This window comes from Duganella sp. Leaf61 (assembly GCF_001421905.1).
Lineage (GTDB): Bacteria > Pseudomonadota > Gammaproteobacteria > Burkholderiales > Burkholderiaceae_D > Rugamonas > Rugamonas zoogloeoides.
The window spans coordinates 286,258-334,618 of the sequence record NZ_LMLM01000032.1 but is presented as its reverse complement, the minus strand read 5'-3'; the positions used below and the strand labels follow the sequence as shown (position 1 = coordinate 334,618).

51 protein-coding genes and 2 pseudogenes (1 of these 53 cut by a window edge) are annotated in these 48,361 nt (G+C 63.3%); 18 read left to right on the top strand and 35 right to left on the bottom strand.

Going from position 1 to position 48,361, the window contains the following annotated elements:
* The 5 genes and pseudogenes from ASF04_RS28415 to ASF04_RS25150 all read left to right on the top strand — a co-directional run.
* Positions 1-546, top strand: a 546-nt coding sequence (locus ASF04_RS28415) for a YDG domain-containing protein (RefSeq protein WP_229205199.1), incomplete at its 5' end; no start/stop codon positions are given.
* Positions 479-1,218: pseudogene (locus ASF04_RS28410) on the top strand (YDG domain-containing protein); the annotation flags it as partial. The gene ASF04_RS28415 and the pseudogene ASF04_RS28410, both read left to right, overlap by 68 nt.
* A gap of 36 nt (positions 1,219-1,254) precedes the next feature.
* Positions 1,255-1,565, top strand: a pseudogene (locus ASF04_RS28405) (YDG domain-containing protein); the annotation flags it as partial.
* Position 1,566: 1 nt separating this feature from the next.
* Positions 1,567-2,952 (top strand): YDG domain-containing protein (locus tag ASF04_RS28400; RefSeq protein ID WP_229205198.1); only part of this gene is annotated, 1,386 nt, incomplete at its 5' end.
* 7 nt (positions 2,953-2,959) lie between these two features.
* Positions 2,960-4,654 carry a ShlB/FhaC/HecB family hemolysin secretion/activation protein gene (locus ASF04_RS25150; RefSeq protein ID WP_056147951.1) on the top strand — a complete coding sequence of 565 codons (1,695 nt, stop codon included), beginning with the start codon at positions 2,960-2,962 and terminating at the stop codon, positions 4,652-4,654.
* 101 nt (positions 4,655-4,755) lie between these two features.
* On the opposite strand, the gene ASF04_RS25145 is transcribed toward ASF04_RS25150, so the two are convergent.
* The 3 genes from ASF04_RS25145 to ASF04_RS25135 form a co-directional block, all read right to left on the bottom strand.
* A complete protein-coding gene (locus ASF04_RS25145; protein ID WP_056147949.1) occupies positions 4,756-5,733 on the bottom strand; it encodes a serine hydrolase in 978 nt (325 codons plus the stop codon).
* Positions 5,734-5,972: 239 nt separating this feature from the next.
* Positions 5,973-6,194 carry a molybdopterin-binding protein gene (locus tag ASF04_RS25140; RefSeq protein ID WP_019919846.1) on the bottom strand — a complete coding sequence of 74 codons (222 nt, stop codon included), beginning with the start codon at positions 6,192-6,194 and terminating at the stop codon, positions 5,973-5,975.
* An 83-nt stretch (positions 6,195-6,277) separates the two neighbouring features.
* Entirely contained in the window at positions 6,278-7,300 is a 1,023-nt protein-coding gene (locus ASF04_RS25135; protein ID WP_056147947.1) for a sulfate ABC transporter substrate-binding protein, read from the bottom strand.
* Between the two features lie 297 nt (positions 7,301-7,597).
* Between ASF04_RS25135 and ASF04_RS25130 the strand changes: the two genes are divergently transcribed.
* Positions 7,598-8,146: a GNAT family N-acetyltransferase gene (locus ASF04_RS25130; protein WP_056147944.1), complete on the top strand. Its 549-nt coding sequence runs from the start codon at positions 7,598-7,600 to the stop codon at positions 8,144-8,146.
* Between the two features lie 15 nt (positions 8,147-8,161).
* Here ASF04_RS25130 and ASF04_RS25125 read toward each other — a convergent pair whose 3' ends face one another.
* On the bottom strand, positions 8,162-8,968 hold the full coding sequence (locus ASF04_RS25125) for a class II glutamine amidotransferase (RefSeq protein WP_082489010.1): 807 nt from the start codon (positions 8,966-8,968) through the stop codon (positions 8,162-8,164).
* A 152-nt stretch (positions 8,969-9,120) separates the two neighbouring features.
* Between ASF04_RS25125 and ASF04_RS25120 the strand changes: the two genes are divergently transcribed.
* The 4 genes from ASF04_RS25120 to ASF04_RS25100 all read left to right on the top strand — a co-directional run bounded on the left by ASF04_RS25120 (position 9,121) and on the right by ASF04_RS25100 (position 13,788).
* On the top strand, positions 9,121-9,975 hold the full coding sequence (locus ASF04_RS25120; protein ID WP_056147939.1) for an EAL domain-containing protein: 855 nt from the start codon (positions 9,121-9,123) through the stop codon (positions 9,973-9,975).
* 174 nt (positions 9,976-10,149) lie between these two features.
* Entirely contained in the window at positions 10,150-10,920 is a 771-nt protein-coding gene (locus tag ASF04_RS25110) for a DUF882 domain-containing protein (RefSeq protein WP_229205197.1), read from the top strand.
* 58 nt (positions 10,921-10,978) lie between these two features.
* A complete protein-coding gene (locus tag ASF04_RS25105; RefSeq protein WP_056147930.1) occupies positions 10,979-11,404 on the top strand; it encodes a hypothetical protein in 426 nt (141 codons plus the stop codon).
* 122 nt (positions 11,405-11,526) lie between these two features.
* Positions 11,527-13,788 (top strand): bifunctional diguanylate cyclase/phosphodiesterase, encoded by a 2,262-nt coding sequence (locus ASF04_RS25100; protein WP_056147928.1) that lies wholly within the window; start codon positions 11,527-11,529, stop codon positions 13,786-13,788.
* Here the strand turns inward: ASF04_RS25100 and ASF04_RS25095 are convergent.
* The 12 genes from ASF04_RS25095 to flgB all read right to left on the bottom strand — a co-directional run bounded on the left by ASF04_RS25095 (position 13,748) and on the right by flgB (position 23,900).
* The gene (locus tag ASF04_RS25095; RefSeq protein ID WP_056147925.1) at positions 13,748-14,785 is read right to left on the bottom strand and encodes a hypothetical protein; all 1,038 of its coding nucleotides are present in this window, start codon (positions 14,783-14,785) and stop codon (positions 13,748-13,750) included. The two genes, ASF04_RS25100 and ASF04_RS25095, sit on opposite strands and share 41 nt — an antisense overlap.
* Positions 14,786-14,803: 18 nt before the next feature.
* A complete protein-coding gene (gene flgL / locus ASF04_RS25090; protein ID WP_056147923.1) occupies positions 14,804-15,700 on the bottom strand; it encodes a flagellar hook-associated protein FlgL in 897 nt (298 codons plus the stop codon).
* Positions 15,701-15,714: 14 nt separating this feature from the next.
* Positions 15,715-17,088 (bottom strand): flagellar hook-associated protein FlgK, encoded by a 1,374-nt coding sequence (flgK, locus tag ASF04_RS25085; protein ID WP_056147919.1) that lies wholly within the window; start codon positions 17,086-17,088, stop codon positions 15,715-15,717.
* A gap of 89 nt (positions 17,089-17,177) precedes the next feature.
* On the bottom strand, positions 17,178-17,645 hold the full coding sequence (locus tag ASF04_RS25080; RefSeq protein ID WP_056147917.1) for a rod-binding protein: 468 nt from the start codon (positions 17,643-17,645) through the stop codon (positions 17,178-17,180).
* A gap of 7 nt (positions 17,646-17,652) precedes the next feature.
* Positions 17,653-18,765, bottom strand: coding sequence for a flagellar basal body P-ring protein FlgI (locus ASF04_RS25075; RefSeq protein WP_056147915.1), 1,113 nt, complete (start codon positions 18,763-18,765; stop codon positions 17,653-17,655).
* Positions 18,766-18,882: 117 nt separating this feature from the next.
* A complete protein-coding gene (gene flgH / locus ASF04_RS25070; protein ID WP_019919832.1) occupies positions 18,883-19,545 on the bottom strand; it encodes a flagellar basal body L-ring protein FlgH in 663 nt (220 codons plus the stop codon).
* On the bottom strand, positions 19,545-20,336 hold the full coding sequence (gene flgG, locus ASF04_RS25065) for a flagellar basal-body rod protein FlgG (RefSeq protein ID WP_026636912.1): 792 nt from the start codon (positions 20,334-20,336) through the stop codon (positions 19,545-19,547). Before flgG ends, flgH begins: the two co-directional genes overlap by 1 nt.
* Positions 20,337-20,365: 29 nt before the next feature.
* Complete coding sequence (locus ASF04_RS25060) at positions 20,366-21,091, bottom strand: flagellar basal body rod protein FlgF (protein ID WP_019919830.1); 726 nt, start codon at positions 21,089-21,091, stop codon at positions 20,366-20,368.
* A gap of 8 nt (positions 21,092-21,099) precedes the next feature.
* Entirely contained in the window at positions 21,100-22,386 is a 1,287-nt protein-coding gene (locus tag ASF04_RS25055) for a flagellar hook protein FlgE (RefSeq protein ID WP_056147914.1), read from the bottom strand.
* Positions 22,387-22,411: 25 nt separating this feature from the next.
* Positions 22,412-23,086: a flagellar hook capping FlgD N-terminal domain-containing protein gene (locus ASF04_RS25050; protein WP_056147912.1), complete on the bottom strand. Its 675-nt coding sequence runs from the start codon at positions 23,084-23,086 to the stop codon at positions 22,412-22,414.
* Positions 23,087-23,089: 3 nt separating this feature from the next.
* Positions 23,090-23,509, bottom strand: coding sequence for a flagellar basal body rod protein FlgC (gene flgC / locus ASF04_RS25045; RefSeq protein WP_056147911.1), 420 nt, complete (start codon positions 23,507-23,509; stop codon positions 23,090-23,092).
* A gap of 28 nt (positions 23,510-23,537) precedes the next feature.
* Complete coding sequence (gene flgB / locus ASF04_RS25040) at positions 23,538-23,900, bottom strand: flagellar basal body rod protein FlgB (protein ID WP_056147907.1); 363 nt, start codon at positions 23,898-23,900, stop codon at positions 23,538-23,540.
* 208 nt (positions 23,901-24,108) lie between these two features.
* Between flgB and flgA the strand changes: the two genes are divergently transcribed.
* Positions 24,109-24,819, top strand: coding sequence for a flagellar basal body P-ring formation chaperone FlgA (flgA, locus tag ASF04_RS25035; protein WP_056147905.1), 711 nt, complete (start codon positions 24,109-24,111; stop codon positions 24,817-24,819).
* Between the two features lie 68 nt (positions 24,820-24,887).
* Here flgA and ASF04_RS25030 read toward each other — a convergent pair whose 3' ends face one another.
* The 17 genes from ASF04_RS25030 to ASF04_RS24950 form a co-directional block, all read right to left on the bottom strand.
* The gene (locus ASF04_RS25030; RefSeq protein ID WP_056147902.1) at positions 24,888-25,640 is read right to left on the bottom strand and encodes a glycoside hydrolase family 73 protein; all 753 of its coding nucleotides are present in this window, start codon (positions 25,638-25,640) and stop codon (positions 24,888-24,890) included.
* Positions 25,627-26,073, bottom strand: a complete 447-nt coding sequence (gene flgN, locus ASF04_RS25025; protein ID WP_056147898.1) for a flagellar export chaperone FlgN — start codon at positions 26,071-26,073, stop codon at positions 25,627-25,629. Before flgN ends, ASF04_RS25030 begins: the two co-directional genes overlap by 14 nt.
* The gene (gene flgM / locus ASF04_RS25020) at positions 26,070-26,345 is read right to left on the bottom strand and encodes a flagellar biosynthesis anti-sigma factor FlgM (protein WP_056147895.1); all 276 of its coding nucleotides are present in this window, start codon (positions 26,343-26,345) and stop codon (positions 26,070-26,072) included. Before flgM ends, flgN begins: the two co-directional genes overlap by 4 nt.
* A gap of 45 nt (positions 26,346-26,390) precedes the next feature.
* On the bottom strand, positions 26,391-27,362 hold the full coding sequence (locus ASF04_RS25015; protein WP_056148031.1) for a flagellar motor protein MotB: 972 nt from the start codon (positions 27,360-27,362) through the stop codon (positions 26,391-26,393).
* Positions 27,346-28,263, bottom strand: coding sequence for a flagellar motor stator protein MotA (gene motA / locus ASF04_RS25010; protein WP_019919820.1), 918 nt, complete (start codon positions 28,261-28,263; stop codon positions 27,346-27,348). Before motA ends, ASF04_RS25015 begins: the two co-directional genes overlap by 17 nt.
* A 58-nt stretch (positions 28,264-28,321) precedes the next feature.
* On the bottom strand, positions 28,322-29,062 hold the full coding sequence (locus ASF04_RS25005) for a FliA/WhiG family RNA polymerase sigma factor (RefSeq protein WP_056147892.1): 741 nt from the start codon (positions 29,060-29,062) through the stop codon (positions 28,322-28,324).
* A gap of 33 nt (positions 29,063-29,095) precedes the next feature.
* A complete protein-coding gene (locus ASF04_RS25000) occupies positions 29,096-29,572 on the bottom strand; it encodes a flagellar basal body-associated FliL family protein (protein ID WP_056147889.1) in 477 nt (158 codons plus the stop codon).
* A gap of 7 nt (positions 29,573-29,579) precedes the next feature.
* A complete protein-coding gene (locus ASF04_RS24995) occupies positions 29,580-31,529 on the bottom strand; it encodes a flagellar hook-length control protein FliK (RefSeq protein ID WP_056147887.1) in 1,950 nt (649 codons plus the stop codon).
* Complete coding sequence (locus tag ASF04_RS24990) at positions 31,526-31,846, bottom strand: hypothetical protein (RefSeq protein WP_056147884.1); 321 nt, start codon at positions 31,844-31,846, stop codon at positions 31,526-31,528. Before ASF04_RS24990 ends, ASF04_RS24995 begins: the two co-directional genes overlap by 4 nt.
* Positions 31,836-32,231, bottom strand: coding sequence for a flagellar export chaperone FliS (gene fliS, locus ASF04_RS24985; protein WP_019919816.1), 396 nt, complete (start codon positions 32,229-32,231; stop codon positions 31,836-31,838). Before fliS ends, ASF04_RS24990 begins: the two co-directional genes overlap by 11 nt.
* Before the next feature lie 51 nt (positions 32,232-32,282).
* The gene (gene fliD / locus ASF04_RS24980) at positions 32,283-33,683 is read right to left on the bottom strand and encodes a flagellar filament capping protein FliD (RefSeq protein ID WP_056147881.1); all 1,401 of its coding nucleotides are present in this window, start codon (positions 33,681-33,683) and stop codon (positions 32,283-32,285) included.
* Positions 33,684-33,793: 110 nt separating this feature from the next.
* Positions 33,794-34,225 carry a flagellar export protein FliJ gene (fliJ, locus tag ASF04_RS24975; protein WP_056147877.1) on the bottom strand — a complete coding sequence of 144 codons (432 nt, stop codon included), beginning with the start codon at positions 34,223-34,225 and terminating at the stop codon, positions 33,794-33,796.
* 23 nt (positions 34,226-34,248) lie between these two features.
* On the bottom strand, positions 34,249-35,559 hold the full coding sequence (gene fliI, locus ASF04_RS24970; protein ID WP_056147874.1) for a flagellar protein export ATPase FliI: 1,311 nt from the start codon (positions 35,557-35,559) through the stop codon (positions 34,249-34,251).
* Complete coding sequence (gene fliH, locus ASF04_RS24965) at positions 35,556-36,272, bottom strand: flagellar assembly protein FliH (protein ID WP_056147872.1); 717 nt, start codon at positions 36,270-36,272, stop codon at positions 35,556-35,558. The genes fliI and fliH overlap by 4 nt, the downstream gene beginning before the upstream one ends.
* Complete coding sequence (locus ASF04_RS24960) at positions 36,269-37,309, bottom strand: flagellar motor switch protein FliG (RefSeq protein ID WP_056147869.1); 1,041 nt, start codon at positions 37,307-37,309, stop codon at positions 36,269-36,271. Before ASF04_RS24960 ends, fliH begins: the two co-directional genes overlap by 4 nt.
* On the bottom strand, positions 37,293-39,056 hold the full coding sequence (fliF, locus tag ASF04_RS24955) for a flagellar basal-body MS-ring/collar protein FliF (protein ID WP_200931140.1): 1,764 nt from the start codon (positions 39,054-39,056) through the stop codon (positions 37,293-37,295). The genes ASF04_RS24960 and fliF overlap by 17 nt, the downstream gene beginning before the upstream one ends.
* A gap of 33 nt (positions 39,057-39,089) precedes the next feature.
* The gene (locus ASF04_RS24950) at positions 39,090-39,434 is read right to left on the bottom strand and encodes a flagellar hook-basal body complex protein FliE (RefSeq protein ID WP_056147867.1); all 345 of its coding nucleotides are present in this window, start codon (positions 39,432-39,434) and stop codon (positions 39,090-39,092) included.
* Positions 39,435-40,115: 681 nt separating this feature from the next.
* Here ASF04_RS24950 and ASF04_RS24945 point away from each other — a divergent pair.
* From ASF04_RS24945 to ASF04_RS24915, 7 genes are read left to right on the top strand one after another with little or no spacing between them, the layout of a single operon-like run.
* Positions 40,116-41,024 (top strand): FliM/FliN family flagellar motor switch protein, encoded by a 909-nt coding sequence (locus tag ASF04_RS24945; protein WP_229205196.1) that lies wholly within the window; start codon positions 40,116-40,118, stop codon positions 41,022-41,024.
* Positions 41,025-41,026: 2 nt separating this feature from the next.
* Complete coding sequence (locus ASF04_RS24940; RefSeq protein ID WP_056147862.1) at positions 41,027-41,404, top strand: FliM/FliN family flagellar motor switch protein; 378 nt, start codon at positions 41,027-41,029, stop codon at positions 41,402-41,404.
* Between the two features lie 53 nt (positions 41,405-41,457).
* The gene (gene fliP, locus ASF04_RS24935; RefSeq protein WP_056148025.1) at positions 41,458-42,189 is read left to right on the top strand and encodes a flagellar type III secretion system pore protein FliP; all 732 of its coding nucleotides are present in this window, start codon (positions 41,458-41,460) and stop codon (positions 42,187-42,189) included.
* Positions 42,190-42,207: 18 nt separating this feature from the next.
* Entirely contained in the window at positions 42,208-42,480 is a 273-nt protein-coding gene (gene fliQ / locus ASF04_RS24930; RefSeq protein WP_056147858.1) for a flagellar biosynthesis protein FliQ, read from the top strand.
* A 9-nt stretch (positions 42,481-42,489) separates the two neighbouring features.
* Positions 42,490-43,284, top strand: a complete 795-nt coding sequence (gene fliR / locus ASF04_RS24925) for a flagellar biosynthetic protein FliR (protein WP_056147855.1) — start codon at positions 42,490-42,492, stop codon at positions 43,282-43,284.
* Positions 43,277-44,419: a flagellar biosynthesis protein FlhB gene (locus ASF04_RS24920; protein ID WP_056147850.1), complete on the top strand. Its 1,143-nt coding sequence runs from the start codon at positions 43,277-43,279 to the stop codon at positions 44,417-44,419. The genes fliR and ASF04_RS24920 overlap by 8 nt, the downstream gene beginning before the upstream one ends.
* On the top strand, positions 44,416-46,500 hold the full coding sequence (locus ASF04_RS24915; protein ID WP_056147847.1) for a flagellar biosynthesis protein FlhA: 2,085 nt from the start codon (positions 44,416-44,418) through the stop codon (positions 46,498-46,500). The genes ASF04_RS24920 and ASF04_RS24915 overlap by 4 nt, the downstream gene beginning before the upstream one ends.
* 37 nt (positions 46,501-46,537) lie before the next feature.
* On the opposite strand, the gene ASF04_RS24910 is transcribed toward ASF04_RS24915, so the two are convergent.
* Positions 46,538-47,449 carry a hypothetical protein gene (locus ASF04_RS24910; RefSeq protein WP_056147844.1) on the bottom strand — a complete coding sequence of 304 codons (912 nt, stop codon included), beginning with the start codon at positions 47,447-47,449 and terminating at the stop codon, positions 46,538-46,540.
* 97 nt (positions 47,450-47,546) lie between these two features.
* Positions 47,547-48,361, bottom strand: partial view of a flagellin gene (locus tag ASF04_RS24905; protein WP_056147843.1) — the 3' portion only. 55 nt of this gene lie beyond the right edge of the window; 815 of the gene's 870 nt are visible here — the last part of the coding sequence; the start codon falls outside the window, past its right edge — the gene reads right to left on this strand; the stop codon is at positions 47,547-47,549.

Here is a 48,361-nt window from a genome sequence, read left to right as displayed (position 1 = left end):
GGCAGCGACAGCGTCACGGTCACGGGTACCGGCAGCGGCAGCTTTGCCGACGCCAACGCCGGGGTGGGCAAGGCGGTTACCGTCACCGGCTACACGCTGGGCGGCACCGATGCCGGCAACTACAACCTGGTGCAGCCSGCCGGCGTGACCGCTACCATCAACAAGGCCGATGTCATCGTGTCCGGCAGCAAAACCTACGATGGCACCACGTCGGTGGCAGGCAGCACCTTGACGGCGACCGGCGTGGCCGGYCAGAYCTTCACCGTCACCGGCGCCGGTRACGCCTCGAATTTGACCAGCAAGAATGTGCAAAGCGGTGCCGCGCTCGCCAGCACCACGGGYYTGAGCCTGGGCAGCAGCAGCAACGGCGGTTTGGCCAGCAATTACAATGCACCTGGCGTGGCCGGCAGCAGTTACACCGTGRCCGCCAAGGGGCTGACCCTGACCGGCATCAGCCAGCAATTACAATGCACCTGGCGTGGCCGGCAGCAGTTACACCGTGRCCGCCAAGGGGCTGACCCTGACCGGCATCASCGCGGTCGATAAAGTGTACGACGCCACCACCACGGCCGCGCTCAACACYGCCGGSGTTGCCTACTCGGGCCTGGTTTCGGGCGACACGGTGTCGCTGGCCGGCAGCGGCAGCGGCAGTTTTGCGACGAAGAATGTCGGTGTCAACCAAGCTGTGACGGTGAGCGGCTACACGCTGTCCGGCGCCGACGCCGGCAACTATGTCGTGGTGCAACCGAGCGGCCTGAGCGCAACCATCAGCAAGGCCAACCTGGCGATATCGGGCATTGCTGCGCTTGATAAAACCTATGACGCCACCATCGGCGCCAGCCTGACCGGTATCGCTGCTGTCGCCGCACTGGGTAGCGACAGCGTGTCGGTGTCGGGTACCGGCGTGGGCAGCTTTGCCAGCAAGGATGCCGGCACCGGGAAATCGGTGAGCGTGAGCGGCTACACGCTGGCCGGCGCCGATGCCGGCAACTACGTGGTGCTGCAACCGACCGGCYTGAGCGCYACCATCAACAAGGCCAGCCTGGCGGTCTCGGGTATTGCGGCGCTCGACAAGACCTATGATGCCACCACCGCCGCGACCCTGACTGGTAACGCTGCCGTGGCAGCACTGGGCAGCGACAGCGTGTCGGTAACGGGTACCGGCGTGGGTAGCTTTGCCAGCAAGGATGCCGGCACCGGCAAGGCCGTGAGCGTGGGNCCCCCACCGGCGCCACCCTGACTGGTAATGCTGTCGTGGCAGCACTGGGCAGCGACAGCGTGTCGGTAACGGGTACCGGCGTGGGYAGCTTTGCCAGCAAGGATGCCGGCACCGGCAAGGCCGTGAGCGTGGGYGGCTACACGCTGTCGGGCGCYGACGCAGGCAACTACGTGGTGCTGCAACCGACCGGGCTGAGCGCCACCATCAACAAGGCCAGCYTGGCGGTCTCGGGCATTGCAGCGCTTGACAAGACCTATGACGCCACCACCGGCGCCAGCCTGACTGGTAATGCTGTCGTGGCAGCACTGGGCAGCGACAGCGTGTCGGTAACGGGTACCGGCGTGGGNTCGGGCATTGCAGCGCTTGACAAGACCTATGACGCCACCACCGGCGCCAGCCTGACTGGTAATGCTGTCGTGGCAGCACTGGGCAGCGACAGCGTGTCGGTGACGGGTACCGGCGTGGGCAGCTTTGCCAGCAAGGACGCCGGCACCGGCAAGGCTGTGGGCGTGAGCGGGTACACGCTGTCCGGCGCCGAYGCCGGCAACTATGTGGTCACCCAGCCGACCGGCYTGAGYGCSACCATCARCAAGGCCARCCTGGCGGTSTCGGGYATTGCGGCGCTTGACAAGACCTATGACGCCACCACCGGCGCCAGCCTGACCGGTACCGCAGCTGTCACCGCCCTGGGTAGCGACAGCGTGTCGGTGACGGGTACCGGCCGCGGCAGCTTTGCCAGCAAGGACGCCGGCGCCGGCAAGGCCGTAACGGTCAGCGGCTACACGCTGGCCGGCGCCGATGCCGGCAACTATGTCGTGCTGCAACCGACCGGCCTGAGCGCAACCATCAACAAGGCTAACCTGGCGGTGTCGGGTATTGCCGCCGTCAACAAGACCTATGACGCCACCACCGCCGCGACCCTGACCGGGACCGCCGCCGTGGCCGTCTTGGGCAGCGACAGCGTGTCGGTGACGGGAACCGGCGTGGGCAGCTTTGCCAGCAAGGATGCCGGCACCAGCAAGGCCGTAACGGTCAGCGGCTACGCGCTGTCCGGCGCCGACGCCGGTAACTACGTGGTCACCCAGCCGACCGGCGTGACAGCGAACATATCGCGTGCGGCAATTACGGTCAGTGGCATCACTGCGGCTGATAAAGCTTTTGATGGCACCACTGCGGCCACGGTCAGCACCGCCAATGCTACGCTGGCTGGCAGGCTCGGTACCGATGACATCACGATGGCTTCAAGCGGCCAGTTCGCCGACGCAGCCGCCGGTCTGGGCAAGACGGTCAATTTGAGCAGCACATTTGGCGGCGCCGATATCGGAAACTACGTGGTTACCGAACAATCGCAGGCATTGGCCAATATCACGGGCGGGGTGGCCCCGGTGCCTGCCGCGTTGCCGCAGCAGGTACAAAATACGGTGAGCCAGGTGCAAACTTCGTTGCTGCCGCCGCAGGCGTCGGCGCAGCCGCAGGTGTTGAGCCTGTCGACCACACTGGTGGTGCAGCAACTGGCTGACATCCGCAGTACCGGCAATAACGACAGTACCGCCATCACTGCCAGTACCGGCAACATCACCAGCACCAGCAGCACCGGTAGTGCGAACGAGCAGGAAGCAACGGGGCTGCCATTAATCAGTACGGTCACAGCATTTGGCGCGCCCGTGCCTACGCTCAAAATTCAAAATGGCGGCATGCAATTGCCGCTCGTGGCTACCAGCAGCAAAGAATAAAGCAGATATGAATCCAATTCCCAAACAGACTCTTCTGATGAAGCCCTTGTTCGCGGCGCTGTTGCTCGCTACGCTGGACGCCAATGCACTCGGCCAGCAGGCGCCGCCCAATGCCGGATCGATACTGCAGCAATTGCAGCCGTCCATTCCCGTGCCGGCGCAGCCACCGGCGCCGACCCTCGAGGTCAAGCCTAAAAATGACATCGGTGTGCCTCCCTCGCGGCCGATACCGGTGAATAAATTACGCATCACAGGCAATACCGCTTTTCCCACGGAAACGCTACACGCCCTGGTCGCCGATCAGGAGGGTAAAAGCCTGACGCTGGCGCAACTCGAAGAGCTGGCCGGGCGTATTACGGCGTTCTATCAAGCTCGCGGGTTCCGGATTACACGGGCCATCATTCCGGCGCAGTCGATCACCGACGGTGTGGTTGTCATACAGGTCGTCGAGGCACACTACGGCAGCGTTCGCCTCAACAACAGCAGCGAGGTCAAAGACGCAGTCCTTGGCGCAGTTCTCGCCTCGCTCGCTGGCGGTGAATTGATTGCCGATGACGAGCTCAATCGCACCTTGCTGCTGTTGTCGGATGTGCCGGGCGTGGCCGTCAATGCGGTGCTCAAGCCGGGAACGGCAGTTGGGACTTCCGACATCGACGTCGAGACGCGCCACGTTCAATCGGCGCCGGCCAATTTTTCGCTCGATAATTATGGCAACCCCTACATCGGCCGTACGCGCCTGAGCGGCAACTTCAATATCGTCAATCCACTGCACGCTGGCGATATTCTGAGCGCCAATCTGACCACCACCGGCGACGGCATGAGTTATGTTCGGGCCGCATATGACACGCTGCTCAACGGCCAGGGTACCAGGATAGGCGCTGCTTATTCGGCATTGCGCTACAAGCTCGGCGGCTCGGCCCGCGCCCTCGACGCCAATGGCACCGCCTCAGTTGGCAGCGTCTGGGCAAAACATCCGTTTATTCGTACCAGCGAATATAACCTGTACGCGCAACTGCAGTATGAAGCCAAGAAGTTGCGTGATCGGGTCGATGTTGGCGGGCTCCGTACCGACCGCCATCTGCGCAACTGGGTCATGAGCGTCAACGGCGATCAGCGCGACAGCCTGTTGGGCGGCGGCATGAGCACGGCTTCGCTGAGCTGGACCAGCGGCCGTCACGGCTTCGACGACGCCGCTGCGGCGGCGTCCGATGCCGCTAGCGCGCGTTCAACCGGCGCGTTCTCGAAGTGGAATGTCAATCTTGTCCGCTTGCAGGGATTGACCCCGCGCACCTCGCTGTATTTCAGTTTGACTGGCCAGTGGTCCGACCGCAATCTTGATTCTGCCGAGAAGATGGCCGCCGGCGGTCCGTACACGGTCCGTGCTTATGACATCGGTGCGCTCTCTGGCGACACCGGCTATGCCGCCAGCATGGAATTGCGCCATGAACTGGGACGGCTGTTGCTCGGGACCTGGCAGGCGCAGGCCTTTATTGACAATGCGCGTGTCAAGATCAACCGCCAGCCCTGGAACGGCAATGAAAACAGTGGCTCGATGTCAGGCGCCGGCGTCGGAATGAACTGGAACGGCCCCGAACAATGGCGCGCCAGCGCTTCGGTGGCAACGCGCCTCGGGGCTGTGCCTGCCCTGCTGGGCAAGCAGTCTTCGGTGCGGGCCTGGCTGCTGTTGGGCAAGGCTTTCTGATCGCTCAGGCAAAACGGCCCGTTCGAACAATCGAACGGGCCGCCATTTGATGCAGGCCGGTGGCGTCTGACACCTGAGCCTGGCCGAGCCCCGGTTTTATGCTACATATCGCGGCTGGTCCGCTTCGACGCTTTCACAGCTGTCGCCTGCTTTTTCGCCTTCACCGAGGTCTTGACGATCCTGGCCTTGCGCACCGGCTTGGCCTTGGCCGAGGCCTTGACCACGCGCGGCTTCTCGGCCTTGACCTTGGCCGACGCCTTGAGCAAACGCGGACGCTCGAGCGAGCGCGCTTCCGGGCCGACGATCAGGCGGCGGATATTGACCGCGTCGGTGATGCGCGCCGAGTTGGCCTTGGCGTTGAGCAACACCAGGGTGTTGTTCTTGCCGCCGCTCTTGAAACGCATGATCAGGCAACGGCCCGCTTCTTCGGTGTAGCCGGTCTTGGACAAACCGACGTCCCAGCCCTTGGCGCCGACCAGGCGGTTGGTGTTGTGGTACTCGACGTCACGGCCCTTGATCTTGATCAAGTCCTTCTTGTCGGTGGTGATGCGGGTAATTTCCGGATAGACCGATGCTGCCCGTGCCATCTTGACCAGGTCGGTCGCGGTGGAGCGGTTGTGCGGCGACAGGCCGGTCGGCTCCTCGATCACGGTATTGGCCAGGCCCAGCGCGCGGATCTTGGCGTTGACCGCGCGGCGGAAACCCTCGGTGCCACCGGGATAGGTGCGAGCCAGCGAGGCGGCAGCGCGGTTGTCCGAGGACATCAGCGCCAGTTGCAGCACGTCGCCGCGCGCAATGGCGGCGCCGACCGGCACCCGCGAGGTGCTGTGCTTGAGCATGTCCACGTCGGCGCGGTCGATTTCGATCGCTTCCTTCATGTCCTGCTTGGCATCGAGCACGACCATGGCGGTCATCAGCTTGGTCAGGGAGGCAATGGGTACTTGTATGTCGGCATTCTTTTCCAGAATGACTTTGCCGGTGTCGTCTTCGACAACCAGCACCGACTGTGAACCGAGCGGCACTGCCAGGGCGGCGGCAGTAAACGTACTCAGCAAGACAGCAACAATTTTCTTGAGCATGTTCGGTAGTTTCGGTTTGGGATGTAGGGTGGAACAGGGCGTCGTGGAGGCGACGCAGCACATGACCAGGACGGTAGAAAACCACTGGCTATGCGGCAACACTGAGGTTGGACGATAACATTAAAGTGGTTTCTCGTCTATTGTGCATAACTCGCGGATTCCATTATTTTAAACATTCCAATAAAACAAAAGCCTCGGGCACGCGGCGCGGGGCTTTTAAGGGAACGATGCAAAGTGAATCAGCTGCTGATCTTGGCGATCGATACTTCCGTCGATTTCACCAGGGCGATCACTTCGCTGCCGACCTTCAGGTCGAGATCATGGATCGAGCGCGAGGTGATCACCGAGGTGACAATGCCGTGCTGGGTTTCCACGTCCACTTCCGAGACCACCGGTCCGAAGATGATTTCCTTGATCTTGCCGCGGAACTGGTTACGTACATTAATTTCAGAAATGGCCATCGTGAGTCCTTTGTGTGGTTGATGTCTACCCAGCCAGAGTAAGGCCGACGGTCCGTTTCGTGAACGAATCGTTCCGACTATCGTTATTTGTTCTGGTAAATCTTGTCGAACTCGCCGCCATCGTCGAAGTGTTTCTTCTGCGCTGCTTTCCAGCCGCCGAACACGTCATCGATGGTAAACAGGTTGATCTGGCGGAAGTTGGCGTTGTACTTCTTGAACGCTGCTTCCGAGCGCGGACGGAAGTAATGCTTGGCGATGATGTCCTGGCCCTGCGGCGAGTACAGGAAGTTCAGGTAGGCGGTGGCTTCCTTGCGGTAGCCTTTCTTGTCCACCACTTTATCGACCACGGCCACCGGCGATTCGGCCAGGATCGACCACGATGGATAGACCACGTCGAAGTTGCTGCCAAATTCAGCGCGGACCAGATTCACTTCGTTTTCAAACGTCACCAGCACGTCGCCGATGCCGCGCTGGGTGAAGGTGGTGGTGGCGCCACGGCCGCCGCCGTCCAGCACCGGCACGTTCTTGAAGATGCGCGTCACCAGTTCGCGCGCCTGCACTTCGGTACCCTTGTTCTTGATCACCGAACCCCAGGCGGCCAGGTAGGTGTAGCGGCCGTTGCCCGAGGTTTTAGGGTTCGGTACGATCACTTTCACGCCCGGTTTGGCCAGGTCGTTCCAGTCCTTGATGCCTTGTGGGTTGCCCTTGCGCACCAGGTACACCATGGTCGAGTAGAACGGCGCAGCGTTGTTCGGGAATTTCTTTTCCCAGCCAGCCGCCACCGTGCCGCGATCGACCAGCAGGTCGATGTCGTTGGCCTGGTTCATCGTGACCACGGCCGCTTCCATGCCGTCCGCCACCGAGCGGGCCTGCTTGGACGAGCCGCCGTGCGACTGGTTGATATCGACGGTCTCGCCGGTGGTCTTCTTGTACTCGGCCACGAACGCCGGGTTGATCTCCTTGAACAGCTCGCGCGCCACGTCATACGATGCATTCAGCAGCACGGGCGTGGCGGCGCTGGCCTGCAGCGGCAAGCCCAGGAACACTGCCGAAGTGGCCAGTAACGAAGTAACAACGAAACGGCGGGTCGTATTCTGGTAGTTCATAATGGCTTTCTTAATGAGATTTGGTAATAAGGAACACCGTCATGGTGTAAAATTTCATACAGAAAAGAAACGAATATTTCGTAATATGCTTAGAAGCCAAGCCTGTTCACTGGAAAGCGCATAACGATTTTTGAAAACATTCGTGGGCAAAAACAGGGCGACACCCTAGGCTTTCGAGGTAGATCACGTCCACCGAGGTGCGCGTCAACCTCAATCTGCCGCTTGGTGTATAGTCGCGCTCAAGCACGGGGAAGCGCACAACGCTTCTTTTGCTATTGGAATGTTTTGTGAGCATACATGAGTCTTGAAATACGTAGCCCCCAGGTTCGCGTGGCGGTGGCGGCAGACGCGCAAGCGGCGTGCAATGTGTTGCGCCGCTCCATCGCGGAATGCTGTGAAGTCGATCATAAAAATGACCGCACCATCCTCGATGCCTGGCTGGGCAATAAAACTCCGCAAATGGTCGAAAGCTGGTTTGTCTCGCCCACCAATTTTTCCGTGGTGGCCGAGCTCGATGGCGTAGTGGCTGGCGTGGCCCTGCTTACCGGGGCCGGCAAGCTGGCTTTGTGCTACGTCCTGCCCGAAGCCCGTGGCCAGGGCCTGGGCAAGGCCATGCTGGCGCGGGTAGAGGAACAGGTACTGTGCTGGGGCGTCAAGGCGTTGCAGTTGCATAGCACGGCTACCGGCCAGGGCTTCTTTGCCAGCCGTGGTTACACCGACGCCGGCAAGGTGCGCTCGCCGTATGGCGTGGAAACAGTATTTTTCTGGAAACAGCTCGATGCATCCGGCGATGCCGGCGCCGACGCCACCAAGCGCAAACGCTTTTGCAATTGCAACTCGGCTTAACTGCCTGGCAGCAACTCAGTAACTGAGCAGCAGTTCCTGACGCCGGCACCGCACCGGCGCCGCGCCCACCTGTTCGCCCCCGACAAACAGTGTCAATTCCCCCGCTAGCAGCTTGATCCAGGTTTCGTTGGAGGTCAGCGGCTGGGTGGCGATGACGGCGATGCGGTCGTCGAGGTGGTTGTGGCGGGAAAAATCGATGCTCAGGTCGCAATCGATCAGCCTGGCTACCGAGAACGGATATTCGCGCACCACGTAGTGCAGGTCGGTGCTGCAATGGGCAAACAGCAGCTCGCCGTTCGACAGGATGAAATTGAAGGTGCCGTGCGCAGCGATCTCGCCGGCCAGCAGGGCCAGTGCCGCGTACAGCACGGGGCGCGGCGGCTGCTGTGCGAACCGCAGCGCCAGGCCCGACAGCAGGTGGCAGAAGGCGCGCTCGCTGTCGGTGTCGCCCAGCGGCGAATACAGGCTCGGGTTCGGTTCGAAATCGACCAGGTTGCCGTTATGGGCGAACGACCAGGTCCGGCCCCACAACTGGCGTGTAAACGGATGGCTGTTTTCCAGCGCAATGCGGCCCTGGGTGGCCTTGCGGATATGCGCCACCACGTTTTTCGCCTTGACCGGCTGCTGGCGAAATTGCAGCGCCAGCGGCGAATCGATCGAGGCCAGGTGGTCGGTGACCAGCCGGCAGCCGTCGGCCGTGTGGATGGCGACACCCCAGCCATCCCTGTGTTCGCCGGTGCGGCCGCCGCGCTCGGCAAAGCCGGCGAAGGAAAAATCGACGGCTGCCGGTTTGCTGCTGTTCATGGCAAGGAGCTGACACATGGCGGACCAAAATCAATAACGATGATCCACGATAACGGCCACACTGTTGCGCAGGAAGGAATGTTTTGGCATATCCATAGCTGAAAGCATTCGTTCAGCTTTGCGGGCCGCGCGCATACGCTGTCGGTATTGTTTTGTTGTCGAGGATTACCATGTCATTTCCCATCTTGCAAAAGTACCTGACGCGTCTATCCGACGCCACGGGCGCCGCCGGTGTCACCTCGAGCATCTGGCTCGATCACGAGGGCAGGGCGCAGGGGCGGTTCTTCAATTGCACCATGAGCAGCGCCTTCCAGCCGATTCGCGCGTTGGCGACCGGCGAGGTTGCCGCCTACGAAGGGCTGGCGCGCAGCGTCTCGGCCCAGGACAAGGGCCTGTCCTTGTGGAAGCTGCTCGACCACGCGGCCAGCGACAACGAGTCGATCGAACTCGACCGCCTTTGCCGCATGCTGCATTCGATCAATTTTTTCCGGCAAGCTGATACCGCGCCCAATGCCGAGGCCGACCTGTACCTGAACGTGCACGACCGGCTGCTGAGCGCCGTCAGCAGCAACCACGGCCATGCCTTCCGCCGCATCCTCGATGCGCTGGAACTGCCGCTGTCGCGCGTGGTGCTGCAATTGCCGGTGGCCACGCCGCAGCAGGGCTGGTTGCTCAACTATGTCTCGGACAACTACCGCCGTAACGGCTTCCGCTTTGCCGTCAACGTCGATAGCGCTGCCGACGCGGTCGGCATACTCGACCGCTTGCGGCCCGACGTGTTCAAGTTCGACACGCGGGTGCTGCACGACACCGACGGCTTGCTGGCGCTATTGCAGCGCACGCGCGAGGCCGGAGTCGGCGTGGTGTTCAAGCGCATCGAAACCGACCAGGCGCTGCAGGCGCTGCGCGAACTGGGCGCGGCTGCCGGAGTGCTGCTGCTGGGGCAGGGCTACCTGCTCGATGAACCGCGCGCCACCCTTGCCGGCCTGCAACCGCAAGTGCAACCGCAGGCGGTTGCCGCCTGACGCGCGTCAACGGCGGTCCAACCTTGCCGGAGACTTAGCATTCGCTTAATCCTCGCTTAAGACTTGTCGATTCTTGCCCGCTGGGCAGAAAATCGACCGAAATCGATCCGTGCGCGCTTTTTTATTTCCCCCAGCATAAGTTATAGTACCCCTATCACTTTTCACGGATGTGCCATGGCTTCGCGCAGACAGTTCTTACAGCAGGGTTTCGGGGTGACGGCAGCCAGTGTGCTGGCGTTGCCGTTGATCGGATGCGGCACCACTACCCCGCGCAATACATCGACCACTACCGCCTCCGCCAAGCCGGCCAGGCCGGTGGCACGTCCGGCCGCCCCGGCCGTGATCACCGAGTCGAAAACCGCCTCGGTCATGCCGCACGCATCGCAGCAGTCGGCGCCGTCGGGCAAGAGCAGCGAGCTCGAACCGCCGCCCGACATTTTCGATGCCCAGGCGCTGGACCTGGAGTTCTGGCTGCGTCCGCGTACCATCGAGGTCTATCGACCGGCCAGCAATGAGCGCGCCAAGCTGCTGTACTGGCGCGATGGCGAAGTCATCGACTCCGCTTACCAGGACCTGTGCCACCTGCTGCGCGACGTCAATGGCAAGGAAACCGCCAAGATCGATCCCAAGCTGTTCGAAACCCTGTGGGGCGCGCAAGCGTTCGTGCGCCGCTTCGGCATCGACACGCCGCTGGAAATCCTGTCCGGCTACCGCACCCCGGCGTCGAACAACAAATTGCGCGAAGCAGGCGTGCCCGCCGCGCGCCAGTCGCTGCACATGGTGGGCCGCGCCGCCGACATCCGCATCGTCAACCTCAACGAGGAAGTGCTGGGCGGCCTGGTGAAAAGCTTCCGCCAGGGCGGCGTCGGTTTCTATTATCGCGGCGGCCCGCGCGGTGGCTGGATCCACGCCGACACCGGCCTCAATCGCACCTGGAAGGGCTGACGGCGGCGCCGTCCATCGGGTACACTGGCGCCTCGGTGACCGACACAGGAAGTGCAGATTGAACAAGCAAGACCAGCAAGATAATAACGCGCGCCCGCGCTTTCGGCCGGTGCCGTGGAGCGGCCTGGAAACTCCGGCCGACGTGGAACTGTGGATCGCCGAACATAACCTGAGCTTGCAGGAACATATCGCCCCGCACGAAACCGGCTACGGCGTCTGCTTCACGCTCGACGCCGGCGGCGAAATCTATCTGCACACGACCCAGGACGGCGCCCTGATCCTCGACGTGACGCCCGAGGCCGAATGGGTGGCGCCGTTGATCATGGCTGCCGCCAACGTGGCCGAGCCGCCCCCCGGTTCGATCTGGGTGCTGCCCGACGATAAGCTGATCCAGCTGATGATCGGTCTCTCCAGCCTGATCGCCAGTTCGATCCTGGTCGTGGGCCACAATTTCGGCCGCCGCCGCATGGGCGCGGCCTGGTAATGGCGCGCTGACAACGTTCGCAGCGCCCACGTGCCAGACGATTGATGTTTTCTCGACATCTCTTAATGACAATGTTAGGCTAGTCTTCAGGACATTTCCCGGTAGCACTGCAAAGGGAGGGTATGGAGAACTACACCACTGATCAGCGGCGCCCGCCGCTGCTGGCCGACCAGCCGGCCGGCCTGCTGCCGGGTTTTGCCGTGCTGTCCGGGGCCGAGTCGTATCACGCGGCGCTGGCCGCCATCGCCGCCGACCAGGTTGCCGAGCTGCCGCCAACCGCCGCCGCGCAGGTCGACATCGAACAGGCATTCGCCAACGACTTGTTCCTGCTGGCGCCGGTCGGATATTTCGTCCTGGGCCTGGACGCCACCATCCTGCAAATGAACGTCAGTGGCGCCGACCTGCTGGGCGTGCCGCGCGTCAATCCCGAACGGCTCACCCTGCGCCATTTCGTGGCGCCACGCTTCCTCGACGACTTCGACCGTTTCGTGCGCGCCGCTTTCAACGATGCCCAGCCACAGCACTGCGACCTGCAGCTGGTGCGCGGCCCGGACGCCCACCAGCCGGGCGTGCCGGTCAGGCTGCGCGCCTGCGCTGACCGCAGCGGCCAGGCGCTGCGGGTGCAACTGGAACCGGCCGAAGGCAAGCTGGCGGCACTGGAGCGCAGCGAGGAGCGCTTCCGCCGCATCGTCCACTGCGCCGAGGAGGGCATCTGGGAAATCGACGCCAATGCCCGCACCAGCTTTGTCAATCCCAAGATGGCGCAGCTGCTGGGCTACACCATCGAAGACATGCTCGACCAGCCGCTCGTCGCTTTCATGGACGATGAAGGCCGCGCCATCCTCGAACACAATATCGCCAGCCGCCAGCGCCGGGGAGGCGAGGCCGAACGCCACGAATTCAAATTCCTGCGCCGCGATGGCAGCGAGCTGTGGGTGACGCTGGCCACCAACCCGATTTTCGATGCCGGCGGCGCCTACCTCGGCGCGCTGGCGCTGGTGTCCGATATCACCGACAGCCGCGCTTCTGCCGAACTGATCTGGCAGCAGGCCAATTTCGATACGCTGACCGCGCTGCCCAACCGTCACATGTTCCAGGATCGGCTGGGGCAGGAAGTCAAAAAGGCGCGCCGCGAAGGCACCTTGCTGGCGCTGCTGTTCATCGACCTCGACGGTTTCAAGCAGGTCAACGATACGCTCGGCCACGGCCAGGGCGATGCGCTGCTGGTCGAGGCAGCGCGCCGCATCGTCGGTTGCGTGCGCGCCACCGATACCGTGGCGCGCCTCGGCGGCGACGAGTTCACCGTGATCCTCACCGGGCTCGAAAGCATGAACGGCGTCGAGCGCATCGCCCAGTCCATTGTCAGCCGCCTGCAGGCGCCATTCGCGCTACAGGCCGCCAACCCGGTGGTGTCGGCCAGCATCGGCATCTCGGTGTTTCCGGCCGACGCGGTCTCGCCCGAGGACCTGGTGCGCAATGCCGACCAGGCCATGTACGCGGCCAAGCAAAACCGCCGCTGCCGCTACAGCTATTTCACCGCCGACCTGCAACAGGCGGCGCAGGCGCGCCAGCAGGTCACGCTCGACCTGCGCGCGGCCCTGGTCCACGGCCAGCTGGAACTGCACTATCAGCCGATCGTCAACCTGCGCACCGGCAGCATCGAGCGCGCCGAGGCGCTGCTGCGCTGGCGCCATCCGCAGCGCGGCCTGCTGGCGCCCGGAGATTTTTTACCGTTTGCCGAGTCGGGCGGCCTGATGATGGAAATCGGCGACTGGGTGTTCCGCCAGGCGGCGCGCCAAGCGCGCCAGTGGCAGGACGAAATCGGCGCCGGTTTCCAGGTCGGCATCAACCAGTCGTCGGCGCAGTTTCGCGGCGATGCGGCGTTGTACGCTGGCTGGCTCGGCTATGCGGCCGAGCTGGGCCTGGCGCCGCGCAGCCTGGTGATTGAAATCACCGAGCGGGTGCTGTTGGACAAGGCGACCCAGGTGGCGGACCGCTTGCGCGAATTGCGCGAGATGGGCGTGCAGGTGGCGCTCGACAATTTCGGCACCGGCTATTCGTCGCTGGCGCACCTCAAGCATTTCGGCATCGACCTGCTCAAGCTCGACCAGAGCTTCATCCAGCACCTGGCCAGCGACAGCGGCGACCTGGCCATGTGCGAGGCGCTGATCCTGATGGCCCATCGGCTGGGCCTGCGGGTGGTGGCGGAAGGGGTGGAGACGGCAGCGCAGCGCCATTTGCTGGAACTGGCCGGCTGCGATTTTGCCCAGGGTTATGTGTATGCGCAGCCGATGGCGGCGCCGGAATTGACCGCGCTGGCGCAGCGCGGTCTGCGACACGAGGTCACCGCAGGCGCAGCAGCGATACCACGCGCTCCCGGCTAATTCCCGACAACGCCGACGTAATCGACAACATCGACTGGTAGCCGGGCTGCTTGGCGGTATCGACGAAATTGTCCGCCACTTGCTCCATGCCCTCGGTGGAGGTCTCGGCGGTTGTGCTCTGCACCCGCGTATTGGCCTGGGCCAGCGCCGAGCGTACCGAGCTGATCGATTTTTCCACGTGGGCCAGCGCTTGCACCACTTGCTGCAAGGTGGTGCGCAAGCCTTCTGCGTCGGAGGTCTGCCAGGACTCGGGATTGAGCGCGGCCGCCTCCGGCTCGGCCCGCAGGCGATTGAGCTGGCCGGCGGGGAAGCGCTGGCCATTGCCCTGCACGGCCAGGCTGTCGCGGATGCCCGCGAACTGGTTCTCCGGCGCGGAAAATTCAAGCTGGCCGTCATCGCTGAGCTTGACGCGTACGCCAGCCGGCGCCAGCGCATCGTCGAAGCGCTGGGCGATTTGCTGGTCGGACATGCCAGGCTCCAGGACCACCGAGCTCAGGTTCTGGCCGCCCAGCGACAGCGCCAATACTTCGCGGCCGCCCTGGCGCAGGTTGGCCACGTTCATGCCGCGCACGGTGAAGCGGGTCCTGGTGTTTTCGTTGCTGAAATTGAGCTGGGCGTCGAGCGTGCCGCCCGACGCTGCCGTGCGGCTGCGCCAGGTATTGCTGAACTGGCGTACGCTGTTTTCGAGGTTGCCGTCGGCGCGCTGGCGATTGGCCAGGCGGGCGCTGAGGTCGGCTTTCAGGGTGCGCAGCTGGCCGGCGCTCTGCTCGAGAAAGTCGAGCGCCTGCTGGGCGCCGGAAATATCGCGCTGGAGCGGCTGGTCCCAGTTGTTGAGGCCGCGCCGCAGCGGCGCTGCCGTACTGGCGGGAGGTGTGACCGGCGTGGCGGTGACCGCGTTCTGGCCTTGCTGGCCAAGGGCGGTGCCGTCCACCGCGCTGGCATTGCCACCATTGCCGGTGACAATCACGGAAGGGGACGATGGTGACGGAATTTGCATGATATGGACGCTCGGCGCTTAGATGAGGCTGAACAGGGACATGCCGCTGACCTTGGAATAGGCCTTGTACGACGCTTCCACCGCCAGGCTGTAGCCGGCCAGTTCGGTGGCGGCGACAGCGTAGTCGAGCTTGCTCAGGTCGCCGATGGCGACCGCATTCGACAGGCTGACGTTGGCATGGTTGTCATCGAGCGTTTGCAGGATGTTCTGGCCGCCGCCAAGTTGCGCGATCTTGCCTGACACCAGGTTGAGCCCGGCCGAGGTGCTGGCCATGGCGTCACCAACGATGGCCCGCAGCGCGGGCGAATTCGGCTGCACGGCGGGATCGGACAGGGCGGTGATCGCTGCAGTCAGCTTGTCGAGCATGTCTTCCATGCCCTTGAGGTTGACGTTGGTGGTCTGGGTAACGCCGTTGCCCACCACCGTCGATTGATTCTTTTCGTTGCCTTGATATACGTAGCTGCCGCCCACCAGGGCGATCGGCGCCTGGTCCACGGCGGTGCCGGAGAACACGTAGCGGCCTTCGGCATCGCGCTGGTTGGCGGTGTTGACCAGGCTGTCGCGCAGCGAGGTCAGGCTCGTCACCATGGCATTGAGGTCGGACGACACATTGCTGCCGTCGGCCGCCCACACCAGCAGGTCGCTGACGTCGGTGATGTCGCGCGTCATGCTCGAGAGGTAGGATTCGTTGCTCGACATGCGGATCTGCACCGAGGCGATGTTGGAGCGGTACTGCGTGACCAGGGCCTGCTCGCGCGTCAGGCGCGAGATCTGGACGTTGCCCACCGGATCATCGGAGGGGACCAGGATGCGGTTGCCGGTCGCCATCTGCTCATTGATCTTGCTGAGCCAGGTCTGGTTCTCACCGAGGCCGCGCAACATGGTGGATTGGTATTGGCTGCTGGCGATACGCATCGCGCTTCCCCTAATTAGTTAAACATTTGCAAGGTGGCGTCGAACAGGTTGTTCGCGACGGAAATCACCTTCATATTCGCCTGGTACATATTCTGGAACTCGATCAGGCTGATGCCTTCCTCGTCCACGTTGACTGCGCTGGTCGATTTCCAGTCATCTTCGGCCTGTTGACGGACCGTGGTGGCAGTCTTGAGCTGGGCCTGGTTTTGCTGGCTTTCGATGGCAAGCTTGCCGACCAGTTGGGTGTCGGCGTCGCCAAGCAGTACCGAGCCCACCGAGGCCACCGTGATCGGTTTGCCGCGAATGGCGATCAGCGCCTGCAAATTGCTGTTGTCGCCCGCAGGCTGGCCGCGTTCGGCGAACGCCAGGTCGGCAGTGGTAAAACCTTCGTTGACCTTCAACAGGCCGGTGGTGCTGGTCGGGTCGAACGTGAACATGGCGGTGCCGGGGTCGCCATTGGTCTTGTCGCCGCTTTCCTGCTGGGCGTTGAACATGCTGCTGAATTGCTCGGCAATATCGGCAATCGATTGTTGCAGCGGCGCCAGGGTGTTGGTGCGGAAATTGGCCAGGCCGCCCAGTTTGCCGCCGATCTTGCTGTCGTCGAGCACGAACCTGGTGCCGGCAAAGCTGAGATTGAGGGTTTGTTCGCCGCCGGCGCTGCTGTAGCCGAGGTTGGCTGCGACGTCGGCCGCGACCAGTGGCTGGCCGCTCTTGAGCGACACGCTGGCACTGCCGTCCGGACCGTACACGACTTCCACGCCCACCTGGGACGACACTTCGTCGATCAGCAACTCGCGCTGGTCGATCAAGGCCGAGGTGTTGGTGCCGTTGGCGCCCACTTGCTGGATCTTGGAGTTGAGCGCGGCGATGCTGGCCAGCGAATCGTTAAGTGACGGCAAGATAGCACTGCTTTGCTGTTGCGCCGACAGCTTCTGGTTGGCAGTCAGGTTGTAAATGCTGTTGATCTGCTTGGACAGCGCATCGCCCGAGCTGATCACCTGCTGGCGCAGTGGCGTCGAGGTTGGGTCGACGGCAGCCGCGTTGAGCGCCTTGAAGAAATTATCGAAGCCATAGCTGATGCTCGACGTCGGGTCGTTCATGACTTTTTCGAGCTGGGTCAGGTACGGCTGGGTTTGGGCGCGCTGGCCCAGCTCCGAGTTGGAGCGCCACATCTGTTGCGACTTGTAGGAATCGGAAAAACGCAGCAACGCGCCGACCGTCACGCCATTGCCCGGCGAATTACGGCTGAAATCGGCAACATTCGATTGCAGCAGCACGCCCTGGCGGGTGTAACCCTTGGTTTGCGAGTTGGCCAGATTCTGGCTGACCGTGGCGATGGCGGCCTGGGCCGCCAGGGCGCCCGACAATGCGTTGTACGTTATGCTCATGTTTGCAAGGGTCTTTCCTGGTGAACGCGAAGGACCGCAGCTTGCATTGCGCGAGTGATGCCGGTCCGTTACTTGTAGAAGGCGACGGCTTAGCGGGAAAGATTAAGCGCTGGCGAAGAATTTTGCGCGTTGGAAATCATTCTGTCGTTGGCGGGCACAGCTTTCGCCGCGCCCCCGGCCGGTGCCGGGGCCGCCGACGGCTGCGGCAGCAGCTGGCGCAGGATGGCATCGGCCACGCCGAAGGCGCGGCGCCCGGCGATCTGGTCGGCCACCAGGTTGTCGGCCATGTCCAGCATGTCCTGGTTGACCTTGTTGTTCATGGCGCTGTCCTCGTCGGCCAGCACGCGCACGCCGGAGCGCATCTGGTGCAGCATGTGGCCGATGAAAAAACTCTCGAACTTGACCGCCGCCTCGGTGGCCTTGGCGCGATACGCCGGATCGACGGTGTCGGCCGGCTGGCCGGGCAGGCGGACCGCCGGCGCCACCACCACGTCCGGCAACTTGCCGGGTATGCCCGGAATCAGGCGCGATGGATCGAACGAGGGAGGAAAACTCATGATGTCCTTAAATGACGACCAGTTCGCCTTCGATGGCGCCGGCCTGGTCCAATGCTTGCAGGATCGCCATGATATCGTCGGGCGAGGCGCCCAGGCTGTTGACCACGTCGATAATCGCTTGCAGTTTTGCGCCGGCCGGCCAGTTGAACATCTGGCGCATGCCCTGTTCCGCAGTCACCTGCGACTGCGGCGCGGCCACCGTGTTGCCGCCCGCCAGCGCATTCGGCTGGCTGACCTTGGTGCTTTCCGAGATCACCACCTTGAGCGAGCCGTGGGTGACGGCAGCCGCGCGCACGCGCAAGCCGTCGGCAATGACAACGGTGCCGGTGCGCGAGTTGAACACCACCTTCGGCGATTCCTCGCCCACGTCGATCGACAATCCTTCGAGCTTGGCCATGAAGGCGATGCGCTGGGTGGGGTTCGATGGCGCCTGCACCTCGACCGAGGTGGCGTCGCTGGCGGTGGCGATGTCGCCGAAGCGCTTGTTGATCGAATCGACGATATTGATCGCGGTCTGGAAGTGCGGGTGGCGCAGCGACAGGCGCACGCTCGGGGTGCTGGCGAAATCGGTCGGGATCGCGCGCTCGATGGCGGCGCCGTTGGGAATCCGGCCCGAGGTCGGCGTATTCACCGTCACCGACGAGCCGCTCTTGCCCTGCGCCGAAAAACCGCCAACGACCACGTTGCCCTGCGCCAGTGCATACACTTCGTTGTCGGCCGCGCGCAGCGGCGTCAGCAGCAGGGCGCCGCCGCGCAGGCTTTTCGCGTCGCCCAGCGATGACACGACCACGTCAATCGCCTGGCCCTTGCGGTAGCCGGGCGGCAGTACCGCCGAGACCATCACGGTGGCAACGTTTTTCGATTTCGCGTCGGTACCGTCCGGCACCTTGACGCCGAATTGCTTGAGCATATTGATTACCGACTGGCTGGCGAACTTGACCTGGGTCGAGTCGCCGCTGCCGTTCAGGCCCACCACCAGGCCGTAGCCCACCAGCGGATTGTCGCGGATGCCTTCGACCGAGACCAGGTTGCGCAGCACCTGCGCCGCCTGCGCGGGCAGGGTGGCAAAGGTCAGGCACAGGGCCAGGGGCAGGGCGATGAGGCGGGACAGTTTGTTCATGATGTTTACCAAATTATCAAGGATGTTTCAAACCGCTGATGGCGAGGCGCAGCGACGAAGACAGTGCGCCTGCACGGCTAGGAGCTGCAACGAAGCCATGGGCGGTTTGATACATCCTTAGAAAGGCATGTACGGGCCGTTGAAGAAGCGCGACAACCATCCCGCCGACTGCGTATCGGCCAGCGTGCCTTGGGCCGAATAGGCGATGCGGGCATTGGCAATGCGCAGCGACGAGACCTGGTTGTCGGCGTCGATATCGGCTGCGCGCAGGTAGCCGCGCAGGCGCACGAATTCTTCGCCCTGGTTCAGGGTCAATACTTTTTCGCCGGATACGCGCAGCAAGCCGGTCGGCAGCACTTCCTGCACCACCACGGTAATCGCCCCGGTCAAGGCGTTCTGCTGGGTGCTGGTGGCGTCGCCGGTGAACGAATTGTCGGCGCCGACGCCGATGCTGGCTTTCGGGAACACTTTGCCCAGCAAGCTCGGAGCCGCCACATTGTTCGACGATTCCTTGGAATAACTGGTGCCTGCCCGTTTGCTTGCTTGCGTGGTTTCCTGCAACATCACGGTCACCACGTCGCCGACGCGGAAAGCGCGGCTGTCGGACGTCAGCGACATGCCCATGTCTGGGCTGTAGACGCCGCCGCCGGACACGCGCGGCATGGTCGAACGCACCAGCGGCGGCGGTTCGTCCATCGGGCCGGGGCGGACCGCCGGCGGTTCCAGGCTGGCGCAACCGGTCAAGGCGGCCAGGACCAGCAGGGGCAGTGCGGCTTTCATCAGCGTGCTGCCGAAGCCAGGTATTGCAACATATTGTCGGCGGCCGACAGCACCTTGGTGTTCATTTCGTAGGTGCGCTGGGCGGCGATCATGTCCACCATTTCTTCCACGACCTGCACGTTCGAGCCTTCCAGCGTGCCTTGCTTGATCTTGCCCCACTGCGCCGTACCGGGCGCACCTTCGGTCGGGGTGCCGCTCGAGGCGGTTTCCGCGTACAGGTTTTCGCCCAGGGCCATCAGGCCGGTGGGGTTGATGAAGCTGGTCAGCGTCAGTTGGCCGAGCTGGCTCGGGGTGGCGGTGCCGGCGATCGTGGCCGAGACGGTGCCGTTTTCACCGATGGTGATCGCGGTGGCGTTGTCCGGCACGGTAATCTGCGGAATCAAGGGCAGGCCGTGGGCGTTGACCAGGATGCCGTTGGCGTCGATCTGCAACTGGCCGGCGCGGGTGTACGCGGTTTCGCCGCTCGGCTGGCGTACTGCCAGGAAGCCGTTGCCGTTGACCGCCACGTCGAGCTCGCGACCGGTGGTTTGCAGGCTGCCGCTGGTAAATACTTTCTGGGTGCCGACCATGTGCACGCCGTTACCGAGCTGGACGCCCGATGGCGCCAGTGTGTTGTTGTCGGCCACTTGCGCGCCCGGCTGCTGGCCCACCGTGTAGAACAGGTCTTCGAACACCACGCGGTCGCGCTTGAAACCGATGGTGTTGGCGTTGGCGAGGTTGTTGGCGATGGTTTGCAGTTTCTGGTCTTGCGCTTGCACGCCGGTCTTGCTGATCCACATTGCTGGATTCATGGTTTCTCCTAAATACTGTTGGGATCAGCTTAGCCGCTGATCAGGCGATTGCCGGTTTCGGCCATGGTGTCGGTGGACTTGAACAACTTCATCTGGACTTCAAAGGTGCGGTTCAGGCTCATGGTGGCGACCATTTCTTCCACCGCCGAAACGTTGCTGCCTTCCAGGTGTCCCGATTGCAATACCACGGTCGGATCGGTGGCCAGCGGCACGCCGTCGCGCGCGATCAGCAGGCCGGACTCGTTCTTGGTCAGCTCCGAGCCTTCGGCCTTCACCAGGCGCAGCTTGTCCACGGTTTGCATGGTGGTGGTGCCCGGGTTCTGGATCGAAATCGTGCCATCGGTGCCGATGTCGATCTTGCTGTACTCGGGCAGGGTGATGGGGCCGCCTTCGCCCAGCACCACGTTGCCGTTGATGCGCAGGGTGCCGGTTTCATCGAGCACCATGGCGCCGGCGCGGGTGTAGGCTTCGCCTGTCGGTCCTTCGACCGTCAGGAAACCGGCGCCCGAGATCGCCACGTCGAGCTCGCGGCCGGTGGCCTTGAGCGTGCCCTGGCGGGTGTTGACCGAGTTGGCCTGCAACTGCGCCATGTGGCGGTCGTCGTAGCCGTAACCCTGCACGGACTGCGAGGTGGACATTTCCATGTCGGCCCGGAAGCCCACGGTATCGGCATTGGCCAGATTGTTGGCACGTACCTGCTGGCCGCGCAGGGCCCGCTCGGCCCCGCTCATGGCGGTAAAGATCAACGAATCCATGCGTTACCTTAGATCGCTTGCATCAGCGATTGCATCATGGTGCTCTCGGTCTGGATGACTTTCGAGTTGGCCTGGTAGTTGCGTTGCGACGTCATCAGGCCCACCAGTTCGGACGTGATGTCGACGTTCGACTGTTCCAGCGACGAGCTGGTGATGGTGCCGCCCGTGCCGGTGCCCGGTGCGTTGACCAGCGGACGGCCCGATTCCAGCGACTCGGTCCAGCTGGTGCCGCTGATCGTGGTCAGGGCGCCTTCGTTGACAAAGGTGGCCAGCGCCAGTTTGCCCACGGTCTGTTTCTGACCGTTGGAGTAGGTGGCGATCAGCGAACCGTCGTTGCCCAGCGCCAGGCTGGTATAGGTGCCCGAGGCATAACCTTCGGCATTGTTGGCGGACGTGGTCGCTTCGCCGGAGTTGCCGGTGCTGCCGTCGTAGTCGATGGTCAGCTTGGTCAGGTTGGCGCCGTTGGCCAGCGTAATGCCGGTGAGGTCAATCGTCGTCGTGCTGGCGATGGCGCCAGTGACGGGGTCGACGGGCTGGCCGTTGACGTCATTGAGGGAGCCGGTCGCTGTGTTGAATTTCAGGACGGTCGGCGTTTTGTCTGGCAACTCGGCGCCGTCGAGCAGGTAGTGGACGTTGACCGTGTTCGGCGACGCCGTGTCGCGGGCGAAATACTGGGTCAGCGTATGCTTGCCGCCCAGGGTATCGTAGATCACCGTGGCTTTCGACATGTTGAAGGTGCTCGGGTCAGGCGGGTTCTGTGGCGTGATCGGCACTGTACCCGTGACCGGCACCGTGCCCCAGGCGGCCGGGGTGGTCCAGTCAGCCGACATATTGCCGACATAGGTCATCTTGCCCGAGGCCACGGCCGGGATCGCGCCGGTCTGGATCGGCAGGTCGCCCACGGCGCCCATTGCCGACGTCAGGGGATTGATCGGGTAGCCTTGCACGCGGTTGCCCTGGGTATCGACCAGGTAGCCATCCTTGGACGTTTCGAAGATGCCCACGCGCGAGTACTGCGGCACGTCGGAATTGGCCGCCTTGGCGATGAAGAAGCCGCCGCCGTTGATGGCCGCGTCCAGCGAACGTCCGGTGCTCAGCACGCCGCCCGGTTTGCTGATGTTCTGGGTAACCGAACCGATGGTGACACCGGTCTGCAGTTCGCCCGACACCAGCGACGAGAAGTTCGCGCGCTGGGCCTTGTAGCCATAGGTGCCGGCATTGGCGATGTTCTGGCTGGTGCTGTTGAGGGCCTCGTTGATGGCCTGGATGCCAGACAATGCGATATCGAAACTCATGATGGAAATCCTTTAAGAGATTGAATTATTGAATGGCTAAAGCAGGCTTGCCGTTAAACGCAGTAATGTTGCCGGGATCGATTTCGCCCAGATTGGCGACGTTGAGCACCACGCCGCCGGTCGCCGAGATGCGCACGCTGTTCAGGCGCCCCTGGATGTCGATGGCAGGGGTCTCCTTGGTGCTGGTTTCCACCGCCATGGTGTAAGTGCCTTCCTTGAGGCCCAGCTTGCTCGGGTCGATGGTGAACGGAACGTTGCCAGGCGCCTGGGTGCCGAGCTTGACCGTATATTTCTCGCCGTTGTCGCCGGTCAGCACCAGGTTGGTATTGGTGCTGCTGGTTTCCAGCACCACCTGCCCGCTGACGGGCGTGGTGCCATCGACGCGGACCTGGCTGGACTGGGCCATCACGTCGGAGCCTACCTGCGCACCGAGCGACAGCACTTGCATGCTCTGCAGAATGCTGGAGTTGGCGCTGGTCAGGGTCGAGAGCTTTTGCAGCGCCTCGGTCTGCGACAGTTGCGTCAGTTGCTGGACGAACTGCGCCGGGTCCGACGGCGACAGCGGATCCTGGTTCTGGATCTGCGCTACCAGCAGCTTGGTGAACATCTCCGACGCTTCGCTGGCCGTGTTCGGTGTTACCGCGTTGCTGACGCCGGTGCCGGTCGTGGTGGTGCCGTTATTGAGAAGACTGACTGCCATGACTTAACTTTCACCAAGTTTAAGGAGGGATTGCTGCATCGTGCGGATGCGGCCGATGACTTCGACATTGGTTTCGAACGCGCGCGAGGCCGACATCATGTCGGCCATCTCCGCCACTTCGTTGACGTTGGGGTAGAACACCATGCCGTCGGCATTGGCCATCGGGTGGCCCGGTTCGTACACCTTGCGCAGCGGTTCGGACGATTCGACCACGTCCAGCACCTGCACCTTGCCACCGGTCATCATGCCTTCGCTGTTTTCACCCAGCACGGTGGCAAACACCGGCTTGCGGGCGCGGTAGGTCTCGCCCTCGTTGCCGGCCACGGCATCGGCATTGGCCAGGTTGGAGGCGATGGTATTGAGACGCACGCTCTGTGCGGCCATGGCCGAGCCGGCGATCTCGGAAATATCTTTAAACGACATGTCGTTCCCTTACGGTGGTTGGGCAGTCTTACTGACCGGCGATGGCCTTGGCCAGACCCTTGAATTTCATGTTGACGAAGGTCAGGCTGGTCTGGAAGTCGGCCGCGTTTTGCGAGAATGCCGCCTGTTCGACGCCAAGTTCGACGGTATTGCCGTCGCGGGCAGGGTGGAATGGCACGCGGTACATCTGGGAGGCTTCGCCATCGCCGCCTGGTTCGCCAGAGGCTTCGGCTTGCAGGTTGGCCAGGGCGGCGCCGAAGTCCATGTCCCGCGCCTGGAAGCCGGGGGTGTTTTCATTGGCCAGGTTGGCCGCGAGTATGCGGGTACGTTCCGCCCGCAGTTGCAGCGCATCGCCGTGGACGCCGGTAACCTGGTTGAAATTGATGCCCATGGTGGTCTCCTTGCAGGATCGAATGGTGTTTCGGTGAATACTATGTAACTGTTAAGCTCTGTTGCGCAGCGGAAATTTCCCGCCTATTCGTCATTGCAATCTTGCTCGGCATGTAGAATGTTGGTCTCGCACGACAGGCGCGTTCGCTTGCATCATAGTAGAGGTATTGCCCATGTTCAACAAAACTATTGTAACTGGTTTGAGCCGAATGTTGCTAACCGGAAGCATCTTTTTTAACACTTCCGCCCATGCCGCGCCTGTCCCGGCAGACAAAGTGCTGCTGCTGGTGGAGGACGCGGCGCGCGAGTATGTGTTGCGCTGGGCCGACAGTCGCGGCCTGGCCGAGCCCGAGTTCGACATCACGGTGGTGCGCGGCAGCCGCCCGCTGGCCGCGTGCGGCAGTGCAGTATCAGTCGAGGCGGCGGACACCCGCCAGCCCGCGCGCATGCGTTTCAACGCCATTTGCAGCGGCGACGGTGCGCGCGGTGGCAGCTGGCGTTACGAGTTCGTGGTGCGCGCCAAAGTGTCGGCGCGGATCGTGATCGCGGCCAACGACATCGGCGCCGGAAAAATCATTGCAGATGAAGATGTGTTGCTTGAGCGCCACGATATTTCGACCGTGGGCGACAGTGTCTCGGATCCGCAAGAGGTTGTGGGGATGAGTGCCAAGCGCACCGTGCGCGTGGGCGAAGTGTTGCGAACCGGTTCGCTGGCATCGCCGATCCTGGTCAAGCGTGGCGACCTCGTCAACATTGTCGCCAGCCGCGACCAGGTCACGGTGTCCATGTCGGGCGAAGCGATGGATGCGGGCGCCAAGGGCAGCCAGGTGCGCGTGCGTAATTCCAGCGGCAACATCATCCGCGCGCGGGTGACGGGGCCGGGGGCGGTGCAGCCGGCGGATATGCCTGCGGCACGCTGAACCCGGGTGGACAGACCGGCGCCCACACTTGGCGGGGCGGCCTGCATGGCGCTGGGCCGGTCGGGGTGTCAGTCGGCCGCAGCCGCAGAGGCGCGCTGCAACTGCGCGGCCAGCCGCGCCAGCTTGTCGGCGTAGCCGGGGTCGGTGGCGTAGCCGCCGCGTGCCAGGCCGTTGGCAAAGGCACGGGCGTCGCTGCCCGTATTGAGCGCGCCCTGGTAGCGCGGGTTGCCGGCCAAAAGTTCTGCGTAATCGCGGAACGCGCTGGCGGCGTCCGGGTAGCTGCGGAAGCGCTCGGTCTTCTTGAGCATGGCGCCGTGTTCGAACTCGGTGGTGGTGGCGCTGGCGACATCGCCCTGCCAGCCGCTGCCTGCCTTGATGCCGAACAGGTTGTTGGTGTCGATGCCGCCCTTGCGCAGCGGTTGCCGGCCCCAGCCGGACTCCAGCGCGGCATGGGCCACCACCAGCTCGGGCGAGACGCCCAGCTTGTCGGCCGCCTCGCTGGCCCAGGGCTTGATCGATGCCAGGAATTGCTGGCGGCTGTCGCTGTCCATGCCGCCATCGTCGATGGCGCCGGTAGCGTGCCTGGCATTCAGGGCCGCCAGTTTCATGGCCTGGGCCGATGACGGCGCCGCATTGCTGCTGAAACCGCCATCACCGCGGTTGATATAGCCAACCACGTCGTTTTGCACCTGCTGAAACGTGCTTGAAAATGCGCCGGTCGAGACCATCCCGCCAAAGCCGGTCGTGGGCCGGGTGGCGCTGATGTTCGAGACAGTGGCGGCGGTGGCCGCAGTAAAGGCAGTGGGATTAAATTGGCTCATAAATGTGTTCTTCGCCATGCAGCACGCGCTGCATGATGCCATGCTGTTCGACCAGCAAATCGGCATTGCGCTTCGATAAGCGCTTGCATTCGATGACCAGCGCTTCGAGCGCCAGCCAATCGGCTTCCATTTTCTCGCGTGCAGCCGGTTTGAGCAAGGCAAATGCCTGTGCCATGGTCCCGTTCGGGCCATTTAGATGTTGCGCAAGTGCAACGCGCTGGATGCGGCGGGCGTCGGCCTCGGCCACCATGCCGGTGATTTTTTCGGCGATATCGCCCAAGCGCGGCCCCTGGTGGCGCAGTGCGGCGTCAAATTGCTCCTCCAGCAGCGCCGCCAGGCCGGCATATGCGTGCATGTCGGCGGCTATGCCGGCCAGCAGCGTGCGCATGGCTTCCTGGCGCGATACCGGCGGGGGCGACGCTGCGTTGCTCACTTTTCCACTCCATGAAAGCGCTGGATCAGGCCGGCCAGCTTGGCGGGATCGAACGGCAGTTCGCCCTTGGCCAGCGCGTCGCGCAGCATGTCCACTTTTTCCTGGTCGATTTCCGGCATGTCGCGCATCGCTTGCAGCGCCGGCTGCATCACCGCCGACTGCAGCGGCGCCGCAGTGGCCGGCGCAGCGGGGGCGTCGGCGCCGTCCACCGGCGCCGGTTCGGCAACACGCTGGACGGCCATGCCGTCGGGAGTCGCGGTCGTGATTCTCATACGGGTGCCTCTGGTTGGCTTGGTTTGCATGGCGTTATTGTAGCGTCAGTTGTTGCGGCCCAGCGAATCGCGCAGCTTTTGCAGCAGGCCGGGATCGGGCAGGGCGGTGTTGATCTGCTCGGTCAGCGGCACCGTGTGGTCCGGCATGCCGAACATCGAGGCGATGGTTCTGGCCTGGCTGGTGGTCAGGATCAGCAGTTCGATGCGGCGGTTGACGCCGGCATCGGCGCGCTTGACATCGAGCGGCGCGCGGTCGGCCATGCCCACCACTTGCAGCACCGATTCCGCGTTCATGCTACCGGCCAGCAACTGGGCGCGGGCCGACATGGCGCGGTTGGCCGACAGTGTCCAGTTGGAAAACGCCGCATAGCTGGTATCGGCGTACTGCATCGAGTCGGTATGGCCGACGATCAGCATCTGGTTTTCCATCTTTGCGAACAGCGGTCCCATCTTGCGCAGCAGGGCGCGGAACTTGTCGGTTGGCACGGCACTGCCACGCACGAACATGCCTTGCTTGTCGGTGTCGTGCAGCATCACCCGCAAGCCGTAGGGCGTGACCACCGCTTCCAGGTTGGAGGTCAGGCCAAAGTCCGCGCTCATCTTGGTCAGCGCCTTCGACAGCGCCTGCAAATCGTCCGGGCTTTCGTACTTGACCTTGGCTGCTGACGTCGGATCGGCCGGCTCGCCCGGCGCCAGTTTTTCGCCGGGCTGGTCGGTGCTGCCCGTGTGCGGCATCGGAAACCGTTCGATCAGGCTGCCGCGCGGACCGCCCACCTGCTCGGGCATGATGCCCTTGCCCTGGTCGGTCTTGGCGCCGTCCGATTCGGTCATGATTTGTTCCAGCGCCTCCGTATTGCGGGCGGCGATCAGCCACAGCACCAGGAACAGACACATCAGCGCCAGGCAGAAGTCGGCGAACGCTACTTTCCAGGCGCCGCCGTGATCGTCGTGCTTGTGCTTGCCGCCACCGCGCTTGACGATGGTCTGGTCATGCGCTTTCTCATGCGGCTTTAGCACCACGACCTCCCCGGCGGCTGTCGTCGGCCGGTTCGCTGTCGCGGCCTTCGAGGTCGTTGATCCAGCGTTCGAGCTGGGCGAAGCTCGGCTTGATGTTCAGTGGTACCAGGCGGCGGCCCGAGTCGATCGCCAGCAGCGCCGGCTTGCCGGCCACGTGGGTCACCAGCACCACCTTGACGGTTTCCTTGTTCGACGCTTCCTGGTTGACCAGCTGCTTGAGCATATTGCACAGCGGATCGATCAGGCCGTAGCACAGGAAAATACCGATGAAGGTGCCGACCATCGCCGCGCCGACGTTTTCGGCGATCTCGCCCGAGGTGGCGCCCTGGCTCACGGTACTCATGGTGATCACGATACCGAGCACGGCGGCCAGAATGCCGAAGCCCGGCATCGCTTCGCCGATCTTGCCCAGCGACTTGGCCGGCTGTTCGAGTTCGGTGTGCAGCGCTTCCAGTTCCTGGTCCAGCACGCCTTCGAGTTCGTGCGCGTTGATCTTGCCCATCGCCATCAGGCGGAAGTTATCGACGATGAAGGCCAGCAGCTTCGGCTCTTCCAGCACACGCGGATAGCGCTGGAACAGCGGGCTGTCCTTGGGCGCTTCGACGTGGGCGTCCAGCGCTTTCAGGCCACCGGCGGCCAGTTGCAGCAGTTCGTACATCAGCAGCAGCAACTGGCGCTGGAATTCGGAGTCGTATTTTTTGCGGACGATGATCTTCTTGATCTGCGTCATCAGCTCCTTGAGCACGTGGGTCGGGTTACCCAGCACCAATGCCCCGAGGCCGGCGCCGCCGATCACGATCAGCTCGAGCGGGTGCCAGATCTGGTGGAACGTGCCGCCCATCAGGGCAAAGCCGCCGAAGACGCTACCTAAAATGATGAGGATGCCAACTAGTTGCTGCATGATGATTCGCCTTTCCGCGTCATTTTCTTGATTCCTGGTGGTCGTGTTGTGCGAGTCGCTACGCGGCTTGCAGCACGGCTTTCATTTTGTTCAGGGCCGCCTTGTTGAGCTGGCAGACGCGGGCGTCGGTCAGGTCCAGCACGGCCGCGATTTCCTTGTAGCTCAGTTCGAATTCGTAGTACATCTGCACCACCCGCTGCTCACGCTCGTCGAGGCTGCGCAAGGCCTGCTCCAGGCTGCGCCGCACGATCAATTGTTCTTCCGGTCCCGGGGCGCTGTCCTGGCCCACGGATTCCTGCAGTACTTCATCGAAACTGGCGATCAGCTCGGCGTTCTCGTCGAGCTGGTAGGCCTGGTATTGCTCGGACGTCAAGGACAGCCCGGTCATGATTTCCTGTTCGCTCGGTTCGTGGCCCAGCTTGCGGGTCAGCGCGCGCACGCTGTCCCGCAGTTTGTGGCTGTGCTGGCGCACCGCGCGCGGGCGCCAGTCCTGGCGCCGCAACTCGTCGAGGATGGCGCCGCGGATGCGCAAGCTGGCATAGCTGCCGAACGTTTCGTCGGGCGTGCCATACCGGCGCAGCGCTTCGAGCAAACCGATCAGGCCGATCTGCTCCATGTCATCGCGGTCGATCGCCCCCGCCACCTGCGAATTGAGCTGGCGCACGATGCGCTTGACCAGCGGCGCGTACGACAGCAGGTATTTCTGCTCGTCGGCCGGGCTGTGCATCGCCACCGCGCCGTCGCCGCCGTCGCCGTAACCATCGGCATACGCATTGCCAGGATGCTCTACATAGGCCATGCCCGCTCCACTGTTAACCATGCTGGCTGTGGCTTACTCAATGATGAGCTTGCCGATCATGACATCGGTAAACGGCTTGTCCAGGCCTTCGTGCTCGTACGCTTCATCGAAAGCCTTGTTCAATGCCGCCGCAAATTGGTCGATCGTCATGGTCTGGGCAGTGGCCATGGTCAGGTCGGACAGCGTGCGCACGGCAACGCTGCGCAACATCGGCAAATGTTCCTTGGCCTGCTTCTCGGTCTTTTCGTCCGTGGTGATCACCAGGTCGGCCGACATATAGTGGGAACTGGTGTCACCGGGCTGACGTTTGAGCATGATGATGACCTTGTCCACCGTCATGTACTTGGGGGGACCTTCCTTCTTTTTCTCTTCCTTCTTCGCGGCCTTCTTGCCATCGGCAGAAGTCTCTTCCGCGTGGGCGCCCTTGGACATATACCAGAACGCACCGCCGGCCACGGCCGCGCCAACTACGACGACCAGCGCGATCGCGACAATTATTTTCTTGTTCATCTACAGATTACTCCTGGTCATTCATGGCAAAAATTGGTTTCGAGTCATCCTGGTACAGGGCCCGGCCCGGGTTGCGACCGCGCTCCTGCTCCTGTTGCTGCTGGCGGCCGCCATCTGGCTGCCCCTGCGAATAGGATTGCTGCGGTGTCGCTTGCGACAGGGCCGACGTGCGGGCGGTCGATACCGTCACCGCCACGTCGCTGAACTGGCGGGTGGCCAGGTCCTGGCGTACCGAATCGCCGATGGCGTTGAGTTGGCGGACGACCTCGCTGTTACTGGCCGACAGGTTCACTTGCAGCGCGCCGGCGCTCTGGCGGATCGAAATCTCGATGCTGCCCATGTTCGGCGGGTCGAGGCGAATCACTGCCTGGTTGTTGTTACGTTGCAAATTCACTTGCAGGCGGTCGCCCAGCGCTTCGCGCAGTGGCTGCTGCCATTGTTCCGGCGCCCCCGCGAGCTTGACCGGCGCGGCGAAGCCGGCAGGCGTTGGCGCTGCGGTCGCCACGGCGGGCGGGGTAGCGCTGGCAGTGGCGGCCAGCGCGCTGGTAAATTTCGCCGTTGCCTGGCCGTCGTCGCTGGTCATGCCGAAACCATGGTCGCGGTTGGCGGCCACTGGTGCGGGCACGGTGACGTCCACGCCTGCGCTGGCCGCGGCAGGCATCACGCGGGGCTGGGCAGCGTCGGCCACGGCAGGGTAGCTGGCAATGGGCGCGCTGGTGGCAGCACCGGCGGTGGCGAGGAGTGGCAGTGTGGCTGTGACCGGAAGTGGCAGTGCGGCAGCGGCCGGGAATGACAATGCCGCATTGGTCACGGCGGCGGCGTTGCGCCCGCTGAAATGTTGGCCGCTTGCCTCGGCCGCGATCGCTGCCATTGCGGGAGCGGCTGCATACTCCGACGTGGCGAACCGTGCCGTTGCCGCCGGCGCTGCCGTAGTGGCGGTCGTCGTGTCGGCCGTTGCAGCCATGGTGCTTGCAGCAGTGGCCGTCTTGGTTGGCGCCGCGCCTGCCTGGTGGCCTGGCAGGGCGGCGGCGTTGGTGGCCAGCGCCGGGTTGAATGGCTTGGCCAGGCCCGCGATCGAGGCCGGCACGGCATTTTCCGTGATGGCGGCGTTGGAGACCGCAGGTGCGGCGGCGTCGGCCACGGTGCCCCCGTGACTGGTAACAGCCGGGATCATGCCGGCAACCGAAATGCCGGACGTGCGCGGCACGCTGGTTGTGACTGCGGCGGCGGTTGTGGCCTCGACCAGTTGCGGGTTCGCTGGCGTGACTGCGGATGCATAACCGTACGTGGCCGATAACGGGGCGCCGATGTCCTCGGTGACACGCGCGGCTTGCTGTGCCAGCGCCACCTGGTTGGCATCCTGCAGCGCGGTATAGCTGGCCTGCGGTGCCGCGCCCGAAGGCGTGGTCACGGCGATATTCGCGGCAGGCAGGTTGAACGGGGTAGCGGACGGATACAGCGTGGCGCCGGCACTCGTGCCAGCCACCGCGCCGACCGCAGTACTCACCGTGGCGTCCGCCGCCACCGGCGCCGGCGCAACGTACCGGTTGCCGGCCAGGGCAGGCAGCGCAATGGCGGGGGCCATGACGCTGGCGAACACGGGGGCGACGATCACGGCGGGTGTCACTGCGGCGGCGATGCCGGCATTGTCGGTATCGGTATCTGCCGGCTCTTTGATGGCCGTAGCGGCTGCTGGTGCAGCAACGGTCGCATCACCTTCGGTGGTCGTGTCCAGGACGTGCGCAAACAGCGGCGCTTGCGCGGCGCGGTCGGTCGGTACGGCCGGCATGCCCGGCGCAGTGGCGTTGGCCGGAGCACCGGCCGGCGCGGGCTGGCGGCCAACAACGCCGGTCAGCAAGAAATCTTCGCTCGCACCCGGCTTTCCTGCCGGTGCAATACCGGTGGTCACGGCGCTGGTGGTGCCCGGCGTGGCCGGGCTGGTGATGGTCATGGTCATGCTGTGTATCCGTTTTCTGCCAGCTCGCTGTCCAGCGCATAGGCGAGCAAGCCTTCTTTATTCGCCTGCAATTCGCTGAGCTTGCGGCCGACCTCTGCGGTGGCAAGGTCGCAGCGGCGTGCGGCTTCCTGGTGTACCTGGTACAGGGCCGAGAGGGCGGCCTGTTCGGCCGCGTCCCACGCACCTTGCGCTGCCATCTGCGGCAGGGTCGAGGACAGCAGCGTGTTGAGCGCCGCCAGCATCGACCAGTCTTCCGCGCCGACAGCGGCATGCATTTTTTGCGTCAGCGACAGCAGTGTGCGTTGCCTATCCACCATTGGCCTTGGCCTGGACGCCGAGCCAGCCTTTCTTGATGGTGGTCAGCAGGGCGATCACCTCGTCGATCACCAGCGGGTCGAGATTGATGCCCGCCGTGTACAGGCGGCTGGCGCAGTATTCGTAGAGGCGGCCGAGATTCTTGACGACCTCGCCGCCGTTGTCGTAGTCGAGCGAGCTCGACAGGCCGTTGATGATGTCGGTGCACTTGTTCAGGCTGATCGCCTTGAGCTCGTAGCGCTTGCCGGCGATATGGCCGCGCGCGCGCGCCAGCTCTTCGAGCAGGCCGTCGGTCAAGACCAGCACCAGCTCGACTGGCGAGGCGCGGGCGACCTGCGCGTCGAGGTTGGTGGCGTGGTAACTGCTATAAGCTTCGTGATTCAACATGGTGTTCACCGTACTGTGTAAAAGGCGGCGGTTGCCGCCCGGGGTTGATGCTTAAGTTTTGCTGCTACTGGAGAACAGCTCCGTGAACAGGTTCGACGTGTTGGTCATCGACGACTGCAACTGCTGCAAGGTCGTAAATTGCGTCAGGTAGCGGCGATAGGCGTTGTTGAACTGCACTTCCAGGGCGGTCTGGCGGTCGGCCAGCTGGCTTTGCAGCTTGTCGCTGGCCTGCTTGCGCACCGAGATCGTCCCCTTGGAGGCGTCGGTCCAGCTGCTGATCAGCTTGTTCATCTTGCCCAATACGCCACTATCGTTCAGGCCCAGCGACGACGAGCTGCCGAACATGGTGTCCAGCGACCCCGGGTTGGCGGCCACGGCCTTGGTCAGGCGTGCGGTATCGAGCGACAGGGTGCCATCGCGGTTGCCGGTGATGCCAAAGCTCACCAGGGACAGGCCGCCGGTGGCTGCGCGCAAGGCGGTACCGAGCTGGTCGCGCAGCGCCTTGACGCCCGAATCGGCGCTCAGTACGCCGGCGGAGACGCCGTTGGCCGCGTTGCCGGCCTGAGTCAGGGCGCCGATCGCGGTGTATAAATTGTTATAAGCGGTGACAAACGACTGCACATTGGCCGTGGTGGCGGCGGTGTCTGCGCCCACCTTGAGCGTCAATGGCGCATCGCTGGCGCCCTGCGCTTTGGCGATGGTGAAGCTCACATCATCGATGACGGTGAAGGTGTTGGACGCCTGTTCGATCTTTGTGCCGGTAGTTTTGGGGCCGGACCAGACAATCGCGTTGTTTGCGCCCGTCAACACGGTCTTGCTGGCCAGGTCGGCGGAAAGTATCGGATCGGTGGCGCCGGTCAGCGTGATGTCTTCCACGCCGGCATCCTTGCCGGTCTTGGTCGAGGTCAGCACCAGGCGGGTGTCGCCTTTGATGGTAATGGTCGAGGCGGTCAATTTGCCGTTGTTGTTGGACGATGCATTGATGGCGGCAGCGATTTCCTTCGGCGTCAGTTCACCGTTGTTGTCGGTGTTGGCCGTGGCCAGGTCGATCTCGATGATCGAGCTGTCGCCCATCTTGATGTTCAGCTTGCCGTTATTGGGCGCCAGGCCGTTGCTGATGCCGAACGAGACTTGGCCGGCCGTGGCCACCTGCTCGACGAAGAACGAATAGCTGGCGGCAGCAGCGAGCGTACCGGCGGTGCCGGTGGCGATCGTGGTGTCGCTGAAGGTCGCGCCGCGTGCGCTGATGGTCTTGCTGGCACCGCCTGCCAGCGCATTGATCGCGCTCTGGAACGTGGACAATGCCGAACCCAGCGTTGCCATCGCAGCCGTGTCGGATTTGTTCCGGGCAACCTGGGCATCGAGCACGGCCTGTGGCGCCTTGATATAGGCATTGGCCAGGTTGGTGGCCGTGGTTTGTGGATCGTAGGTTGGGCTGGTGATGACGGCCATATTGTTGCTCCTGGAAACAATGAGTGAGTGTACCCTGATACAAGGCGACCCTAATCGTTTCCGTATGAAAAGTTTTTTAACTATTTTTACGGTGTTGCGCGTAAGCCCACTTACTTTTGCCCGCGCCACCACGCTTGCGTTGCCAATTCATCATGCTGCTTGCGTTCCTTGGAATGTTGCTCTTTCTGAACCACCTTGTGCTGCTTGTCGAGCACCTTGCCCAGCACCTCGCGCCTGGCCCAGGCCGCGTTGAGCGCCTGCTGCGACACGGCCATGTCGGCCTCGTGCAAATGCAGGTCCACCCGGTGGTTGTCGGCCATCACCATCACGGCCTGCTTGTAGTCGCCGCAGTTGCCGGCCAGGGCAGGGTGCAGGTTGCCGCTGGCGCCCATGTTGACGTACAGCCCGGTCAGGCGGTCGAGATTTTTCTGGTAGCGCTCGCGCAAGCTGGTCTTTTCGGCCATCTCGGTCTGCAGGCGCTCCACTTCGGTGTTGCGCAGTGCGACCAGGGTGGTCAGGTTGCGGATGTTGTGCTGGCTCATAGTGTCGGTCTCACTTCAAGGTGTCACTTCATCAGCGTTTCAAGTTGGTTAATGCACGGCGCGTACGGCGCTTTTTCCTTGGTGCCCTGGCACAGGAACTGTTCCACGCGCGGATGCAGCATCACGGCCTTGTCGGTGACCAGGTCGGCGCCCGGTACATAGGCGCCCAGCGGTATCAGGTCGCGCACGCGGTCGTGGCGCGACATGCTCGCTTTCAGTGCGCGCGCCGCCAGCATGTGCTCCGGCGTGATCACCTGGCTCATGCAGCGGCTGATCGACTGGCCGATGTCGATCGCCGGGTAATGGCCGCGCTCGGCCAGTTCGCGGGTCAGCACGATGTGGCCGTCGAGAATCGCCCGCGCGGTATCGACCACCGGATCCTGCTGGTCGTCGCCTTCGGCCAGCACGGTGTAGATGGCGCTCATGCTGCCAACCTGGTTTTCGCCGTTGCCGGCCGATTCCACCAGCTGGGGCAGGGCGGAAAATACCGATGGCGGATAACCCTTGGTGGCCGGCGGCTCGCCCAGCGCCAGCGCCACTTCGCGCAGCGCCATCGCGTAGCGGGTCAGCGAATCGACCAGCAGCAGCACGTTCTTGCCCTGGTCGCGGTAATGCGCCGCGATCGAGTGGCATAATTCGGTCGCCATGATGCGCATCAGCGGGCTTTCGTCGGCCGGGGCGATCACCAGCACCGCCTTCTGCAAGCCCTCCTTGCCCAGCGACATATCGACGAATTCGCGCACCTCGCGCGAGCGTTCGCCGATCAGGCCCACCACGACCACGTCGGCCACGGTTTGCCGCGTCATCAGGCCCAGCAGCACCGACTTGCCGACCCCGGAGCCGGCCATCAGGCCCACGCGCTGGCCACGACCGAGGGTCAGCATGGAATTGATGGCGCGCACGCCGACGTCGAGCGGTTCGGTGACCGGTTTTTTCTTGAGGGGGTTGATGCGCGGCGGCTGCGAGTCGAGCGGAAAGTCGCCGCCCAGCTTGCCCAGGCCGTCGATCGGCTCGCCGAGGCCGTTGACCATGCGGCCCAGCCAGCCGGAACCGATTTGCAGGCTGATCTTGTCGGGCGACGGCAACACCCGCGCGCCGGTGGTCAGGCCGATCGCCTTTTTGAATGGCATCAAATACGACACCTTGTCGCGGAAACCGACGACCTGGGCATCTAGCCATTCGCCGCTTACTGTCTCGATCTGGCAACGCTGGCCGGTATGCAAGGGACAGCCGACCGCCTCGAGCAGCAAACCGGACGCACCCACCAGCCGACCCGTGGGGGTGGCCATGGGAACGCTGCCCAGTTCGAGATTGCGCAAGGCATCGGCGATCACTGTTCGGTCTCCGTATCGTCATCATCACCGCCGTCGGCGGCCTGCAGCTGATTATCGACCTGTTCCATGACAGCAGCAAGACGCTGATGACAGCCGGCATCGACTTCATTATCGCCAGCCTTGATCCGGCATTCGCCCACTTCCAGGCGGGCGTCGCCGATCAGGTGCCATTTCTTGGAACGCTTGGGATCGAGCTCGGTGATGCGTTTGAGTTCTTCGGGATTGAGATAGACGTCGATTTCCTCGCGGGTGGGCGGCATCGAGGCCAGGGTTTCCTCCACCAGCGACATCAGCTGCACCGGTTGCAGGGCCAGCTCGGCGCGGATCACCTGGCGCGCCACCTTGGCCACCAGGTCCACCACTTCCTTGCGCTGGGCGGCGCGGTAGTCGGAACGCAGCTTTTTCAAACTCTTGAGCATGGCATCGACCGGGCGTGCCATCTGGTCGTAGGCCACCAGGGTTTCGTGGCGGCCTTCTTCGCGGCCTTGCTGCTGGCCGGCGGTGCGGCCGGCTTCGTAGCCGTCTTCCTGGCCGCGGGCCAGGCCGATTTCATAGCCGTCGCGCTGGCCCTGTTCGAAGCCTTCGGTGACCGAGGCGGCCCACTGGGCGCCGGCGTCACCGCCACTGGCGTTGCCGTTGGCGGCCGCGCGCTGCTGCGCCATGCTGGTGAACTGGGCCAGCGGCGGAAAGCGGTAGGCGCGGAACTGCTTCATTCAACCACCTGTTCGGCAAACAGCTGGATCTCGACTTCGCCGTTGTCGGCCAGGGCCTTGACGGTGTTCATGATTTCCTGGCGGGTCTGCTCGATGCGCGACATCGGCATCGGGCCGGCGCGGCGCATCATGTCCTCGAAGGCTTGCGCCTGGCGTTTTGGCATGGTCTTGAGGATGGCGTCGCGGATCGACACTTCGGCGCCCTTGAGCGCGATCGCCCATTGCTCGAGCGGTACTTCCTCGATGATGCGCGACAGCGCATTTTCGGACTGGTTGGCCAGGATCAGGAAGTCGTACATCGACAGTTCGATCTTCGACACCACTTCCGGGTCGTGGGCGCGCAACAGTTCCACCATCTGCGCGCGGTTGCCCGGCAGGCGGTTGAGAATCTCGGCGGTCTGGCGGATGCCTTCGACGCTGGTGCTTTGCGAGTCAAACGAGCTCAGGCAGCGCACCACCAGCTCATCGAGCTCTTGCAGCAGTTCGCGGTCGATCTCGTCCATGCGCGCCAGGTTCAGCAGCACCAGGTCGCGGCCTTCGAGCGGCAGTGCGTCGATGATCTGGCCGGCCAGCGCCGGCGGCAGAAAGGCCAGGAACACGGCTTGCATCTGCACGTGCTCGTTGGAGATGTACTCGGCCAGCCACTTCGGCGAGGCCCATTGCAGGCGCGCCATTTTCGGCCGCAGTTCGTCGCCGTAGATGTTGTTCAACACCGTGTTCGCCAGGTCGGAGCCGAGCGCCAGGTCCAGCGAACGCTTGAGGTAGCTGCGCGACGCGCCATGCACGCCCGACTGCTGGCGGTAGTCGTCGAAGAAGGTCTGCATCGCGTTCTTCACCGATTCGACCTTGATGCCGCTCATGCGCGACATCACTTGCGTGACTTCGATCAGCTCCTCGCGCGACAGGCAGCGCAGTACGGCGGCAGCCGGTTCCTCGCCTATGCTCAGCAGCACGATAGCGGCCTGTTCGACCGGCGTCAGCTTGGCTTGAGCGCCAAATTCGCCGTCGTTATCCTGGTAATTATTGAGTTCGGCCATTTTTCTGCATCCATTGTTTGACGACTTCGGCGACGCGCTCCGGCTCTTTCTCGGCCAGTACTTTCAGGTGATCGACCATGACATCCACCGCCGAGCCTGGTGGCGGCAGATCGTAGTTTTCCAGCAGCGGCACCATGGTGGTCGGGCCGGTGGCGCTTGGCAGCGCCGGCAGGCCGTCGGCGCCCAGCGCTGGCACGGCAGGGGTGCCAGGCAGCGCGGCAACCGGGTTGCCATTGGCGTCTTTGGCATCGCGGGCGGCGGCCACGGCGGCCGCTTCGGCAGCGCGGCGTTCGGTGGCAATGCGGGCCTGCTCCTTCGGATCCGGGGCGAAGCGCATCGTCACCAGGCGCATCAATGGACGCAGCAGCAGCAGGTAGCCGAGCAGGAAGCCGACGCCGTAAATCACGTAAGAGCTGATATCGACCACGTTGTCACGTTCCTGCCACCAGGGCACCACGGCAGCCTTGGCCGGGAAGTTCATGGCGGACACCACCAGCTGGTCGCCGCGCTCGGCGTTGATGCCGAGACCGTTGCGCAGCAGCTTGTCGATATTGGCGATCTCGGCCGCACTCCAGCCGGAGGCCGGCGTCGGCGCGGCGGCTTGCGCCAGCACCACGGCCACGCTCAGTTTTTCCAGGCTGCCACGGCTGCGCTTGGTCTGGGTGATGCTGCGGTCGTAAGCGTACTGGCGGGTGGTGGCGTTCTTGCGCGCGCTGCCGTCGTTGCCGTTGGCCGGATCGGTGGCCGGTTTGGCGGCGTCGGCCGGGTTCGGGTTGGCCGGCGGCGCGCGGTTCGACAGCGTGCCCGGTACGCCCATCACCATGCGGTTGCGGTCCTGCTCTTCGCGCATCGCTTCGCTGGTCACTTTCGGATCGGCGCCGTATTTCTCGACCGTTTCCTCGACCCGGTCGTTGCTCACCGTGGCGGCCACCGACAGGCGGAAATTGTCATCGCCGATCACCGGACCCAGCAGCCCCTTGATGTTCTGCTTGACGTCGTCCTGGTAGCGCTTGGCCGCTTCGTTGCCGCCGGCGGCGCCATCGAAGCCTTCGGACAGGTCCACGTGCGACGACAGCAGGTTGCCGGCCTGGTCCACCAGGCTGACACGCGCCGGCGCCAGGCTGGCCACGCTGCCCGACACCATGTTGATCACGGCGGCAATCGCTTCCGGTTGCAGCGTGGCGCCCGGCTTGAGCGCCACCACCACCGAAGCCGACGACTTGTCGCCATCGGACGAAACAAACGAGCTCGACTTGGCGATCGACAGGTGCACGCGTGCATGGGCAATCGCGTCCATGGTCATGATCGATTGCGCCAGCTCGCCTTCGAGGCCACGGCGGAAGCGCACGTCCTGGACGAATTGCGACACGCCCAGCGGATCGTTCTTGTCCATCAGTTCCAGGCCGGCGGGCAGTTGCGCAGTGACGCCCTTGGCGGCCAGCAGCATGCGGACCTTGCCCAGCATGTCGGCCGGCACCAGGACCTGGCCGCTTTCCGGGTGCACGCGGTACGGCACCCGTTCGGTTTCCAGTACATTCATCATGTCGGACGCCGAGACTTTTTCGCGCGCGCCGAATACCGGCTTGTAATCGGACTGGTCTTTCCACAGCAGCATCAGCACCAGCGCCGTCACGCCGATTGCCAGCAGCAGCAGCGGGTAGAGGTTCTTGAGCAGGCTGGGGGAGACGGACATGGCGGTCGGGCTGGTGCGCCAGCGGCCGAAGGCGGTCTTGAAGGTGTTAATCACGGATGGACTTTCGCGGGCGGTTACAGCGGGTCATTACAACGGCAGCTTGATGAGTTCGTCGAGGCCGCCCATCACCTTGTTACGCACTTGCATCAACATGGAGAAAGACAGGCTCGCTTCCTGGCTCGACAGCATGGCGCCGATCAGGTCGTCGCTTTTGCCCGATTCCACATCGGCCATCTTCTGGCCGGCGGCGACATCGCCGTCGTTGACCTTGCCGATGGTGTCCTGCATGGCCTGGGAAAACGAGAAGCCCTGGTGCGGCGTACTGGCGCCGAACTGGCTGGCGGGGGCCACGGCAGCGTTTGACAGCGCTTGCGCGGCGTTGGTCAGCGCGGCCAGGTCGGCCTGGATCAGGCCTGCGATTCCGTTACTCATTGCTACCTCCGGTTACTACAGCGTTGATGTCCCTAACATAGCCAGATTGCCACCACGCAGCAAGGACTGCCTGAGGCCTCGCGCGTTTTGCGTGTTCCGTTCGTGCGACACTCCATGTTGTATATGTCACAGTGTTGCTGGATTTGCCACGTGATCTGTCGGACAAATCCGGACGGCAAAGCAGGCGCGGGCCAGCCGGGTAATATGGCGCTGAATGAAAAAGTAGGGGGAAATCCGAAAAAAATTCACGTTTGACTGTCGCTTGGCGGGGCGACGCGCCGCATCCTGCAAAGGCCTTTTATCATGTTTTCTATGAGCAAATATCGTTATAAATCATTCACTAAGCACGATGCGAAAGGTTTGTTGCGTTGCAGCGAATACCAAGTAATGCTGGAATAAGCTTACCGGCTAGCAATACTCCTGTAAAGGTTTATTTGCCCTGCGTAAACATGATGCGACACGGCGGATGACACATTTCAATCGGAATATTGTTCAATGGCAATAATGTGAATTTTAGGGTATGCTGTCGCTACCGGACGCATCCTACTTTCAGTTATGCTGTTGCAATAAATAAATTTATGTGTCGAATCCCGCCCGGTCTGTTGTTAGCGACCGAGAGGTGCGATGATGCACTGTGGTGCAAATTTAGTGCGATTTTCCGGACCATCCCCTGATACGACAATGACGAAACAAACTGCGCAACATCAAGTCCTGGACCCCTCGCTGTTAGGGCGTCCCGTGCACCTGCTGCCCATCTTTGCGGCGCAGTTGCGTGACGACCTCACGCAGTCCATGCGCCTGAATATGCACCGGCGCTACTGGGGCGGCTTCCAGGTGGAAGACGTACAGTTCAGCCGCATCGACAGCGCCACGGCCCCCAGCAGCCGCTGGCTCAGTTTTGCCGCGCCCGCCGGCCAGATTGCTTTTTCGCTCGAACGCAAGGTGTTGCTCAGCGTCCTCAACTATCGCTATAGTAGTGGCGCCAAGAGCGACAGCGTGGCCGAGGTGGACGAGGCAGCGGTGCGCGTGACCGCCACCGAGGAACGCCTGGCTGTGGTTTTAGGGCAACAGTTAGCGGGCATCCTGGCCGGCCGCATCGAGGCCAATCTGCCCGAAACCAACCTGGCGCCGGGCGCACGGTTGACGAACGGCGAAGCGGCTACCGCTGAAGAACCGGTCGAAGATTATGGTTTCAAGCCGACCACCGGCGCCCAGCCCGCCAAAGGTGCGTGGGTGATCGTGGTCACTCTCGCCGGCGCCACCAGCGGCGTGACGGCGGGCCGCTTCTGGTTCGCGCTCGACAAGCAATTGATGGCCGGCGTGCTGCGCGGCCTGCTGCGCGATCGCGACGGCGGCAAGAAGCGCAAGCCCGCCGGTCCGCTGGCGCAGCGCCTGCACCTGGGCATCACGGGCCGCCTGGCCAGCAAGGAAGTCATGCTGGGCAGCCTGTACGACCTGCAAGTCGGCGATATCATCCCGATCAGCTTGCACCGGGCCGACGTCCTGCTCGAGGACTCGCGCCTGTTCACGGCCGCCGTGACCGAGCACAAGGGCAAGCTCTGCCTCACCTCCTTTGAAGATGCTGAATAACGATGAACATGAACGTAGCCAACCCCAACGACGCCCTGCTGGAAGACCTGTCCGACGAAATGATCATCGAGCAAGTCGGCGGTGAACTGGCCGAAACCTCGGTGGCCGCCCAGGCGCCGCGCCGCGACCTGCCTGCCATGATGCGCAAGATCCCGGTCACGCTGACGCTCGAAGTGGGCTCCGCGCGCATTTCGCTGCAGGACCTGATGGCCATCGGCCCCGACAGCGTGGTCGAACTCGACGTGCTGGCCGGCGAACCGCTGGTGATCAAGGTCAACGGCACCGCCATCGGCCGCGCCGAAGTGGTCGTGGCCGGCGAGAACTACGGCCTCAAGGTACTGGACCTCGACGGTCTGAACCTGGACCTGATGACCCCATGACCGTGGTCGAGTCAAGATCCGGCAAGCTGACGACGCACAAGGTGAAGATCGGCATGCTGGCCGGCGCTGCGCTGGCCGTGGCGCTGGCCTTGCTGCCGGGCGCCGCCCATGCGGTGGACCTGCTGGCCAACGTGGTGCCGGGCGCCAGGACCGAGCTGACGGTCAAGATGCAGATCCTGATCATCATGACCTTGCTGGGCTTGCTCCCGGTGATGGTCATGATGATGACCAGTTTTACCCGCTTCGTGATCGTGCTCTCCTTGCTGCGCCAGGCGCTGGGTTTGCAGCAGGGCTTGCCCAACCGCGTGATCACCGGCGTCGCGCTGATCCTGACCTTGCTGGTCATGCGCCCGATCGGCGACCAGATCTGGACCGAAGCGTTCGTGCCCTACGACCAGGACAAGATCGGCCTGGACACCGCGTTGCAGATCGCCCAGCAGCCGGTGTCGCGCTTCATGCTGGCGCAAACCAGCAAGGCCGCGCTCAGGCAGATCGCCCACCTGGCCGGCGAAGACCATGTGACCGACCCGACCAAGCACGCGTTCACGGTCAAGCTGGCCGCGTTCGTGCTGTCGGAACTGAAAACCGCGTTCCAGATCGGCTGCATGCTGTTCATTCCATTCCTGGTGATCGACCTGGTGGTGGCCTCGGTGCTGATGGCGATGGGGATGATGATGCTCTCGCCGCTGGTGATTTCCCTGCCGTTCAAGCTGTTGCTGTTCGTGCTGGTCGATGGCTGGACGCTGACGGTCAACACGCTGGTCACCAGTATCCAGGCCTATTGACGGCGAAGGGGATATTCCGTGCTGACTCCTGAAATCGCCGTCGACCTGGTGGCCGAATCGCTGCACATGGTCATGCTGCTGGTGGTCATGCTGGTGGTGCCGGGCCTGATCGTGGGCTTGCTGGTGGCGCTGTTCCAGGCCGCCACCCAGATCAACGAACAAACGCTGAGCTTTTTACCGAAGCTGCTGGTGACCCTGCTGGCCGTGATCCTGATGGGGCGCTGGATGTCCGGCTACCTGATGGATTACTGCGTCTCGATCTTTACCCGCGCCGCCACCCTGGTCGGCTAGCTGCTGCGCATGGAACCGGTCCTGGCCAACCTGCTGCCCATGCTTACCGCCATCTGGTGGCCGTTTTGCCGCATCCTTGCCATGTTCATCGGTGCGCCCGTGCTGGGCGAGGCGGTCACGCCGGTCACGGTGCGCATCCTGATCGCGCTGGTGCTGTCCATCGTCATGCTGCCACTGACCGGTGGCATCGGCGCGCAGCACGCGCCGATCGATCCGTTTTCCATGCACGGCGTGGTCGCCACCATCGAGCAGGGGCTGATCGGTTTCGTGCTGGGCCTGGCATTCCACTTCGCGATGTCGGTGGTGGGCGTGCTCGGCTACATGGTCACTTCGCAGATGGGCTTGTCGATGGCGGTAATGAACGATCCGCTCAACGGCCAGTCGTCGGACGTGGTGTCGGCGCTGCTGTCCACGCTGGCGATCATCGTGTTCTTTGCCATCGACGGCCACCTGGTCATCGTCGGCATCCTCGGCCAGAGTTTCCAGGCCTGGCCGCTGGGGCACGGCTACTCGCCGCTGCTGCTCAACGCCGTGGCCTACAACGTGGCGTGGATTTTTTCGGCGGCAATGCTGCTGGCGTTGCCGGTGGTGTTTGCCACCATCGTGGTGCAGCTGGGCTTCGGCTTTTTGAACCGGGTGGCGCCCAGCCTCAACCTGTTCTCGCTGGGCTTTGCCGTGATCACGATTTTTGGCTTGATGATGCTCGGTGAGCTAGTGAAGTTCATTCCCGAGCATTACGTGCGCATGACCAACCAGGTGCTGGAAATGATACGCCAGCAGATGCAGGCGGCCGCCCATGGCTGACCAGGGCAGCACCGGCGACAAGACCGAAAAGGCGTCAGCCCAGAAACTCAAGAAGTCGCGCGACGAAGGGCAGGTGGTCCGCTCGCGCGACCTGGCCACCGCGATCGGCATCCTGGTCAGCCTGAAACTGTTCGTGTACCTGCTGCCCAGCTATATGACCGACATCAATGCGATTTTCCACACCAGCTTCGCGCCGTTCGACAGCGAAGGCGCGATCGAGAACACCATGTCCACGCTGTTCATCACCTCGATGTGGTTGTTCATCAAGATGGTGCTGCCCTTGTTCATCGTGCCGATGTGCATCATGATGGGAGCGATGATTCCCGGTGGCTGGGTGGTGTCCACCAAAAACTGGGCGCCCAAGTTTTCGCGCATGAGTCCGATGGCCAACCTGGGCCGCTTGTTCGGCGCCAAGCACGGCACCGAACTGTTGATTTCGATCGCCAAGGCCGGCGTGCTGATCTCGGTCCTGATCCACATGGCGCGCTCGACCATCGGCGCCTACATGGAGTTGCAGCATATGCCGATGGGCCAGGCCATGGTGGCGGGCGCGTCGCTGATGATGGACGGGCTGATGGCGATGGTGGTGATTTTCGTGCTGTTCGCGCTGGTCGATGTGCCGGCGCAGGCGTATTTTTTCGCCAAGAACCAGCGCATGAGCAAGCAGGATCAAAAGGAAGAACACAAGACCAGCGAGGGCCGGCCCGAAGTGAAAAGCCGGATCCGCCAGTTGCAGCGGGCCCTGGCGCGCGGCAGCGCCCGCAAGACGGTGCCCACGGCCGACGTCGTCATCGTCAACCCGGAGCATTACGCGGTGGCGTTGAAGTACGACCACGACCGCGCCGAGGCGCCATTCGTGGTGGCCAAGGGCATCGACGAGATGGCGCTGTACATCCGCCAGCTGGCCAAGGAATTCGAGATCGAAGTGATGGAGCTGCCGCCGCTGGCGCGCGCCATCTACAACACCAGCCAGGTCAACCAGCAGATCCCGGTGCAGCTGTACCAGGCTGTATCGCAGGTGCTGAACTACGTGCTGCAATTGCGCGCGTTCCACAGCGGGCGCCGCAATGCCCGGCCGGTTCCACCCACCGAAGTTGTCGTACCCACATCCATGAGCGAGGTTAAGCAGTCATGAATTTCTTCAAAGCGCTGATCGTCGAGGCGCGCCGCCACAAGTTCGCCACCCCGGCCTTCCTGCTGGCGATCCTGGCGATGATCATCCTGCCGTTGCCGCCATTCCTGCTGGATGTGATGTTTACGTTCAACATCGTGCTGGCCCTGATCGTCATCATGGTGTCGGTGTCGGCCCGCAGGCCGCTCGATTTCTCGGTGTTCCCGACCGTGATCCTGGCCACCACCATGCTCAGGCTGACCCTGAACGTGGCATCCACCCGCGTAGTGCTGCTGCACGGCCACCAGGGCACCGACGCTGCCGGCCAGGTGATCGAAGCGTTCGGCCATGTCGTTATCGGCGGCAACTACGTGGTCGGTATCGTGGTGTTCGTGATCCTGATGATCATTAACTTCATGGTGGTGACCAAGGGCGCCGAGCGGATTTCCGAAGTGTCGGCGCGCTTCACCCTGGACGCGTTGCCGGGCAAGCAGATGGCGATCGACGCCGACCTCAATGCCGGCCTGATCAACCAGGAACAGGCGCAGGTACGGCGCAAGGACGTGGCGGCCGAGGCCGACTTCTACGGCGCCATGGACGGCGCCTCGAAATTCGTCCGCGGCGATGCCGTGGCCAGTATCCTGATCCTGATCATCAACATGGTGGGCGGTGTGGCCATCGGTTCGATCATGCAGGACATGTCGTTCGGCGACGCCTTCAAGCAATATGCGCTGCTGACCATCGGTGACGGCCTGGTCGCGCAAATCCCGGCGCTGCTGCTGTCGGCCGCCGCCGCCATCCTGGTCACCCGCATTTCCGACACCGGCGATTTCGAACAACAGGTGGGCAACCAGGTCCTGACCTCGCCGCAAGTGATGTTCAGCGCCGCCGGCATGATGTTCATCCTGGCGCTGGTGCCGGGCATGCCATGGCAGATGTTCATGCCGTTTGCCATCGTGCTGGCGTACGTGGGGTGGAAGCTGGGGCAGCAGGTCAAGGCGCCCGACACCACCCATATCGCCGCCATCGAAAAGGCGCTGCGCGAGGATGCGCCGGAGATCGAATGGCAAAGCCTGCCGGTCACGCAGCCGTTGCAGGTGGCGCTCGGCTACAAGCTGGTCTCCCTGATCGACAAGTCGCAGGGCGAACCGCTGGTCAAGCGCGTGCGCGGCGTGCGCCAGAGCTTGTCGGAGGCAATGGGCCTGCTGTTGCCGCCGATCTCGGTGCGCGACGACCTGGGCATGAAACCGTCGCAGTATTCGGTGATCCTGTCGGGCAGCGTGGTGGCCCAGGGCGAAGTGTTTGCCGACCGCCTGATGGCGATCCCGTCGCCGAATGTGTATGGGAGTATCGACGGCATCCCCGGCATCGAACCGGCCTACGGCATGCCGGTGACGTGGATCGAGACCAGCGAGAAAGCCAACGCGCTGGGGCTCGGCTACCAGGTGGTGGAGACGTCGAGCGCGATCGCCACCCATTTGTCCAAGCTGATCCGGGAATACATGCCCGAGCTGTTCCGCCACGAAGACGTGCCGCACATGATTGAGCGCTTGAATGCACTGTCGCCCAAGCTGGCGGGCACGCTCGACAAGTCGCTCACGCACACCCAGCTGCTGCGCGTGTTTCGCGTGCTGTTGGCGGAGAACGTCTCGCTCAAAGACATCGTGCCGATCGCCACCACCCTGGTGGACAGTTCCGAGACCACCAAGGATCCGATTTTGCTGGCGGCGGAAGTGCGCTGCGCGCTGCGGCGCCAGATCGTCACGGCGCTGTTCGGCCAGCGTACCGAGATGCAGGCGTTCAACCTGGGCGGCGACCTGGAAAACATGCTGCTCGGCTCCCTGAACCAGGCTCGCCAGGGCGGTAAAGTAGTGCTCGACAACTACCCGATCGACCCCAACCTTCTGGCCCAGCTGCAAGTGAACATGCCGGTAGCGCGTGAACAGATGAAGCAACAGGCGACGCCGCCGCTGTTGCTGGTATTGCCGCAAATCCGTCCGCTGCTGGCAAGGTATGCGCGCCTGTTCGCGCCGGGGCTGCACGTATTGTCTTACAACGAAATTCCGGAAAACCGCGAAGTGAGCATTATCGGTACCGTTGGCTAAAACCTCTAGCCCGGCCTGGCCGTGCACGGTGACGGGTTTAGCCGGCTTCGCTCGCGGTTGGTGGCTGTGACAGCACCAAAGCCATCTCGGCCATCGCTTTGAACAGCGGGGCCGTCAGCATGGCGGTGTGAGCAGGGGTGGGGTCGAGCTCGGGGCCGCCGGTCGGGACCACGCGGCGCAGGTGGCAGCGCACCACGGTCAGGCCGAAGCGGTTGACCAGGGCCGCCAGTTGCGGCAACATTTCGCGCATGAACTGCATGGCGGAAGTGTGGGCGGCACCCACTTCCATCAGCACGCCGTTGGCGGACGTGGGTTCAACCTGGATCACCACCCGGCCCATGCCGGGCAGCATCAACTCGAGGCGCAGCGCCACCCGTGGCCGGCGGCGGCGCGGCGCCTCGTCCTCCGACTCGCGCACCACCACCTTGAGTACCAGCCGTTCGGCACCCCACGCAAACACGGCAAAACGCCAAGGTTCCATTTCCGTCACCAACGGCAAGCCCGGACGCCCCTCGCGCATGGCCGAAGGATTATGGTCGGCCATGAACAGGCTCGAGGGCACATGCTGGCCTTTTGATTGTTCGAGCCAGGCGGCACGCTGCTGACCATAGGTCCGCACCATGACTTGCCACGAGGCGGCCATCATCGCGGCGTCGGGCGGATGCCAGGTGAGTTGGCGCGACAGAAAAACCTGGTTGGGACGCATGGCGGACGACTCGACAACATCGGCCACATCGAGCGCCGCATCGGCCAGCGCCTGCAACGCAGGACTGGTTGCCGGCGGTGCATCGGGCGCATCGCCCGGCGTGCCGACCGCAAGCGCGACCGGTAGCGGTCCGACCGGATAACGGCTGACCGGGTCGAGCGGGCCGCGCAGCACCGGACCTGGCGGATTCTGCCGATCGGGAGTGCTGACTGGGCGCGCGGCTGCGACGATACGGTCTACCATCGGGGTTGCTCATCAATAAAAGGTGAAAAAAAAGCCAACCGACATGCCGGTTGGCTCCTCTGCGGCCAGCGCCCGCAGGCGCCGGATCAGTGCAATATTACTGCAGCAGGGACATAACCAGCGACGACATGCTGTTGCTTTGTTTCAGCATTGCGGTACCAGCTTGCAGCAACATCTGGTTCGAGGTCATCGAAGCCGATTCGGTCGCGAAGTCGGTGTCCATGATACGGCCCGAAGCCGATTCGGTGTTGGTCGAGATGTTCGACAGGTTGCTGTTGATGTGATCGAGGCGGTTGATGGTCGCGCCCAGGGTCGAATTGACAGTGCCGACTTTGTCGATGGCGGTCTTCAGCAGGTCGATGGTGGCGTTGGCGTTGGCGGTCAGTTCGGTGCCGGTGGTGGCGCCGGTGAAGTTTTTGCTGGCCGACGACAGTGCCGCGTTCAAGGCGGTCATGCTGGCGGTCACGCTGACAGCCATGGTTTCCGACTTCGATGCACCGATCTGGAAGGTCATCGCGCCCGACAGCGTGCCTTTGGTGGAGGCGCTACCGTCGCCCAGCAGCAAGGTCCCGCCGAAGGTGGTGTTCTTCATCACGTTCGACAGTTCTTTACCCAGCGCGTCGAACTCGGCTTGCATCGCCGTTTTGTCGTCGGCGCTCGACGAAACGTCCGCAGCCTGGGTCGCCAGATCCTTCATGCGGATCAGCATGTTGGTGACCTGGTTGAAGGCGCCCGATGCGGTTTGCAGCATCGAGGTGGCGTTCTGGGTGTTTTTCATGGCCATGGCCATGCCGCTGGTCTGAGCCTTCAGGCGGGTGGCGATCTGCAGGCCTGCAGCATCGTCCGAAGCCGTGTTGATGCGGTAGCCGGTGCTCAGGCGCGTCATCGACGTGGACAGGTTGCTCTGGGTTT

What these genes read in the sequence shown, in the direction of transcription:
- ASF04_RS25150 (WP_056147951.1), top strand. Translation starts at nt 2,960, where the DNA reads ATGAATCCAATTCCCAAACAGACTCTTCTGATGAAGCCCTTGTTCGCG.
- ASF04_RS25145 (WP_056147949.1), bottom strand. Translation starts at nt 5,733, where the DNA reads ATGCTCAAGAAAATTGTTGCTGTCTTGCTGAGTACGTTTACTGCCGCC.
- ASF04_RS25140 (WP_019919846.1), bottom strand. Translation starts at nt 6,194, where the DNA reads ATGGCCATTTCTGAAATTAATGTACGTAACCAGTTCCGCGGCAAGATC.
- ASF04_RS25135 (WP_056147947.1), bottom strand. Translation starts at nt 7,300, where the DNA reads ATGAACTACCAGAATACGACCCGCCGTTTCGTTGTTACTTCGTTACTG.
- ASF04_RS25130 (WP_056147944.1), top strand. Translation starts at nt 7,598, where the DNA reads ATGAGTCTTGAAATACGTAGCCCCCAGGTTCGCGTGGCGGTGGCGGCA.
- ASF04_RS25125 (WP_082489010.1), bottom strand. Translation starts at nt 8,968, where the DNA reads ATGTGTCAGCTCCTTGCCATGAACAGCAGCAAACCGGCAGCCGTCGAT.
- ASF04_RS25120 (WP_056147939.1), top strand. Translation starts at nt 9,121, where the DNA reads ATGTCATTTCCCATCTTGCAAAAGTACCTGACGCGTCTATCCGACGCC.
- ASF04_RS25110 (WP_229205197.1), top strand. Translation starts at nt 10,150, where the DNA reads ATGGCTTCGCGCAGACAGTTCTTACAGCAGGGTTTCGGGGTGACGGCA.
- ASF04_RS25100 (WP_056147928.1), top strand. Translation starts at nt 11,527, where the DNA reads ATGGAGAACTACACCACTGATCAGCGGCGCCCGCCGCTGCTGGCCGAC.
- ASF04_RS25095 (WP_056147925.1), bottom strand. Translation starts at nt 14,785, where the DNA reads ATGCAAATTCCGTCACCATCGTCCCCTTCCGTGATTGTCACCGGCAAT.
- flgL (WP_056147923.1), bottom strand. Translation starts at nt 15,700, where the DNA reads ATGCGTATCGCCAGCAGCCAATACCAATCCACCATGTTGCGCGGCCTC.
- flgK (WP_056147919.1), bottom strand. Translation starts at nt 17,088, where the DNA reads ATGAGCATAACGTACAACGCATTGTCGGGCGCCCTGGCGGCCCAGGCC.
- ASF04_RS25080 (WP_056147917.1), bottom strand. Translation starts at nt 17,645, where the DNA reads ATGAGTTTTCCTCCCTCGTTCGATCCATCGCGCCTGATTCCGGGCATA.
- ASF04_RS25075 (WP_056147915.1), bottom strand. Translation starts at nt 18,765, where the DNA reads ATGAACAAACTGTCCCGCCTCATCGCCCTGCCCCTGGCCCTGTGCCTG.
- flgH (WP_019919832.1), bottom strand. Translation starts at nt 19,545, where the DNA reads ATGAAAGCCGCACTGCCCCTGCTGGTCCTGGCCGCCTTGACCGGTTGC.
- flgG (WP_026636912.1), bottom strand. Translation starts at nt 20,336, where the DNA reads ATGAATCCAGCAATGTGGATCAGCAAGACCGGCGTGCAAGCGCAAGAC.
- ASF04_RS25060 (WP_019919830.1), bottom strand. Translation starts at nt 21,091, where the DNA reads ATGGATTCGTTGATCTTTACCGCCATGAGCGGGGCCGAGCGGGCCCTG.
- ASF04_RS25055 (WP_056147914.1), bottom strand. Translation starts at nt 22,386, where the DNA reads ATGAGTTTCGATATCGCATTGTCTGGCATCCAGGCCATCAACGAGGCC.
- ASF04_RS25050 (WP_056147912.1), bottom strand. Translation starts at nt 23,086, where the DNA reads ATGGCAGTCAGTCTTCTCAATAACGGCACCACCACGACCGGCACCGGC.
- flgC (WP_056147911.1), bottom strand. Translation starts at nt 23,509, where the DNA reads ATGTCGTTTAAAGATATTTCCGAGATCGCCGGCTCGGCCATGGCCGCA.
- flgB (WP_056147907.1), bottom strand. Translation starts at nt 23,900, where the DNA reads ATGGGCATCAATTTCAACCAGGTTACCGGCGTCCACGGCGATGCGCTG.
- flgA (WP_056147905.1), top strand. Translation starts at nt 24,109, where the DNA reads ATGTTGCTAACCGGAAGCATCTTTTTTAACACTTCCGCCCATGCCGCG.
- ASF04_RS25030 (WP_056147902.1), bottom strand. Translation starts at nt 25,640, where the DNA reads ATGAGCCAATTTAATCCCACTGCCTTTACTGCGGCCACCGCCGCCACT.
- flgM (WP_056147895.1), bottom strand. Translation starts at nt 26,345, where the DNA reads ATGAGAATCACGACCGCGACTCCCGACGGCATGGCCGTCCAGCGTGTT.
- motA (WP_019919820.1), bottom strand. Translation starts at nt 28,263, where the DNA reads ATGCAGCAACTAGTTGGCATCCTCATCATTTTAGGTAGCGTCTTCGGC.
- ASF04_RS25005 (WP_056147892.1), bottom strand. Translation starts at nt 29,062, where the DNA reads ATGGCCTATGTAGAGCATCCTGGCAATGCGTATGCCGATGGTTACGGC.
- ASF04_RS25000 (WP_056147889.1), bottom strand. Translation starts at nt 29,572, where the DNA reads ATGAACAAGAAAATAATTGTCGCGATCGCGCTGGTCGTCGTAGTTGGC.
- ASF04_RS24995 (WP_056147887.1), bottom strand. Translation starts at nt 31,529, where the DNA reads ATGACCATGACCATCACCAGCCCGGCCACGCCGGGCACCACCAGCGCC.
- ASF04_RS24990 (WP_056147884.1), bottom strand. Translation starts at nt 31,846, where the DNA reads ATGGTGGATAGGCAACGCACACTGCTGTCGCTGACGCAAAAAATGCAT.
- fliS (WP_019919816.1), bottom strand. Translation starts at nt 32,231, where the DNA reads ATGTTGAATCACGAAGCTTATAGCAGTTACCACGCCACCAACCTCGAC.
- fliD (WP_056147881.1), bottom strand. Translation starts at nt 33,683, where the DNA reads ATGGCCGTCATCACCAGCCCAACCTACGATCCACAAACCACGGCCACC.
- fliJ (WP_056147877.1), bottom strand. Translation starts at nt 34,225, where the DNA reads ATGAGCCAGCACAACATCCGCAACCTGACCACCCTGGTCGCACTGCGC.
- fliH (WP_056147872.1), bottom strand. Translation starts at nt 36,272, where the DNA reads ATGAAGCAGTTCCGCGCCTACCGCTTTCCGCCGCTGGCCCAGTTCACC.
- ASF04_RS24960 (WP_056147869.1), bottom strand. Translation starts at nt 37,309, where the DNA reads ATGGCCGAACTCAATAATTACCAGGATAACGACGGCGAATTTGGCGCT.
- ASF04_RS24950 (WP_056147867.1), bottom strand. Translation starts at nt 39,434, where the DNA reads ATGAGTAACGGAATCGCAGGCCTGATCCAGGCCGACCTGGCCGCGCTG.
- ASF04_RS24945 (WP_229205196.1), top strand. Translation starts at nt 40,116, where the DNA reads ATGACGAAACAAACTGCGCAACATCAAGTCCTGGACCCCTCGCTGTTA.
- ASF04_RS24940 (WP_056147862.1), top strand. Translation starts at nt 41,027, where the DNA reads ATGAACATGAACGTAGCCAACCCCAACGACGCCCTGCTGGAAGACCTG.
- fliP (WP_056148025.1), top strand. Translation starts at nt 41,458, where the DNA reads ATGCTGGCCGGCGCTGCGCTGGCCGTGGCGCTGGCCTTGCTGCCGGGC.
- fliR (WP_056147855.1), top strand. Translation starts at nt 42,490, where the DNA reads ATGGAACCGGTCCTGGCCAACCTGCTGCCCATGCTTACCGCCATCTGG.
- ASF04_RS24920 (WP_056147850.1), top strand. Translation starts at nt 43,277, where the DNA reads ATGGCTGACCAGGGCAGCACCGGCGACAAGACCGAAAAGGCGTCAGCC.
- ASF04_RS24915 (WP_056147847.1), top strand. Translation starts at nt 44,416, where the DNA reads ATGAATTTCTTCAAAGCGCTGATCGTCGAGGCGCGCCGCCACAAGTTC.
- ASF04_RS24910 (WP_056147844.1), bottom strand. Translation starts at nt 47,449, where the DNA reads ATGGTAGACCGTATCGTCGCAGCCGCGCGCCCAGTCAGCACTCCCGAT.